Origin of the sequence: Parasphingorhabdus sp. JC815 (assembly GCF_040717415.1) — a bacterium.
Lineage (GTDB): Bacteria > Pseudomonadota > Alphaproteobacteria > Sphingomonadales > Sphingomonadaceae > Parasphingorhabdus.
Genome location: NZ_JBFEFM010000001.1, coordinates 1,085,656 through 1,143,326, shown reverse-complemented (window position 1 = coordinate 1,143,326; position 57,671 = coordinate 1,085,656). Strand labels below are relative to the sequence as shown.

At 50.6% G+C, this 57,671-nt stretch carries 52 protein-coding genes (2 of these 52 only partly in view); 30 read left to right on the top strand and 22 right to left on the bottom strand.

Annotated elements, in window-relative coordinates:
• The 8 genes from AB1K62_RS05520 to ligA all read left to right on the top strand — a co-directional run.
• Positions 1-324, top strand: the 3' portion of a protein-coding gene (locus AB1K62_RS05520) for a PaaI family thioesterase (RefSeq protein ID WP_367001912.1). The gene continues 129 nt to the left of window position 1, outside the view; only the last 324 of its 453 coding nucleotides appear in the window; the start codon falls outside the window, past its left edge; its stop codon occupies positions 322-324.
• The gene (rbfA, locus tag AB1K62_RS05515) at positions 324-722 is read left to right on the top strand and encodes a 30S ribosome-binding factor RbfA (RefSeq protein WP_367001911.1); all 399 of its coding nucleotides are present in this window, start codon (positions 324-326) and stop codon (positions 720-722) included. The genes AB1K62_RS05520 and rbfA overlap by 1 nt, the downstream gene beginning before the upstream one ends.
• A gap of 43 nt (positions 723-765) precedes the next feature.
• Positions 766-1,731 (top strand): tRNA pseudouridine(55) synthase TruB, encoded by a 966-nt coding sequence (gene truB, locus AB1K62_RS05510; RefSeq protein ID WP_367001909.1) that lies wholly within the window; start codon positions 766-768, stop codon positions 1,729-1,731.
• Between the two features lie 22 nt (positions 1,732-1,753).
• Positions 1,754-2,023 carry a 30S ribosomal protein S15 gene (rpsO, locus tag AB1K62_RS05505; RefSeq protein WP_367001908.1) on the top strand — a complete coding sequence of 90 codons (270 nt, stop codon included), beginning with the start codon at positions 1,754-1,756 and terminating at the stop codon, positions 2,021-2,023.
• Between the two features lie 204 nt (positions 2,024-2,227).
• Positions 2,228-4,492 carry a polyribonucleotide nucleotidyltransferase gene (pnp, locus tag AB1K62_RS05500; protein WP_367001906.1) on the top strand — a complete coding sequence of 755 codons (2,265 nt, stop codon included), beginning with the start codon at positions 2,228-2,230 and terminating at the stop codon, positions 4,490-4,492.
• 177 nt (positions 4,493-4,669) lie between these two features.
• Positions 4,670-5,452, top strand: a complete 783-nt coding sequence (locus AB1K62_RS05495) for an outer membrane protein assembly factor BamD (protein WP_367001904.1) — start codon at positions 4,670-4,672, stop codon at positions 5,450-5,452.
• A 71-nt stretch (positions 5,453-5,523) separates the two neighbouring features.
• Complete coding sequence (gene recN / locus AB1K62_RS05490) at positions 5,524-7,188, top strand: DNA repair protein RecN (RefSeq protein WP_367001902.1); 1,665 nt, start codon at positions 5,524-5,526, stop codon at positions 7,186-7,188.
• Positions 7,188-9,368 (top strand): NAD-dependent DNA ligase LigA, encoded by a 2,181-nt coding sequence (gene ligA / locus AB1K62_RS05485; protein WP_367001900.1) that lies wholly within the window; start codon positions 7,188-7,190, stop codon positions 9,366-9,368. The genes recN and ligA overlap by 1 nt, the downstream gene beginning before the upstream one ends.
• A 115-nt stretch (positions 9,369-9,483) precedes the next feature.
• Here the strand turns inward: ligA and AB1K62_RS05480 are convergent, their stop codons facing one another.
• The gene (locus AB1K62_RS05480) at positions 9,484-10,227 is read right to left on the bottom strand and encodes a TIGR02117 family protein (protein WP_367001899.1); all 744 of its coding nucleotides are present in this window, start codon (positions 10,225-10,227) and stop codon (positions 9,484-9,486) included.
• A gap of 29 nt (positions 10,228-10,256) precedes the next feature.
• Here AB1K62_RS05480 and phhA point away from each other — a divergent pair, with 29 nt between their 5' ends.
• On the top strand, positions 10,257-11,153 hold the full coding sequence (gene phhA, locus AB1K62_RS05475; protein ID WP_367001897.1) for a phenylalanine 4-monooxygenase: 897 nt from the start codon (positions 10,257-10,259) through the stop codon (positions 11,151-11,153).
• A 22-nt stretch (positions 11,154-11,175) separates the two neighbouring features.
• Here the strand turns inward: phhA and AB1K62_RS05470 are convergent, their stop codons facing one another.
• From AB1K62_RS05470 to AB1K62_RS05455, 4 genes are all read right to left on the bottom strand, one after another.
• A complete protein-coding gene (locus AB1K62_RS05470) occupies positions 11,176-12,159 on the bottom strand; it encodes a 50S ribosomal protein L11 methyltransferase (RefSeq protein WP_367001895.1) in 984 nt (327 codons plus the stop codon).
• Positions 12,160-12,273: 114 nt separating this feature from the next.
• Entirely contained in the window at positions 12,274-14,148 is a 1,875-nt protein-coding gene (locus AB1K62_RS05465) for an ABC-F family ATP-binding cassette domain-containing protein (protein WP_367001893.1), read from the bottom strand.
• Positions 14,149-14,345: 197 nt separating this feature from the next.
• On the bottom strand, positions 14,346-15,260 hold the full coding sequence (locus AB1K62_RS05460; RefSeq protein ID WP_367001891.1) for a hypothetical protein: 915 nt from the start codon (positions 15,258-15,260) through the stop codon (positions 14,346-14,348).
• A 111-nt stretch (positions 15,261-15,371) separates the two neighbouring features.
• A complete protein-coding gene (locus tag AB1K62_RS05455; protein ID WP_367001889.1) occupies positions 15,372-16,709 on the bottom strand; it encodes a S8 family serine peptidase in 1,338 nt (445 codons plus the stop codon).
• Between the two features lie 142 nt (positions 16,710-16,851).
• Here AB1K62_RS05455 and AB1K62_RS05450 point away from each other — a divergent pair, with 142 nt between their 5' ends.
• Positions 16,852-17,340, top strand: coding sequence for an RNA polymerase sigma factor (locus tag AB1K62_RS05450; protein ID WP_367001888.1), 489 nt, complete (start codon positions 16,852-16,854; stop codon positions 17,338-17,340).
• A complete protein-coding gene (locus tag AB1K62_RS05445; RefSeq protein WP_367001886.1) occupies positions 17,337-18,068 on the top strand; it encodes an anti-sigma factor in 732 nt (243 codons plus the stop codon). Before AB1K62_RS05450 ends, AB1K62_RS05445 begins: the two co-directional genes overlap by 4 nt.
• A 63-nt stretch (positions 18,069-18,131) precedes the next feature.
• Here AB1K62_RS05445 and AB1K62_RS05440 read toward each other — a convergent pair whose 3' ends face one another.
• From AB1K62_RS05440 to AB1K62_RS05430, 3 genes are all read right to left on the bottom strand, one after another.
• On the bottom strand, positions 18,132-18,467 hold the full coding sequence (locus AB1K62_RS05440; protein ID WP_367001884.1) for a hypothetical protein: 336 nt from the start codon (positions 18,465-18,467) through the stop codon (positions 18,132-18,134).
• A gap of 115 nt (positions 18,468-18,582) precedes the next feature.
• Positions 18,583-19,251: a hypothetical protein gene (locus AB1K62_RS05435; RefSeq protein ID WP_367001882.1), complete on the bottom strand. Its 669-nt coding sequence runs from the start codon at positions 19,249-19,251 to the stop codon at positions 18,583-18,585.
• Positions 19,248-19,973, bottom strand: coding sequence for an SDR family oxidoreductase (locus AB1K62_RS05430; protein ID WP_367001880.1), 726 nt, complete (start codon positions 19,971-19,973; stop codon positions 19,248-19,250). Before AB1K62_RS05430 ends, AB1K62_RS05435 begins: the two co-directional genes overlap by 4 nt.
• A 248-nt stretch (positions 19,974-20,221) precedes the next feature.
• Between AB1K62_RS05430 and sdhC the strand changes: the two genes are divergently transcribed.
• From sdhC to AB1K62_RS05410, 4 genes are all read left to right on the top strand, one after another.
• Entirely contained in the window at positions 20,222-20,620 is a 399-nt protein-coding gene (gene sdhC / locus AB1K62_RS05425; RefSeq protein WP_367001878.1) for a succinate dehydrogenase, cytochrome b556 subunit, read from the top strand.
• Between the two features lie 4 nt (positions 20,621-20,624).
• Complete coding sequence (sdhD, locus tag AB1K62_RS05420) at positions 20,625-21,014, top strand: succinate dehydrogenase, hydrophobic membrane anchor protein (RefSeq protein WP_367001877.1); 390 nt, start codon at positions 20,625-20,627, stop codon at positions 21,012-21,014.
• Positions 21,014-22,846, top strand: coding sequence for a succinate dehydrogenase flavoprotein subunit (sdhA, locus tag AB1K62_RS05415; protein WP_367001876.1), 1,833 nt, complete (start codon positions 21,014-21,016; stop codon positions 22,844-22,846). The genes sdhD and sdhA overlap by 1 nt, the downstream gene beginning before the upstream one ends.
• A gap of 68 nt (positions 22,847-22,914) precedes the next feature.
• Positions 22,915-23,730 (top strand): class I SAM-dependent methyltransferase, encoded by an 816-nt coding sequence (locus tag AB1K62_RS05410; protein WP_367001874.1) that lies wholly within the window; start codon positions 22,915-22,917, stop codon positions 23,728-23,730.
• 53 nt (positions 23,731-23,783) lie between these two features.
• Here the strand turns inward: AB1K62_RS05410 and AB1K62_RS05405 are convergent, their stop codons facing one another.
• Together AB1K62_RS05405 and AB1K62_RS05400 are read right to left on the bottom strand one after the other, a co-directional pair.
• Positions 23,784-24,281, bottom strand: coding sequence for a hypothetical protein (locus AB1K62_RS05405; protein ID WP_367001873.1), 498 nt, complete (start codon positions 24,279-24,281; stop codon positions 23,784-23,786).
• Positions 24,282-24,318: 37 nt separating this feature from the next.
• The gene (locus AB1K62_RS05400; RefSeq protein ID WP_367001872.1) at positions 24,319-25,482 is read right to left on the bottom strand and encodes an alpha-hydroxy acid oxidase; all 1,164 of its coding nucleotides are present in this window, start codon (positions 25,480-25,482) and stop codon (positions 24,319-24,321) included.
• 114 nt (positions 25,483-25,596) lie between these two features.
• Here AB1K62_RS05400 and creD point away from each other — a divergent pair, with 114 nt between their 5' ends.
• A complete protein-coding gene (creD, locus tag AB1K62_RS05395) occupies positions 25,597-27,012 on the top strand; it encodes a cell envelope integrity protein CreD (protein WP_367001871.1) in 1,416 nt (471 codons plus the stop codon).
• 9 nt (positions 27,013-27,021) lie between these two features.
• Here creD and AB1K62_RS05390 read toward each other — a convergent pair whose 3' ends face one another.
• Entirely contained in the window at positions 27,022-27,960 is a 939-nt protein-coding gene (locus tag AB1K62_RS05390) for a neutral zinc metallopeptidase (RefSeq protein WP_367001870.1), read from the bottom strand.
• 104 nt (positions 27,961-28,064) lie between these two features.
• Here AB1K62_RS05390 and AB1K62_RS05385 point away from each other — a divergent pair, with 104 nt between their 5' ends.
• The 3 genes from AB1K62_RS05385 (at position 28,065) to AB1K62_RS05375 (ending at position 30,704) form a co-directional block, all read left to right on the top strand.
• On the top strand, positions 28,065-28,850 hold the full coding sequence (locus AB1K62_RS05385; RefSeq protein ID WP_367001869.1) for a 3-hydroxybutyrate dehydrogenase: 786 nt from the start codon (positions 28,065-28,067) through the stop codon (positions 28,848-28,850).
• A 110-nt stretch (positions 28,851-28,960) separates the two neighbouring features.
• Positions 28,961-30,319, top strand: coding sequence for an amidohydrolase (locus AB1K62_RS05380; protein ID WP_367001868.1), 1,359 nt, complete (start codon positions 28,961-28,963; stop codon positions 30,317-30,319).
• A gap of 1 nt (position 30,320) precedes the next feature.
• Positions 30,321-30,704: a hypothetical protein gene (locus AB1K62_RS05375; protein WP_367001866.1), complete on the top strand. Its 384-nt coding sequence runs from the start codon at positions 30,321-30,323 to the stop codon at positions 30,702-30,704.
• A 115-nt stretch (positions 30,705-30,819) separates the two neighbouring features.
• Here AB1K62_RS05375 and AB1K62_RS05370 read toward each other — a convergent pair whose 3' ends face one another.
• Entirely contained in the window at positions 30,820-31,212 is a 393-nt protein-coding gene (locus AB1K62_RS05370) for a hypothetical protein (RefSeq protein WP_367001864.1), read from the bottom strand.
• Between the two features lie 290 nt (positions 31,213-31,502).
• On the opposite strand from AB1K62_RS05370, the gene AB1K62_RS05365 reads away from it, so the two are divergent.
• The 5 genes from AB1K62_RS05365 (at position 31,503) to AB1K62_RS05345 (ending at position 39,888) form a co-directional block, all read left to right on the top strand.
• Positions 31,503-32,894, top strand: a complete 1,392-nt coding sequence (locus tag AB1K62_RS05365; protein WP_367001863.1) for a short-chain fatty acyl-CoA regulator family protein — start codon at positions 31,503-31,505, stop codon at positions 32,892-32,894.
• Between the two features lie 142 nt (positions 32,895-33,036).
• On the top strand, positions 33,037-34,425 hold the full coding sequence (locus tag AB1K62_RS05360) for a TIGR03013 family XrtA/PEP-CTERM system glycosyltransferase (RefSeq protein WP_367001862.1): 1,389 nt from the start codon (positions 33,037-33,039) through the stop codon (positions 34,423-34,425).
• A 1-nt stretch (position 34,426) separates the two neighbouring features.
• Positions 34,427-36,517 (top strand): XrtA/PEP-CTERM system histidine kinase PrsK, encoded by a 2,091-nt coding sequence (gene prsK, locus AB1K62_RS05355; RefSeq protein WP_367001860.1) that lies wholly within the window; start codon positions 34,427-34,429, stop codon positions 36,515-36,517.
• 1 nt (position 36,518) lies between these two features.
• The gene (gene prsR, locus AB1K62_RS05350; protein WP_367001858.1) at positions 36,519-37,901 is read left to right on the top strand and encodes a PEP-CTERM-box response regulator transcription factor; all 1,383 of its coding nucleotides are present in this window, start codon (positions 36,519-36,521) and stop codon (positions 37,899-37,901) included.
• A gap of 4 nt (positions 37,902-37,905) precedes the next feature.
• Complete coding sequence (locus tag AB1K62_RS05345) at positions 37,906-39,888, top strand: tetratricopeptide repeat protein (RefSeq protein ID WP_367001857.1); 1,983 nt, start codon at positions 37,906-37,908, stop codon at positions 39,886-39,888.
• 23 nt (positions 39,889-39,911) lie between these two features.
• On the opposite strand, the gene AB1K62_RS05340 is transcribed toward AB1K62_RS05345, so the two are convergent.
• Positions 39,912-40,256, bottom strand: a complete 345-nt coding sequence (locus tag AB1K62_RS05340) for a GntR family transcriptional regulator (protein ID WP_367001856.1) — start codon at positions 40,254-40,256, stop codon at positions 39,912-39,914.
• A gap of 69 nt (positions 40,257-40,325) precedes the next feature.
• Positions 40,326-40,916, bottom strand: a complete 591-nt coding sequence (locus tag AB1K62_RS05335; protein ID WP_367001854.1) for a nitroreductase — start codon at positions 40,914-40,916, stop codon at positions 40,326-40,328.
• A 162-nt stretch (positions 40,917-41,078) separates the two neighbouring features.
• Here AB1K62_RS05335 and AB1K62_RS05330 point away from each other — a divergent pair, with 162 nt between their 5' ends.
• From AB1K62_RS05330 to AB1K62_RS05320, 3 genes are read left to right on the top strand one after another with little or no spacing between them, the layout of a single operon-like run.
• On the top strand, positions 41,079-42,674 hold the full coding sequence (locus AB1K62_RS05330; protein ID WP_367001853.1) for an oligopeptide:H+ symporter: 1,596 nt from the start codon (positions 41,079-41,081) through the stop codon (positions 42,672-42,674).
• A gap of 29 nt (positions 42,675-42,703) precedes the next feature.
• On the top strand, positions 42,704-44,101 hold the full coding sequence (locus tag AB1K62_RS05325) for an amidohydrolase (protein ID WP_367001852.1): 1,398 nt from the start codon (positions 42,704-42,706) through the stop codon (positions 44,099-44,101).
• A complete protein-coding gene (locus AB1K62_RS05320; protein WP_367001850.1) occupies positions 44,098-45,393 on the top strand; it encodes an amidohydrolase family protein in 1,296 nt (431 codons plus the stop codon). Before AB1K62_RS05325 ends, AB1K62_RS05320 begins: the two co-directional genes overlap by 4 nt.
• A gap of 24 nt (positions 45,394-45,417) precedes the next feature.
• On the opposite strand, the gene AB1K62_RS05315 is transcribed toward AB1K62_RS05320, so the two are convergent.
• The 6 genes from AB1K62_RS05315 to AB1K62_RS05290 form a co-directional block, all read right to left on the bottom strand.
• Positions 45,418-45,963 (bottom strand): hypothetical protein, encoded by a 546-nt coding sequence (locus AB1K62_RS05315; protein WP_367001849.1) that lies wholly within the window; start codon positions 45,961-45,963, stop codon positions 45,418-45,420.
• A 209-nt stretch (positions 45,964-46,172) separates the two neighbouring features.
• The gene (locus AB1K62_RS05310) at positions 46,173-48,719 is read right to left on the bottom strand and encodes a TonB-dependent receptor (protein WP_367001847.1); all 2,547 of its coding nucleotides are present in this window, start codon (positions 48,717-48,719) and stop codon (positions 46,173-46,175) included.
• A 73-nt stretch (positions 48,720-48,792) separates the two neighbouring features.
• A complete protein-coding gene (locus AB1K62_RS05305; RefSeq protein ID WP_367001846.1) occupies positions 48,793-49,302 on the bottom strand; it encodes a hypothetical protein in 510 nt (169 codons plus the stop codon).
• A gap of 262 nt (positions 49,303-49,564) precedes the next feature.
• Positions 49,565-50,188: a hypothetical protein gene (locus AB1K62_RS05300; RefSeq protein WP_367001844.1), complete on the bottom strand. Its 624-nt coding sequence runs from the start codon at positions 50,186-50,188 to the stop codon at positions 49,565-49,567.
• A gap of 11 nt (positions 50,189-50,199) precedes the next feature.
• Complete coding sequence (locus AB1K62_RS05295) at positions 50,200-52,431, bottom strand: TonB-dependent receptor (protein ID WP_367001843.1); 2,232 nt, start codon at positions 52,429-52,431, stop codon at positions 50,200-50,202.
• 300 nt (positions 52,432-52,731) lie between these two features.
• Positions 52,732-52,908, bottom strand: a complete 177-nt coding sequence (locus AB1K62_RS05290) for a hypothetical protein (protein ID WP_367001842.1) — start codon at positions 52,906-52,908, stop codon at positions 52,732-52,734.
• Between the two features lie 149 nt (positions 52,909-53,057).
• Here AB1K62_RS05290 and AB1K62_RS05285 point away from each other — a divergent pair, with 149 nt between their 5' ends.
• A complete protein-coding gene (locus tag AB1K62_RS05285; RefSeq protein WP_367001841.1) occupies positions 53,058-53,552 on the top strand; it encodes a MarR family transcriptional regulator in 495 nt (164 codons plus the stop codon).
• Here the strand turns inward: AB1K62_RS05285 and AB1K62_RS05280 are convergent.
• Both AB1K62_RS05280 and AB1K62_RS05275 read right to left on the bottom strand, forming a co-directional pair.
• On the bottom strand, positions 53,549-54,541 hold the full coding sequence (locus tag AB1K62_RS05280; RefSeq protein ID WP_367002071.1) for an aldo/keto reductase: 993 nt from the start codon (positions 54,539-54,541) through the stop codon (positions 53,549-53,551). The genes AB1K62_RS05285 and AB1K62_RS05280 overlap by 4 nt on opposite strands.
• Positions 54,541-55,929 carry an amino acid carrier protein gene (locus tag AB1K62_RS05275; RefSeq protein ID WP_367001840.1) on the bottom strand — a complete coding sequence of 463 codons (1,389 nt, stop codon included), beginning with the start codon at positions 55,927-55,929 and terminating at the stop codon, positions 54,541-54,543. The genes AB1K62_RS05280 and AB1K62_RS05275 overlap by 1 nt, the downstream gene beginning before the upstream one ends.
• A 116-nt stretch (positions 55,930-56,045) precedes the next feature.
• On the opposite strand from AB1K62_RS05275, the gene glmM reads away from it, so the two are divergent.
• Both glmM and thiD read left to right on the top strand, forming a co-directional pair.
• Positions 56,046-57,386 carry a phosphoglucosamine mutase gene (gene glmM / locus AB1K62_RS05270; protein WP_367001839.1) on the top strand — a complete coding sequence of 447 codons (1,341 nt, stop codon included), beginning with the start codon at positions 56,046-56,048 and terminating at the stop codon, positions 57,384-57,386.
• 64 nt (positions 57,387-57,450) lie between these two features.
• Positions 57,451-57,671 carry the beginning of a bifunctional hydroxymethylpyrimidine kinase/phosphomethylpyrimidine kinase gene (gene thiD / locus AB1K62_RS05265; RefSeq protein ID WP_367002069.1) on the top strand. It continues 532 nt past the right edge of the window, so 221 of the gene's 753 nt are visible here — the first part of the coding sequence; its start codon is at positions 57,451-57,453; its stop codon lies beyond the right edge, outside the window.

Below are 57,671 nucleotides of genomic sequence, written 5' to 3'. Positions count from 1 at the left end.
GGTGCTGTGCGTATGCAATTTGATGCACCGCAAAATTTTGTCAGCCCCCGCGGGACCATTCAAGGCGGTTTTGTCGCTGCCATGATCGACGAGGCCATTGGTATCCCGGTACTGATAAAATCGGGGGGTGAATATGCGCCTTTGACACTGGATCTAAGCCTGACCTATATCAAGCCTGTGCTACCGGGCCGGGTATATGGCGAAGGACAGATTATTCGAATGGGACGGAGCGTCGCGTTTTTGGAAGCGCAGCTTTATGATAAATCCGGCGCATTATTGGTGAAAGCTACGTCCACGGCTAAGGTTGGACCCACGGTTGAATAATGGCAAAATATAACGATACATCCCCTGAAGGTCGCTCTGTGCGATTGCTTCGTGTGGGTGAGCAGATCCGGCATATCTTATCAGAACTGTTGATGCGCGGAGAGGTGCACGATGATGTGCTGACCTCTCATTCCGTCAGCGTGACAGAAGTGCGGATGTCGCCGGACTTGCGTCACGCGACGGTGTTTATAAAGCCGCTTTTGGGTGCGAACGAAGCAGACGTGCTTAAAGCGCTTAAAACCAATACGGCCTTTTTCCAAAAGGAAGTCGCAAAGCGGGTAAAGATGAAATATGCCGCGCGTCTCAAATTTCTTGTGGATGAGAGCTTTGATGAAGCCCAGCACATAGAAAAGCTGCTTCGTCATCCCAAAGTAGCGCAAGATTTGCCTGAAGAATAATCCGGAATCGATCTTCTTTAAATTACTGAACAGGAGCGAGCGGGTGAAACCACATGGCTGGATTATTCTCGATAAGCCGCTGGAGCTTGGCTCTACTCAAGCTGTTGGTGCAGTAAAACGCAATTTGCGGGAAGCAAGCCTTCTTGGAAAGGGCAAAAACAAGACCAAAGTCGGACATGGTGGTACGCTGGACCCGCTAGCTACCGGGGTGCTACCAATTGCCGTTGGTGAAGCGACGAAGTTATGCGGGCGTATGCTAGATGCTTCGAAAACCTATGAGTTTACAATTACATTCGGAACAGAAACTGAAACTCTAGATGCAGAAGGAGATGTGTCCGAAACCTCTGATTACTTGCCTTCCTTGGCACAGATTGAAGAGATATTACCGCAATTTATTGGTCTTATATCACAGATTCCGCCAAAATATTCTGCATTGAAGATTGACGGCAAGCGGGCCTATGATCTCGCGCGAGCCGGTGAAGCGGTGGAAATGAAGATGCGAAAAGTCACGATTCACGCTCTGGCAATTTCTTCCAAGCTTCAAGAGGGCTGCCAAGAAGGTCAACAGGAAGAAAGCATCGAAAGCGTTACTCTTACGGCCGATGTTTCCAAGGGAACTTATATCCGCTCTCTCGCGCGCGATATTGCGCGTGAGCTTGGGACAGTCGGACATGTCTCGATGTTGCGCCGCACCAAGGCTGGTCCTTTCACGTTGGGACATGCGATTTCGCTGGACAAACTCAATGAAATTGGTAAGGGCGCGGACATTAAAGATTATCTCTTGCCGCTTGAGGCGGGGCTGGACGACATCCCGGCTTTTGACCTCAATCCTGATCAGGCAAGACTGCTTCGTCAAGGCGTAATGCTGGATGAGCAGGATTTGATCGGGAACCCCGCCCAAAAACAAGGGCTTCACGGGCTCTTTCTGGCGACTGAGGATGATAGTCCGGTTGCACTGGCAGAGCTTGTTGACGGGACCATAAAGGTCGTTCGCGGGTTTAATATGTAAAGATGTTCGAAGGAAAAATATTATGACGATTACCGTAGAAAAAAAACAGGAACTGATCACAAAGTTCGCACAAACAGAAGGCGATACCGGTTCTCCAGAAGTTCAGGTTGCAATCCTTACCGAGCGAATTGTTAACCTCACCGAGCATTTCAAAGGTCACCACAAAGATAATCATTCGCGTCGCGGACTACTAATGATGGTGAACAAGCGCCGCTCCTTGCTGGATTATCTCCGCAAGAAAGACGCGGGACGCTATTCGAAACTCATTAAAGATCTTGGTCTCCGGAAATAAGAAATTTGAAACCGGCCTCCCGATGGAGGCCGTTTTCGCATTGGTCCCCCTGAATTTGGGGGCAGAAAAGGCGGATTTTCGCAATAAGGCGAAAAATGCCAGATAACGGGAGCGAAATTAGCTCTCAACCGCTTTCCAGCCGGATTGCTGGATAAATGAAAGCCCCCGCACTGCATAGGGCAGGCGGGACAAAGGAAAATACGAATGTTTGATGTAAAAAAAGTTGAAATGCAGTGGGGCGGACAGACCCTCACTCTCGAAACGGGCCGTATTGCTCGTCAGGCCGATGGTGCTGTACTCGCGACCCTCGGCGAAACGGTTGTACTGTGTGCAGTAACCGCTGCTAAATCGGTGCGTGAAGGACAGGATTTCTTTCCGCTCACCGTCCATTATCAAGAAAAATTCTCAGCCGCTGGTCGTATCCCAGGCGGCTTCTTTAAGCGCGAAGGCCGCGCGACGGAAAAAGAGACTCTGACTTCACGTTTGATCGACCGTCCTTGCCGTCCGCTATTCCCCGAAGGTTTCTATAACGAAATCAACGTGATCTGTCAGGTAATGAGCTATGACGGTGTTAATGAACCTGATATTCTGGCGATGGTCGCAGCTTCTGCTGCGCTGACCATCTCGGGCGTTCCTTTCATGGGGCCGATCGGTGCTGCTCGTGTGGGCTATAAAGAAGGCGAATATCAGCTGAACCCATCCATGGAGGAGGTTGCTGAAGGTGAGCTCGATCTCGTTGTCGCTGCTACTCAGGGCGCCGTGATGATGGTAGAATCGGAAGCAAAAGAGCTTTCCGAAGAAGTCATGCTGGGCGCTGTCGAATTCGCTCATGAAGCGTCCAAGCAGGTTACTGATCTGATCATCGATCTGGCTGAGCAGGCTGCTAAAGAGCCTTGGCAGCTTGATGCTGGCGACGATAATAGCGATATCAAAGAAGAACTGCGTAAGTTGGTTGGAAAAGACATTGCTGCGGCTTACAAAAAAACTGACAAATCAGAGCGTTCCGATGCTTTGAATGCGGTTCGTGAAAAAGCCAAAGAAAAATATGCCGAAGAAGACGGCCAGACCCAAATGACCGCCGGAAAGATGGTCAAGAAGCTGGAAGCTGAGATCGTTCGCGGCGCGATTATTAAAGATGGCACGCGTATTGATGGTCGTAAGCTGGATGAAGTTCGCCCGATCGAAGCGATGGTTGGCTTGTTACCGCGTACCCATGGTTCGGCTTTGTTCACTCGCGGTGAAACACAAGCAATTGTGACGACGACACTCGGTACGAAAGATGCCGAGCAGATGATCGATGGTCTAGATGGCCTTAGCTACACCAACTTTATGCTGCACTATAATTTCCCACCTTATTCAGTTGGTGAAGTAGGCCGATTTGGTTTTACCAGCCGCCGTGAAACCGGTCATGGTAAGCTCGCTTTTCGCGCTCTTCGTCCGGTTCTGCCTACAGTGGAAGAGTTTCCGTATACGATTCGTGTGCTTTCTGACATTACCGAATCCAACGGCTCATCTTCGATGGCAACCGTTTGCGGTGGCTCGTTGGCTATGATGGACGCCGGTGTGCCTCTGGCGCGCCCAGTTTCAGGTATTGCTATGGGCCTGATCCTTGAAGGCGAAGAATTTGCGGTTCTTTCCGACATTCTCGGTGACGAAGATCATCTGGGTGACATGGACTTCAAAGTTGCAGGTACCGAAAAAGGTATCACATCCTTGCAAATGGACATCAAGGTAGCTGGCATTACGCAGGAAATCATGAAGTCAGCGCTTGCACAAGCCAGTGGTGGCCGTGAGCATATCCTCGGTGAAATGAATAAGGCTCTGTCATCAGTTCGTACCGAAATGTCCGAGCATGCTCCGCGTATCGAAACGATGCAGATTAACAAAGAAAAAATCCGCGATGTTATCGGTACCGGCGGTAAGGTTATTCGTGAGATTGTTGCGGAAACCGGCGCGAAGGTTGACATTGATGATGAAGGCTTAATCAAGGTTTCTTCTTCCGATAAATCTCAGATTGATGCAGCTCTGGCATGGATAGCCGGCATTGTAGAAGAAGCCGAAGTCGGCAAAATCTATGATGGTAAAGTTGTAAATCTTGTCGATTTTGGTGCATTTGTGAATTTCATGGGCGGCAAGGATGGCCTTGTCCATGTCTCTGAAATCAAGAATGAACGTGTCGAGAAAGTCTCAGATGAACTAAGCGAAGGCCAGGAAGTCAAGGTCAAGGTTCTTGAAATTGACCAGCGTGGCAAGGTCCGTCTGTCAATGCGTGTGGTTGATCAGGAAACTGGCGAAGAGCTGGAAGATACCCGTCCTGCACGAGAACCTCGAGGCGATAAATCCCGTGGACCGCGCCGTGATGGCGGTGGACGTGGTCGTGATGGTGGTGGACGTGGTCGTGGCCGTAATAACGGCGACAAAAATGGCGGCGGTGATATTCCATTGCCAAGTTCAATCACAGAAGACTAGTTCTTTTGAACATGTACAAAAAAGGGTTCCGTGCAAGCGGGACCCTTTTTTTTGTCTTTCATTCATCTTACAGCCAATGAAAATCCGTTAGGAAACCGGAAGCTAAAAGCAGTGAATGATAACGCTTCGTTTAAAGAACTATTGGCGGGCAAGGGATTAGTGGTTAAGGGAAGTGCTATGAAAAACATGATCATCAAAACGGCTCTATTGGGCTTGTCGGTTACCACTCTTTCAGCATGTGCCGCACTGGGCGGTGGCGGAGGGGGTGGAACAGACACTCGCTATGTCGCCCGCGACGTGAATACATTGTATAACGCAGCAAAAGATCGACTTGATCGTGGACAGTATAGAATCGCCGCTGCGTTATTTGACGAGGTTGAGCGACAACATCCTTATTCTCCATGGGCCCGTCGTGCACAACAAATGAGTGCATTCAGCTATTATGTGGCAGGTGATTATAATAAGGCGATTGAAACATCACGTCGCTTTTTATCGATTCACCCTGGTAATAAAGATGCGCCTTATGCCTTTTACCTGATCGCGCTCAGCTATTATGAGCAGATTAGTGATGTGACACGGGATCAGAAGATTACCGAACAAGCACTTTCTACATTAGGTGAAGTGGCGCGTCGCTATCCCAATAGTAGCTATGCTGCCGATGCTCTGTTGAAAATGGATCTGGTCAATGATCATTTAGCAGGCAAGGAAATGGAAATTGGCCGTTTTTACCAACGTCGTGGCAAGTGGTTGGCAGCGACTATCCGTTTTCGCACGGTTATCGACAAATATGAAACTACGACCCATGCACCCGAAGCATTGATGCGATTGACCGAATCCTATCTGGCATTGGGCGTTCCCGCAGAGGCCCAGAAATCTGCTGCGGTTCTGGGGGCCAATTACCCGGGTTCAAAATGGTATGAACGCGCCTATAAACTTGTGAATAAACACGGAACAACCTGAATTCGTGCAAATTATACTTGCCATGCCCATGGGGCGTTGCAGCTAGGATGAACGTGATTTAAGAGAGAGCTGTGCTGCTATCTCTTTCCATCCGTAATATCGTCCTTATCGAAGCGCTGGACCTGGAATTCGGGTCTGGTCTTTCTGTGCTGACCGGGGAGACCGGGGCAGGTAAATCGATTTTGCTGGATTCGCTTGGTCTTGTGCTTGGCAATCGCGCGGATAGCGGATTGGTTCGCCAAGGCACCGAAAAAGCACAAGTCACCGCTAGTTTTTCTTCGCCTACTAAAGATAGTAAACTGGCATTATACCTAAGTGATAATGATATTGATCTGGAACTGGGTGAACCGCTGATTATAAAGCGTTCGGTTAAGGCGGATGGCGGCAGCCGTGCTTTTATCAATGATCAGCCTTGCTCTGCCGCTATGCTGCGTGAAATTGGTGGTTGGTTAATCGAGATTCACGGACAGCATGATGACCGCGGCTTGATCAACCCGCGTGGCCACCGCCGCTTGCTTGATGTTTATGCTGGGGTTGATGACGCAAAGGTTAGAAACGCTTTTGAAAGCTGGCAATCTGCGAAAGCTATGCTGGAAACAGCCCTGAATGATCAGGAAGCTGCTGAACTGGACCGTGAATATCTGGAGCATAGTGTAGCAGAACTAACCAATTTTGCTCCGCAACCTGGGGAAGAACAGGAACTGGCGCTGGAGCGTGCGACAATGATGAAGGGTGAAAAGCTCACCGGCGACCTTGAAGCGATTAGAACAGCCTTTGACGGATCGAACGGTGGTCTGGCTTCCCTTAGAACGGCAGCGCGGCGATTGGACCGGATATCCCAAGACCACCCTCTATTGGCAGAAGCATTGCAGGCAATTGATCGCGCTGTGATTGAGGCGAGCGAGGCAGAAGATAAGCTCAACGAGGCGGCAAATGCACTGGCTTTTGATCCGCAACGACTAGACGATATGGAAACGCGCTTGTTTGATCTTCGGGCATTGGCGCGCAAGCATCGGGTTGAGGGCGATGGTCTGCCGCAATTGCTGGTTGATCTGGAAAACCGGCTGGCGGCGATTAGTGACGGGGGCGCTTCACTGGAAGAGATGGAGACCAAAGTGAAGGTTGCAAAACAGGCCTATGTCGACGCGGCAGAGGCCTTGCGGCTCAAGCGGGTCAAGGCCGCAAAGGCGCTGGATAAGGCGGTTTCCGAGGAACTTATACCACTGAAACTGGATGCCGCGCGGTTCGAAACACTGTTGGAACCGCTCGACGAGGCCCGGTGGGGCGTTCATGGTATGGACCGGATTGAATTTTTAATTTCCACCAATCCCGGTGCGCCGCTGGCTCCGCTTGGCAAAATTGCTTCGGGCGGGGAATTGTCGCGTTTCATTTTGGCGCTGAAGGTTGCTTTGGCGGAAGAAGGCGGGGCTAAGACGATTATTTTTGACGAGGTTGATCGCGGTGTTGGCGGCGCGGTGGCCTCTGCCATTGGCGACCGTTTGTCCCGCCTGTCGGGCAGCGCCCAGTTGCTGGTCGTGACGCATAGCCCGCAAGTTGCGTCCAAGGGCAATGCCCATATGCTCATCAACAAAAGCTCCAACGGCACAGTATCGCGCACAGATGTCACTGCGCTGGACAATGAGGGCCGCCGTCAGGAAATTGCCCGGATGCTGTCGGGCGCGGATATAACGGACGAAGCCCGCGCGCAGGCGGACCGATTACTTGAGAGGGTGTGATGAGCACGATTGAGCCAACCGACCTCTCAAAAGCTGATGCAGCAAACGAACTCATGCGTCTTGCCCGTATTATTGCCAAGCATAACAAGCTCTATCACGCCGAAGATTCGCCGGAAATATCCGATGCGGAATATGATGCACTGATTAAGCGCAACAATGCATTGGAGGAGGCTTTCCCGGATTTGGTGCGCGATGATAGCCCGAATAAGCAGGTTGGTGCGGCAGTGGCCAGCTCACCGCTATCGAAAATCACACATGCACAGCGGATGTATTCGCTCGACAACGGCTTTGCGGATGAGGATATCGCCGAATGGATCGCGCGGGTACGGCGGTTTTTGAACCTGCCGGAGGGGGAGCCGGTGGCCGTGACGGCGGAGGACAAGATTGACGGCCTGTCATGTGCGCTACGTTACGAAAAGGGAGAGCTTGTGCTTGCGGCAACCCGCGGCGATGGCCAGATCGGCGAGGATGTGACTGCCAATGTCCGGATGATTGCCGATATTCCGCAGGTGCTGGGTATAGGAGAATCCTCGCTCTTACAGACTGATTCCCCCACCCCAACCCCTCCCCTGAAGGGAAGGGGCTATGATATTCCCGAAGTTTTTGAAGTTCGCGGAGAGGTCTATATGGCCAAAAGTGACTTTATAGGCCTTAACACCCGCCTGATGGAAGAAGGCAAAGCCGATGCAGCGGTGAAGAATATTGATTTTGACCCCGCAAAAATTCGCCAGTTTGCCAATCCGCGCAATGCAGCAGCCGGATCGCTGCGCCAGAAAGATGCAAATGTTACGGCCAAACGCCCGCTAAAATTCTGGGCGCATGGCTGGGGCGAGGCAAGCAGTGAGCCGGGTGAAACCGTTTTTGATGTCATGGCGTCAATTGCCAGTTGGGGCATTCCGGTATCGCCGTTGATGCAGCGGTTTGAAACATTGGATCAGATGCTGGATCATTACCGCCATATAGAGGCTGAGCGCGCGGATATGCCCTATGATATTGACGGGGTGGTTTATAAGGTTGACCGGCTCGACTGGCAGAAACGCCTTGGTTTTGTGGCGAAGTCCCCGCGCTGGGCCATTGCCCATAAGTTTCCGGCGGAACAGGCGCAAACGACGTTGGAAAACATAGATATTCAGGTAGGCCGCACCGGCAAGCTGACCCCTGTCGGGCGGTTGAAACCCGTGACGGTAGGCGGGGTGGTTGTGTCGAATGTGACGTTGCATAACCGCGATGAAATTGAACGGCTTGGCGTGCGCCCCGGTGACCGGGTGCTGGTTCAACGGGCGGGTGATGTTATTCCGCAAGTTGTGGAAAATCTGACCCGTGATGACGTGCGCGAACCTTATGTTTTCCCCGACCATTGTCCCGAATGTAACAGCGAAGCGGTCGCACAAGAGGGTGAGGTCGATGTTCGCTGCACCGGCGGTCTGATTTGTCCGGCTCAACGGTTCCAGCGACTGGCGCATTTTGCCTCGCGCGCGGCGCTGGATATTGACGGTCTGGGTGAAAAAAGCATCGCGGAATTTATTGAGGCCGGATTTATTGGAAGTCCGGCGGATATTTTTCGCCTCCATACCCATCGCGCAGCCATATTGGCGCGCGATGGCTGGCAGGAAAAGTCTGTGGATAACCTGTTGGCTGCTGTGGAAAAGAAACGCTCGGCAGACGCGGCGCGGCTGCTCTTTGGCTTGGGGATACGCCATATTGGCGTGGTAACGGCGCGTGATTTGATGAAAAATTTCACGACGCTGCCCAAATTGGCCGAAGTAGCGACGGCTGCGCGTGATGATGAAGCTGTTCGGGAAGAAATAACCGCGATTGACGGTGTTGGGCCGACCGTGGCGGAGGCACTGGCTGATTTTTTTCATGAGCCGCATAACCGCGCGCTTTGGGACGACTTGCTAAGTGAAGTCACGCCGCCCGATTATATTGTCGAGACGCGCGATAGCAAAGTCGCGGGCAAAACCGTGGTATTCACCGGCAAGCTGGAAACGATGAGCCGTGATGAAGCAAAGGCACAGGCGGAGGCTTTGGGGGCAAAGGCGTCGGGATCGGTTAGTGCGAAAACCGATCTGGTGGTCGCCGGGCCGGGAGCGGGATCAAAGATGAAAAAGGCCACCGAATTGGGTATAGAGGTTATCGATGAAGCGGCCTGGGCAGAAATTGTAAAAGCGGCAGGGTAGGTGTGGAGTTTCTGCCTTGCCGGATATAATATTCTCGTCATCCTGAACTTGTTTCAGGATCCATTATGTATATCACGTAGGTTGTGGACTCCTTGAAATAGATCCTGAAACAAGTTCAGGATGACGAATATGGGGAGTATTTTTTGGGTGCACCTAATCGCGAAACATCCGTCTGTGGCTCGATATCCATAACCCAGCGCATTACGCCGCCTTGAAACGGGGTCCAGATGCCAGTCCGGATGCCGGCCTGACGCAAAACATCGCTGGTCCAGCTATTACAGGTATAAAAAACATTATAATGGCCGCGAGCCTTGTAGAATATATCGTGCTTTCCATAACCGGCTGATGGAATAGATTGCCCGGCTTGATCCAGAACAAAGCGGCCTTTTATGGCTTCTACGATCAGCCGATATTCCGCCTCGCTGACCATGATGCTGCGCCGGAAACGGGGATAAGCCTGTGGATAGTTCAGGTGATAAACGTGCAGCAATACGTCATCACTGCCAAGAATGGCGCTTACGGCATCGCTAAAGCGCAAATCCTGCCAATGCTCGGCGTTTCGATAGACCCCTTCATGACCCCAGCCGATCATAACATGGCTGCTATAGCCCATCGAACTGTCGATATCTTCGGGCCGGATTAACGTCCGCCAATCATGCACGTCACTATAGGCGGGCATGATAATAGCGGTATGCAAACCATTGGTTTCAATGAATAATTCCAAGCCATCATCCGGGCTTTTCCAAAATTGATTGGCGGGTAATATGCTGCCTGCCAAGGCCGCTAACAGATATAATATAATTACAGCCAACAGGCTGACGAAAATGCGTTTCGCCCATTTTAAGCAAGAAGTTGCCATTGAAACCTTTTTTACTGTAAGATAGCTCTATGCTATCTGCCCCCGACCCGGAAAACCATGTTTATGATAAGCCACCGGCACACGCAAATGCCGACTGGACGATTGACCAGAATTGGCCTGCCTATACCGACGAAGAACACGCCACATGGGACACGCTGTTTGCGCGTCAGTGCAAAATGCTACCGGGCCGCGCAGCACAGGCGTTTATGGACGGGGTTGATATTTTACAACTTTCCAAAGCCGGTATTCCGGATTTTGATGAACTCAACCGGATATTGATGGATGCGACCGGATGGCAGGTGGTTGCGGTGCCCGGTCTGGTTCCCGATGATGTGTTTTTCGATCATCTCGCCAATCGGCGGTTTGTTTCCGGGAATTTCATCCGGAAACCCGACCAGCTTGATTACTTGCAAGAGCCAGACATATTCCATGATGTATTCGGCCATGTTCCGATGCTGGCTGATCAGCGCTTTGCCGATTATATGGAGGCTTATGGCCGCGGGGGGCTTCGGGCGCTCGAATTTGGAACGCTGAAACAACTGGCACGGCTATATTGGTATACGGTTGAATTTGGCCTTATTCAGGAAGCGGAAGAATTGCGTATCTATGGCGCCGGTATTGTTTCAAGCTATGGCGAAAGCAAGTTTGCGCTGGAAAGCGATAGCCCCAATCGTATCATGTTCGATCTGGAAAGGGTGCTGCGTACCGAATATCGGATTGATGATTTCCAGCAAAATTATTTTGTCATACCCGGTCTGGAAGAATTGCTGCGCGTGACGGTCGAAACGGATTTCAAGCCGGTTTACGAAAAAATTGCCGACATGCCGGATATTGCGATTGCCGAAATTGTTGAAGGTGATGAGCTGCTAACCCACGGAACGCAGGACCATGCCAGTGCGCAGTCGGGCGATGCGGTTATAATATGAAAATATCTTCCCTCAAACGGGGTCAACATTCCCCGAAATAATCGCGTGCCAACGGTGATTTGATTATTCGCCCTATTTTCGTAGCGCCATATTGGTTTGTTTTCACCAGTGTGAGGCAAGGCCATTCATTTTCCATGATTTCATGACGCAAACGAAAGCCCGCCCTGATATAGGCATGGAGCACGTCCTTATGCTGCTCTTTTAGCAAACCAGCCAGAATGAGTGTCGTTCGCGGCGCGGCAGCAGCCGCAATTTGCGGTGCAAGGGCGATCAGGGGGCCTGCCAATATATTGGCAATGATCAGGTCGTAAGGAGCGCGCCGGGCGATATTTTTATGGTCAAGGCCATTGCTGGTCAGTAATTCTATTGCACCGGGCATGGGCGCAGACGGAAAGGCGTTTATCCGGGCGTTGTCTTTGCTGACCTGCACCGCGACCGGATCAATATCGCTGGCAATAATTTTGGCGGCTGGCCATAGGTGACGGGCCGCAAAGGCCAGCAAACCTGTGCCGGTTCCTACATCAATGATATTGCGATAACGTCCGCCCAAACGCTTCAGCCGGTCGAGACTTTGTAGACAGCCCATCGTTGTTTGGTGGTGGCCGGTGCCAAACGCCCGGCCCGCGTCTATGCATATGTTGATAACATCGGAATCATACAGCGGCGGGCTACTGGGTGTATGGACATAGAAACGGCCTGTGCGTATCGGCTCCAGCCCCTGTTGGCTAAGCGTAACCCAATCTTCATCGGGCAGCTTTTCGTAACTTGGTGCGACGCCGGCTATCCGGGCAGACGGAGAGAGTTCTGCGATGCTTTCAAGCAAACCAGCATCGGGTTTGGCGTTGCAATATATCTCGATCAACCAATTATCCGGCGTTTCGGGATCGGCTTCGCTTGTGACAATTGTGGGCGGGTTATCATCGGAACTGATGAACGGTTCATTCTCTGACAGATAATCTGCTTCTTCACGGGTGCAGGGAAGAATTATCTTCCATGTATCGGTCAAAATGACATCCCTGAATAAGAGTGCATTGGAAAGCACGAGGTCGACGGGACGGAAGTGAGTGCTTGCAAACGTGCGGATCGTGGTATTTTCCGCACAAACTTCCAGAATGGTATTTTAGGCATTAGCCATCTCGATCGCTTCATTGGCCGCTAACCAGTCGGTTTCATTCTGTTCCAGTTCCTCTTGAACGGAGGCGCGCAATTTCATCAATTCGGTCATGGTCAAATCCGCATAATCTTTTTCTGCACTTGCCGGGTCGAACATCGCGCGGTCAATGGCTGACAGCTTTTTGCCGAGGGTTTCAATTTTCTTTTCGGCAGTGCTGGCGGCTTTACGCAGTTCCGATTGCTGCTTGCGCCGTTCGGCGGCAAGGCGGCGTTCTTCCTTGCGGTTGCCGCCGCCGCTACCGCTGCTTGCCGGTTTCTCCTGATTTCGTCCCAAAACAAAATCGGTATAGTCATTCAGCGTACCGGAAAACTCCTGTGCCTTGCCGCTATCGACCATGACAAGGCGGTCGGCGGTCAGCTCCAGCATATGGCGGTCATGGCTGACGAGGATCACTGCGCCGCTATATTCATTCAGCGCGTGGACCAGTGCTTCGCGGGCATCGACATCAAGGTGGTTGGTCGGTTCGTCGAGGATCAGCAGATGCGGTGCATCGCGTGTAATAAGCGCAAGGGCCAGCCGCGCGCGCTCACCGCCCGAAAGCTTGCCGACCTTTACCGTGGCTTTATCACCGGAAAAACCAAAGCGGCCAAGCTGCGCGCGCACGGCTCCCGGTTTGGCATCCTTCATCAGCCGGGTCATATGTTCCAGCGGCGTGTCGGTCGTGTCAAGTTCTTCAACCTGATATTGGGTAAAATAGCCCACGGTCAGCTTACCCGATTTATTCATCGCGCCCGCTTTTGGCTCCAACTGGCTGGCGAGCAGGCGGGCCAGCGTAGTCTTGCCATTACCATTACGGCCCAGCAAAGCGGTGCGGTCATCGGGATCAAGCCGCAGGTTCAGCCCTGACAAAATGATATTATCACCATATCCCACAGCTGCATCGTCCAGTGTGATTAGCGGCGGTTTCAATTCAGCAGGGCTGGGGAAGTGAAAACTGAGCGAAGGATCTTCAATCGCCGCTGCAATCGGCTCCATGCGCGAGAGCGCCTTAACGCGGCTTTGAGCTTGTTTCGCGCTATGCGCCTTGGCTCCCCAGCGGCTGACAAAGGCTTGCAGTTTTTCGCGCTGGGCTATTTGTTTTTCACGGGCGGAAGCCAGTTGCGCCTGACGTTCGGCACGCTGTTTTTCAAACGCGTCATAGCCGCCGGGATAAAGCGTAGTTTTTCCGCCTTGCAGATGCAGAATATGGTCAACCACATTGTTGAGCAAGTCCCGCTCATGGCTGATCACCAATATGGTCGCCTGATAGCTGGTCAGGAAGTTTTCAAGCCAAAGTGTTGCTTCAAGATCAAGGTGGTTAGACGGCTCGTCAAGGAGCAGCAATTCGGGCTGCGAAAACAAAAGTGCGGCAAGCGCCACGCGCATTCGCCAACCGCCGGAAAAGCTGTCCATCGGTTTTTGCTGGGCCTCTTCATCGAAGCCAAGGCCAATCAGGATTTTTGCCGCACGAGCCGGTGCGCTATGCGCCTCGATCATATTAAGCCGCTCATGGATTTCAGCAATCCGGTGCGGATCATCGGCGGTTTCCGCTTCTTCGAGCAGTGCGGCGCGTTCTGTATCAGCCGCTAAAACCGTGTCCAGCGGATTTGCAGAGCCAGCGGGTGCTTCTTGTGCAATATAGCCCATACGCGCGTCTTTAGGCATATCGACACTGCCGTCATCGGGTTCCAGCAGTCCAGCTACGACTTTCATCAAGGTGGATTTGCCCGCACCATTGCGGCCAATCATCCCTACGCGCGCGCCGGGGGGTAGGGCAGCAGTTGCTCCATCTAAAATGACTGCACCGCCAAGACGCACTGTTATATTGCTAAAATTAAGCATGGCCGTTCGTTAGCGGAGCTTTGAGGATTTGGCTAGATAGCTAAGTCTTGCAAGTTTGATTTGTCCTATCGGGATGGTGTTACTGTCAAAAGTAAAGCGCGCCGGAGGTTATCCGGCGCGCTTCTTGCGTATAATGGTGCACGCTGTTGCAAAAGGGGGACTAAAGCACAGATTAAATGCACCATTATGGCAAATGGTTATTCGGCTTCGCTTTGTTCTTCCTGAGCTTTCGCCGCTTTCTTAATCTCGCCTTTGCTCATAGCGGTCAGCAGTATGTCACCAGAACCGGCGAAGCTGGCCGCTGGTAAAGTGGCAGTGCGGTTGCCCGCTTCGACGACCACCGATTGGACTACGCCTGCTCCGGTCTGTTGCACGGACTGGACATATCCCACCACGCGGCCTTTGGGATCTTCAATAGGCATACCGGGAGCAACGGAGAACATTCCGCCTGCATTGGCAGCAGAGCTTCCTGATGCAGCGAGTTGCCCAAGATTGCCCATCGCCAATGCGTTTCCATTACCGCTGGCATTGCCACTGGCATTACCGGCGGCATTTTCGAATAGCGAACCTGCACCCGATGCTGATGACATGGCACTGCCCGCTGCTCCTGAAGCTGTTCCGGTAGCTTGGGCTGCAACGCTACCTGCAACCGATTTCGCGCCTTGGACGGTGCCTCGGCCAGTTGAGGCTGCTTGACCAGCGGTCGAGCGGACCGCATCTGTGCCAATCAGATTTGCATTCGCGCTGCCATTGGCGGAGGCGGAGCCATTGGCCGAGCCGCTTGCTGAGCTGGTTGGCAGATCAACCGAGCCGAGCAATGAACCATTGGCATTGCTGTCGGCGTTGGTGGAAACCTGACCAGAGCGCGTATTGACTTTGCGGTCAACACGGGTCGAACCCTTGGCATCGCCGCGTCCCGTAATTGTGCCTGTCGTCCGGCCAATTGTATCGGGTCCGCTGAGACTTCCGCCGCCCAGCGTGCCGCCCATTGTACCGCCCAATGTTCCACCAAGCGCGCCGCCCAGACCGCCACCGCCGCCCAGCAATTGGGCTGATGCCGGTGCTGTGGTTAGAAAGGCTATCGTCAATGTGCTTGCTACAAATTTTTTCATGGTCTTTCTCCTTGCTTGACGATGATATTTTCGTCGTCTGGTAAAAGAACGATGCGGCTTGATGATTTAATCCACAGTAATGAAAAAAAATGCAGAAAAAGCTGTAATGGCTTAACGAAGCCCGCATTTTCCGCAGATCAGGCCGTTGCCAAAAATTTTGTCTGGCCCTTTTTTGCCAAGATCTTTGGCTTCCCGGATCAACGCATTGATCGATGGCCTGATCCGAGTGATGTCGGGGGAAGGATAATGCACTGCCAGCCTTGCAGCGACTAGTGGCGCAGCAAAAGAAGTCCCGCGCAAAGAAATAATTTTGCCGTCCGGCGATGCTCCTTTGAGATCAGCACCCGGCGCAGCGAAATCAACAGGCGTTCTGATCCCTGCTTCTGGCAGTGCGCGTTCGCGGCGATCAACGCCCGTCACACCGATCACACCCTTATAGGATGCTGGAAAACGCGGCGGCGCAGCCGGACCGTCATTTCCCACAGCGGCCACGATTAACACACCTTTTTTCTGTGCTGCAGAAATGGCGAGACCAAGGAGTGGGTTTTCGGGGCCGACCAAACTGATGGTTACAACCGGAACCTGTCGCTGTGCCATCCAACCGAGCGCCTGCACGATCGCTGTTGCATTACCGCCAGCCGGATCACGGCCATATATGTCTGCGGCAAGAAGGCGCCGTGGTCTATGCGGGTTTGCAGAAACAAGCGAAGCGATAGCGGTCCCGTGATTGCTGGCCGATGGCGCACCCTTGGCAAAGCCGCGCTGCTCGACGGCTATATTGATTGCATCATGACGGGCGATGCCGCCGTCGATTAGTCCCATTGCGCCAGAGGGTGTATTGCCGCTGGCAAGTAACAAGCCATTCAGCGGGGGAATTGCTATAGGCAGCGAAGCATTTGCAGAATCTAAACCGCTGGGAAAATAGATATTATCGGCGCTTATATCTGCTTCGCGAGCAATTTTTTGTAATTTCTTCTGTTCCGATTCCAGTTTTCTTCCCGGACGAACCGCCAATTTGACATAGCTTATGCCCAGCCCGTCGATACTCTCGCGCTCCAATATCCGAAATCCTTCTGCTGTCGCGCTCTGTAAGGAGCTTTCAGATATGCCGGTGGCAATCAAAACGCCGCGAACCGCCGGATCACCATATTGGTCCCGTTCGACATAATTTTTATTTTCCCGGAGAAACCGCTTCACGCGGTCGATGCGGAGCCGCTCAAGCATAGTTCGCAGTTCAGCAGCGCTTAGGCGGTCCAATATGTTATTATTTATAACGCCGGTGGAAGGATCGACCAAGGGGCCGGATATGGATTGGTCATTTCCGTATATTCCGTTATCGGGAATCTGCGGCAGACCACCTCCCACCCGGGGAAGTGAGATCTGTGCAATGGCGGCAAAAGGAACAAGTGCTAGGACTATCCCCGTCAGCCATACATTTCGATATTTCATAGCTGCCTCTCATCCCGGTTACCCGGTGCATAGCTTCAATAACATTTATACTGCAAAATTTGCTTTTTTTCATAATCAGGGATTAAACGAGCGCGGTCCATCGTTTCATCCATAGAAGATATATAAAGGATATCAGCGCTGAATGGCATTTGAACAGGATTTGATGGAGTTGCTTCCAAGATTACGGCGGTTTTCTCGCAGCCTGACACGGAACATCGATGATGCAGACGATCTGTGTCAGATGGCCATAGAACGCGCTCTGTTAAAACGAGATCAATGGCAAAGCGGAACAAGACTGGATAGCTGGATGTACAGAATTACACGAAATATATGGATAGATACGGTGCGCTCTGCCGGACGGCGGGAACATACGGCGAATGACGATCATGCAATGGAAAATGTGGCAGGTGACGACCATCAACGGATGGAAGCAAGAATGGAACTGACGGATGTGGACCGCGCCATGGAAGAATTGCCGATGGAACAGCGAGAAGCGGTGTCACTCGTGCTGGTTGAGGGGTTTGCCTATAAAGAGGCGGCTGATTTGCTGGATATTCCGATTGGGACGCTAACTTCAAGGCTGGTACGCGGGCGCGAAGCGCTGCAACGCGCATTGGGGGAGGCAGCATGACTTACGATAGTGCAACCATCATGGCTTATGTTGACGGTGAATGTGATGCCGTAACAGCAAAGCGAATTGAAAAAGCCATGACTAATGATGCTGACTTGGCAGAACGGGTCGCAAAAGAACGGGCGCTAAGAGACAAGCTGTCTGCCCATTATGAACCTGTCGCTGCTCAGGAAATACCGGATCGGCTGACGTCATTATTGACAGGATCTGCATCCGGCAATGTGGATAGAAGCTTTGCCTCACGGAAGGCTGACCAGTCTGTCAGGCAAGATGCTTCGAAACAAAAAAGCAGATTCGGTTTTGCCCAATGGGGCGCGATTGCGGCAACATTGATGATCGGAGTAGCTGTCGGGCAATTCGGATTGGGTTCCGATAGCGGCCCTTTCCGCCAAACCGGTGACGCGTTGATCGCAAGCGGGGCGCTTGAAAACGCCTTGGATACACAATTGGCGTCTGTGCAGTCCGATGAAGCCGATTATCGTATCGGCCTGACTTTCCGGGCCAAGTCCGGCAATGTGTGCCGCAGCTTCACTGGCGCAGCGGTGGCCGGAATAGCCTGTTACGACCAACAGCAATGGCGTTTGCAAGCAGCCGCTCCAACCGGCACCACTAGCAGCTATCGTCAGGCATCAAGCGGCGAGATCAATCAAAAAGTCGCAGATATGATGACTGGTCAGCCGGTAAATGCGGAAAATGAACGTAAATTGCGGGAGGCTGGCTGGAAATAGGTCAGCCAGTTTACAAATAAAAAGGCGGGAAATAATCCCGCCTTTCATTTGCTTTGGTTATTTTTAGTTGCCAATTGTCACCCTGCCAACGCGGTAATTGCGGTCTCGCATTTCCTCGACATAATCCTTGTCGGCGTCTATCAGCTCATTTTTATATTCTTCCCAAGCATCGCGTATATCCTCGTCATCGGTAGCCCGGCGCAGATCGCTTTTCAGCTCTTTATCTGCTTCCAGAATATCAGAGCGATAATTATACCAATGTTTGTCATATTGCCCGGCGACCGGCTCTTCGCGAACTTCTATACGCTGGTCGGTGCCAGACTGCGCTATTGCTGGCATGGCGGCTCCGACTAGGGTTCCGCAAATTGAAAGGCCGGTAATCAGTGTTAAAATACGCATTGTGATGTCTCCTGTCTTACAGTGCTGACAGGGAAACGATGTGATCGGCAATTTTAATCCATATCTACTTTATCTTGTAGTGAACTTAATCAGGGCAATAGAGTAAGCTATGGATTTAATTTCTGGTCGCCATCCAGATCATATGATGTGCGCCGCGTTTGCCACGGGCGCGCACCCGGTTTTCCTCAACCGCAAAGCGGGCCTTGGTTAACCGCCGGGTGAATGCTGCATCGGGCGCAGAGGACCAGATTGCCAATATACCGCCGGGACGCAGAGCTTTTTTGGCGGCCTTCAAACCGGCAAGACTATATAATCGGTCATTCGATGCATGGGTTATTCCGTCCGGGCCGTTGTCGACGTCAAGCAGGATCGCGTCAAACTGGTCCTGATGTCCGGATATCAGATCAAACACATCTGTGGTTTTAATTGTAACGCGGGGGTCGGACAAGCTGCCATCAAATATTTCTGCCATCGGACCACGCGCCCATTTGACGACGGCGGGGACGAGTTCCGCAACGATAATCTCTGCGCTAGCCTCCAGCATGGGCAGGGCGGCGCGCAGGGTAAACCCCATGCCCAGTCCTCCGATCAACAGCCGGGGTGCCTTATGGCCGGATAAGCGTTCACAAGGAAGGGTGGCGAGGGCTTCTTCCGATCCGCTAAGGCGGCTGTTCATCAACTCGTTATTACCGAGCATGATGGAAAATTCCTTGCCACGCTGAAAAAGCCGAAGCTCCCCGCTGCCGGGAATTTGCGCGCTATCTATCAAAATGCGTGGTATCATCGGACAAAACTCGCGCCATTGGCATCTAGGATTGCCCCCGTCATCGACGCGGGTGCGTCAAGAGCGCAATATTTGGCTATAGAGGCAATTTCTTCTGGCTGGGCCACGCGGCCCAGCGGAATATCCTGTAACAGCTTTTCACCGCCACGGCTTTCCAGATAGTCCTCCGCCATGCCCGTCATGGTAAAGCCGGGGCAAATGGCGAAGGCGAGGATTTCTTCACTGGCATAAGCGCGGGCGATGGATTTGGTCATTGCGACCATTCCGCCTTTGGATGCCGCATAATGCCAATGATCCGGCCCGTCGCCGCGATAGGCCGCGCGGCTAGCGATATTGATGATCCGCCTGCCGCCGTCCCCGCCGCTGCCGTTCTCGTGAAAATGCTGCACAGCCAACCGGCAAAGCTGGGCCGAAGCGGTGAGATTGATTTGTAACGTGCGGTTCCAGCTTTCCAACCACTCGGCTTCGCTATTGGTAATCGGATTCGGAATAAAAATTCCGGCATTGTTTATCAGGACATCAATCCGGCCATCTAGCCGGTCCAGAGCCTCCTGCCACAAACGAGTGACTTCATCCGCGCTGGTAAAATCCGATTTCAAAAGGCCTGTTTCGCCCGAGGTGCTCTGTCCGATCGCGCGGACAGTATCTGAATCAAAGCTGTTTAATATTGCTTTGCCGATACCGCGGCTGGCGCCGGTTACGAGAATATGTGTTTTTGTCATGTGGTCAACAAATAGAGCGGACGGAGTAAAAGGTCCAACAGGAGATGCATGAATTACTCATAAATTTAATAGGCTGATCGCAATTTACGCGTTTGAACCGGCACTTTATATCAAAACCCGACTGACGGGGCAGAAAAACCCTGCTATCCTGTTTGCATGGCGCCACGTTTTCGCTAAAGCACGGGTTCGTTTACATAGACTCCGGAACCGCAATCGCGGAGCGGGGCTCTCTGATCAGGGGACAAAAATTGGTTAAACCAACAAACCGGCCATTATCGCCGCATTTGGGAATATATAAATGGGGACCGCATATGCTGGTCTCTATTCTCCACCGCGCTACGGGTGACGCGCTTGCCTTGCTGGGCGCGCCGATATTGGTGTGGTGGCTATATAGCATCGCTTCAGGGCCAGAGGCTTATGAAACTTTCGTCAATATTATGACGAGCATTCCCGGTTTCATCGTGATGATCGGTATGACATTTGCACTGTTCGAACATGCATATTCCGGCTTGCGCCATTTGGTGCTTGATACGGGCGCAGGTTACGAGCTTCAATTAAACAGGAAGTGGTCGACCGCCGTGCCTATATTGGCGCTGCTGACAACCGCTGCTTTCTGGTTTTTCATCTACACAAAGCTGATTGGATAGAACGATGGGATCAGGAACAGATATTGGCAAGGTTCGCGGCCTTGGCTCCTCTCAGGAAGGCGCGCACCATTGGATTATTCAGCGGGTCACAGCCGTTAGCAACCTTGCGTTGGTCGGTTGGCTTTTAATTTCGTTGCTGAGATTGCCCAATTACGAACATGAATTGTTGATCGGCTGGCTGTCTTCGCCGCTGGTTGCGGTTCCGATGATTTTGATGTTGGTCAGCATTTTCTGGCACTTGCGGCTTGGCTTGCAGGTGTTGATCGAGGATTATATTCCCGATCACGGTACGAAATTCGGCCTCATCATCCTGCTTAACTTTTTCGCCATTGGCGGTGCAGCGCTTGGTATCTTCGCTGTTGCCAAGGTCGCCTTTACTGGAGTGGTCGCCTAATGACTAACACTAATTCAAAGCCCGCTTACAAGATTATTGACCATATGTACGATACGGTTGTCGTAGGGGCTGGCGGGTCCGGCTTGCGTGCAACCATGGGTTCTGCAGAGGCGGGACTGAGAACCGCCTGTATTACCAAGGTTTTTCCAACACGGTCGCATACGGTCGCGGCGCAGGGCGGCATTGCCGCTTCGCTCGGCAACAATACGCCGGATCATTGGACCTGGCACATGTATGACACGGTCAAAGGTTCTGACTGGTTGGGTGACCAGGACGCGATTGAATATCTTGTTCGCGAAGCACCACAAGCCGTGTATGAACTGGAACATGCCGGTGTGCCATTCTCCCGCAACGAAGATGGCACGATTTATCAGCGCCCGTTTGGCGGACATATGCAGAATTTGGGTGAAGGCCCGCCGGTACAGCGGACTTGCGCTGCCGCCGACCGGACCGGTCACGCAATGCTTCACGCGCTGTACCAGCAAAGCCTGAAATATGATGCGGATTTCTATATTGAATATTTCGCGATCGACCTGATCATGGAAGACGGGGAATGTCGAGGCGTGATTGCCATCTGTCTGGAAGACGGATCAATCCACCGGTTTCGCGGCCATGCAGTTGTGCTGGCTACCGGCGGCTATGGCCGCTGCTATTACAGCGCAACATCAGCGCATGCTTGCACTGGTGATGGTGGCGGTATGGTGCTGCGCGCTGGATTACCATTACAGGATATGGAGTTCGTCCAGTTCCACCCGACCGGCATTTACGGCGCGGGCGTGCTGATTACCGAAGGCGCACGCGGAGAGGGTGGTTATCTTACCAACTCGGAAGGTGAGCGTTTCATGGAACGCTATGCACCAAGCGCGAAAGATTTGGCGAGCCGGGACGTTGTATCCCGTTGCATGGCCACCGAAATTCGTGAAGGGCGCGGTGTTGGTCCGGAAAAAGACCATATCTATCTCCATCTCGACCATATTGATCCGGCTGTTTTGGCAGAGCGTCTGCCCGGCATTACCGAAACCGGCAAGATTTTTGCGAATGTCGATTTGACACGCCAAGCGCTGCCGGTTGTGCCGACAGTGCATTATAATATGGGCGGTATTCCTTGTAATTATCACGGGGAAGTCGTGAACCCGACCAAGGATAATCCGGACGCTGTTGTGCCCGGTCTGTTCGCCGTGGGTGAAGCCGCCTGTGTTTCGGTTCATGGTGCGAACCGACTTGGCTCCAACTCGTTGATCGATCTGGTGGTCTTTGGCCGCGCTACGGGTCTGCGTCTTAAAGACAAGCTGACTCCCGGCGCACCGCACAAGCCGTTGCCAAAGGATGCTGCTGATCTGGCGCTCACCCGTCTGGATCATTTCCGCTATGCTAAAGGCGGCACACCGACTGCTGAACTACGCACCGAGATGCAGAAAACAATGCAGAAAAACTGTGCTGTTTTCCGCGACGATGAATTGCTGGCCGAAGGCGTGAGCGCTATGCGTGCGGTGAACGAGAAAATGGGCGATATCAATGTTACTGACCGTTCGCTCATCTGGAACACTGACCTTATCGAAACGCTAGAGCTTGATAACCTGATGGGGCAGGCTGTGGTAACGATGGAAAGTGCAGCCAACCGTAAGGAAAGCCGCGGCGCGCATATGCAAGAAGATTACGAAGACCGTAATGACAAGGAATGGATGAAACATACGGTTGCAACGTTCAGTGGCTGGGGCGGACCAGACAAGTCTCGCGGGACCGGCAAAGTCGAGATCGGTTATCGTCCGGTCCATGACTATACATTGACCGACGAAGCGAAATATGTGGAGCCGAAGAAGCGGGTTTATTGATGTAATCCGGACGTGTTCCGGATTACAAAACATCGTTTTACCATCAATAGCTGAGGTATGGACCCGTCATGTCTAACGAAGACCAGATCGAATATTGGAATGACAATGCCGGTCTGAAATGGACGCAGCAACAGGACGTTATGGACCGGATGCTGGCACCGGTTACGTCCCTGTTGATGGATGCTGCGGCCATTGCGCCGCGCGAACGCGTCTTGGATATTGGTTGCGGAACGGGTGAAACCTCGCTGATAGCGGTAGAGGCTGGCGCTGAGGTCACTGGTGTCGATGTGTCAAAACCGATGCTGGATCTGGCCCGCTCGCGCGTTGATGGGCGCGCCGAAATGCTGTTGACCGATGCATCGGAATATCGCGCAGATGAGGGATTTGACCTTATCATATCGCGATTTGGTGTGATGTTTTTTGAAGATCCAGTAGCGGCTTTTTCGAATATTAAAACCAATCTAAAGCCCGGTGGCCGGATGGTTTTTGCTTGTTGGCAAGAGCCTAAAATGAACCAATGGATGATGGTTCCGATGCAGGTGGTCAAACCTTTTCTGCCTGAAGCGCCAGCAACAGATCCGCACGCCCCCGGGCCTTTTGCCTTTGCTGATGCGGAGCGCTTGAAAACCATATTGTCGCAAGCGGGTTGTGGCGATGTATCTATCACTCCACATTCTATCGATCTGTGTCTGACACAATCGGGCGGTGCCGAAGGAGCTGTTAATTTTTCAACGCAGATTGGCCCGGCATCAAGAGCGCTGGCCGAGGTTGATGACGCCGTGAAGCCTGAGATACTCAAAGCCTTGGAAGAAGCATTTGCACCGCATGATAATAATGGCCAGGTTACACTGGACGGTGGTATCTGGATTGTGAGAGCCAGTTAAACGGGTCCGGGATTCGCCAATTGGTGATATTGTCCGTAGAGTTAGATAAATCTCTAGGGCCGTGCAGGGGCTTTGCAACCGCGTTCACGCCCTACACCTTTCAAAAAACCCCGCCGTACTACACCGGCATAAACCGCTGCGTTATATTTGCGTTCATCGCCCGCAGCGCCGGATATTTCCCGCACAATTCCGCGGAATGGGATGATGCCGCCAATCACACCACCCGCAACACGCCCGGCAGTTTCTTCACGCTTTTCCGCTTTGGATTTATCGACCGGTTCATTCACATCGGCTGCCAGAACTTCGTTCAGTTCAGTCACTTCCTTAATAATCGCAGCGCAGCGGCGCAGGCCTTCAAGCGAATAGGGATCATCCTGAATAGCGATTAGCTTTTCGGGTATCTTGGTTTTCTTCAAACCAATATCTTTCGCCGGCGTGACGATCGCTTTTTCGGCATGTTTTTCCATGGACTCATCGGGATCGGGGGTTTGGGCCTGTGCCGGTAACGCCAGAAGCAATGCTATTGTTGCCGATGTAACGAATCTTCGCATTATAATTTTCCTGTCAGTGCGTGTTCACCGTTGATTTTTATAGCCGATACCGCAGATTTTTGCGATTTAACTGGTCCACCGCGGTCACGCCCATAAGTTTCATATCCCGCTCTATCTCCGCTTGCAGCAAGCTGAGTGTGCGCTCCACACCCGCCTGACCAGCCGCGGCAAGCGCATAAAGATAGAGCCGTCCGCCAGAACAGGCTTTGGCCCCGACGCTAAGTGCTTTTAACACATGGCTGCCGCGGGTAATACCGCCATCGCAGATAACATCTATCTTATCTCCGACCGCATCGCAAATTTCTGCTAGTTGGTCAAAGGGGGCGCGTGAGCCGTCCAATTGCCGTCCGCCGTGGTTGGAAACCATGATTGCTGTTGCACCAATATCCACTGCGCGTTTGGCATCCTCGACCGACATAATACCTTTCAGACAGAACTCTCCGCCCCAATCCTTGCGGATTTCTTCTGCCATGGCCCAGTCAAGCGACTGGTCGAGCATGGTTGAAAAATAGTCCGCTACGGACAGAGCGACGTTCGTACCCTCTGCTACATGGTCTTTCAGGTTGGAAAGCTCAAAACTCTCGCGGAACAAATAGTTCAGCGCCCAGGCGGGTTTGGTGGCATAGCTCAGGAAACTGGCGGGAGTAATTTTTGGCGGGCTGGTAAAGCCGGAACGCAGGCAGCGTTCACGGTTTCCGCCAACAATAGTGTCCACAGTCAGGGTAATCGCGTCGAACTTTGCAGCTTTGCACCGTTCCACCATGGATTTGTTCAGACCTTTGTCCTTGTGCACGTATAGCTGGAACATCTTGGGTGTGCTGATACTCTCGCCAATTTCCTCGATACTGACGGTGGCGAGGGACGAGATACCAAAAAACGTACCGAATTTTTCGGCTGCACGCGCGACACCGCGTTCGCCCTGCCAGTGAAACAGGCGTTGCAGTGCAGTCGGAGCAAGAAACAGGGGCATGGCCAGTTTTTGGCCCATAACCGTCGTGCTCATGTCGATAGTCTCGACCCCGGCAAGGACATTGGGCACAAGGTCACATGTTTCATAAGCGGCGGTATTACGGCGGCGTGTCACCTCGTCATCAGCGGCGCCGTCAATATAATCAAATATCGGAAAAGGCAGGCGTTTTTTCGCTAGTGAACGAAAATCGTTCACATTGTGGCAATCCGATAATGTGTTAATTCGTCGCATGTTAGCCTCGTTTCCAGCCTCAAATAAAAGATTATGGTTTATGATTAGAGTATTGATAACGGCTTTTAAGAGCAGTTGTGGTACAAATACAGGGATTTAGAAGGAAAGCACATAATGACGGAAGCAGCCCAAAAGCAGCAGTCAGAGGAGTCCGAGAAAAGGGAGCGGTCACCGGGCGGTAAATTCATGTTAGTATTGCTGACGGGATTTTTGCTGGCAATTCCGCTTTTTGCTAGCTGGCTGTTAATTTATGATCGCCAGAGCCAGAGCGAACAAGCCGAGCAATCTATCGTCACAGGCTGGGGCGGTCAGCAAGTGTTTTCCGGTCCAAAAATTGTGCTGCCATATAAGGCCAAGGTGCAAGGGTCGGTAGAGCAAGATGGCAAAACTGTCACGCGGACAGAAATCGTGATGCAAAACCTGTATCTCTCACCTGAAGCCATGACTTTTGATAGCGATATAAAAACCGAGGTAAAAAGCCGCTCCATTTATGAGGTCGTGATTTACAATAGTAATGTGACTGGCTTGGCCACGTTCAAGCTACCCGACGATTTCGCCCGGTCCGGCATTGATCCGGCGACGATAGATTTCGCGCGCGCAGAAATCCGTTTTGGTCTTTCCGATGCCAGAGGACTGGCGGCGAATAATATGCTTTCGGTTGATGGCCAGCCGCTTGTCCTTCAACCGGGTAGGGGGCTTGGCGAAACCGGTAATAGAGGGTTTTTTGCGTGGTTGGATGCGACCGATTTGGCAGATGGCACAATCACGGTAAAATATGACGTTAAATTTCGCGGAACCGAAAGTCTGACAATGGTGCCCAGTGCGGGACAGACCAACTGGTCCGTTACCTCTCAATGGCCGCACCCCAGTTTCACTGGCGGATTTCTACCGAAAAATGAGGTTACAGAGGCTGGTTTTACAGCTAAATACGCTATTACTAATTTGGCGCTTGGCAGCGCGCTGACTTCCACACAGGCAAGTCAGCAAGTCTATCCACAAAGCAACAACAGACCATATACGAGCTTTGATAGTTCCGGCGAACCATCCAGTGTGACGATCAACCTGATACAACCGGTTGATTTATATGATCAAGTCAGCCGGGCCACCAAATATGGCTTCCTCTTCATCGGTTTTACCTTTGTTGCATTTTTGCTGTTCGATCTGATTGGCGGCGTGCGTATTTCTTCGGTCCAATATATATTGGTCGGTGTCGCGCTGATATTATTCTTTGTACTGTTGCTTGCCTTTGCAGAGATTATCGGCTTTGCATTAGCTTATATAACGGCGTCTCTTGCCACGATCGGGTTGATAACCGCCTATGCTGCATCGGTGCTATCCACTTGGCGAAGGGCATCGATGATCGGTGGATTATTGGCGTCGCTCTATGCCGTGATCTATATTTTGCTTAGCCTTGAGGCATATTCGCTGCTCATCGGATCATTGCTGATATTTGCCGCTCTGGCCGGGGTAATGTTTGTGACCCGTCGATTAGACTGGACGCGGACGTTACAGAAGCGGCCTTCAAGCTAAGCTGGAAAACTAACGAACCGCGCCGCTTGCAAATGTATCACAGGTGGCCGGTTCCCCTGTTTGCAGCCCTTTTTTCAGCCACGCCATGCGCTGCTCGGAACTGCCATGCGTAAACATGCTTTCCACCGGGCGCTGTCCGGCACCGCGCATCAAAGTGTCATCACCAATTGCATGCGCTGCGGTCAGGCCTTCCTCAACATCGCCCGGTTCCATCCGGTCGGCATTTTGCGCTGCCCAGACCCCGGCATAGCAATCTGCCTGCAACTCCATCCGCACTTGCAGGGCGTTGCCCTCTGCTTTGCTGACGCGGGCTTGCTCCTGACGTACCTGAGCCGCAGTTCCGGTCAAATTCTGGATATGGTGGCCGACTTCATGGGCGATGACATAAGCCTTGGCAAAGTCACCCGCTGCGCCGAGATTTGTTTCAAGCTCCTTGAAAAAAGAGGTGTCGAGATAAATGCCCTGATCTGCCGGACAATAAAATGGTCCTGCTGCTGAACTGGCGGAGCCGCAACCATTGGAATTAACGCCACCCTGATAAAAATTGATAGTTGTCAGTGTGTATTGTGATCCACTGGCCTGAAAAAGTTTTGACCATGTTTGTTCGGTAGATGTCAGCACCTGACCGGCAAATCGTTCTTCCTGCGTATCATAGGCAACGGCTTTACCGGACCTGCTGGCCGAAAAACCACCGCTGCCCGTGGTAGTGCCGTCGGTTATCATGCCAGGCCCGCCAAAATACATGAAGGCAAGCACCCCGCCACCGATTAGCAATATCGTGCCGCAGCCCATTTTCCGCCCAAGCAGCATGGGCAGAAAGCTCAACAACATGCCAAGGCCGCCTCCGCCTCCGCCAAATTGTCTGCCTCCGCCGCTACCATGATCGCGAACATTCTTGCTGGGGTCCAGATCACCTAAGCGCATAGCAGTTCCTTTTGTTATCAGCATAAATTGCCTGAACCGCACAAAAGCGCAAGCATTCGATAATAGTTTTACAAATTTCCATTGCAGTCATTCCTGACTGAATTAAGGTCGCGAAAAGGAGAAAATAGATGTTTCTTGAGGGTAAAACCGCGTTGATTACAGGATCAACATCCGGAATTGGCGGTGGCTATGCCAAGGCGTTGGCGACAGAAGGAGCCGCTGTCATGATAAATGGCTTTGGTGATGCCGGTGAAATTGAAACATTTCGCCAGGAACTTGAAAGTCTGAGCGGAACAAAAGCCGCTTATAGCAAGGCCGATATGACGAAACCCGATGAAATTCGCCAGATGGTAGCCGACTGTGCTGAGCAATTAGGGCGCGTTGATATTTTGATTAACAATGCAGGCATTCAGCATGTTGCCCCGGTCGATGAGTTTCCCGAAGACAAGTGGAACGCTATCATGGACATCATCTGCAACAGCGCTTTCCACACCACCAAGGCGGTACTGCCCGGCATGAAAGAAAGCGGTTGGGGCCGGATTATCAATACAGGGTCGATGCACAGCAAAGTCGCCAGTCCATATAAATCGGCATATAATGCTGCCAAACATGCGATAGCAGGCTTTGGCAAAACGGTCGCACTGGAAGTGGCGGCGCAAGGCATTACCGTCAACACAATCTCCCCCGGTTATGTGTGGACGCCGCTAGTAGAAAACCAGATACCTGATACCATGAAAGCGCGAAACATGACACGCGAACAGGTGATGAATGATGTGCTGCTGGCCGGGCAACCGACCAAGAAATTCGTCCAAATTGATCAGGTCGCTGCGTTGGCCCTGTTCCTGTGCAAAGAAGAAGCAAGCGCGATCACGGGCGCGAACCTTTCGGTCGATGGAGGGTGGACGGCGCAGTGATAGTTTAATCTCAGAGCCGCCATTTTATCGTGTAGAATTATATCTTGCATGCGGTGGCTTTGGGTTTAGGCTCTTTTTCTATATCAGAAATAATGGGTCAGGGGACAAGTATGCGAAGATTATCCAACATCGCTTTGACTGCGACAGGTGTCTTATTATTCTCACAGGCCCAGATTGCACAAGCTGACACGTTAACTGATGCGATAAAGGCGGATTTGCCCTCGCTGATGGAAATATACCGCGATTTGCACGCCAACCCTGAACTAAGCGGTGAAGAGTTTAAAACCGCTGCAAAGCTGGCTGCCGAGGCGAAACGGCTGGGCTTTGATGTTACGGAAAAAGTTGGCGGCACTGGCGTTGTCGCCGTGATGAAAAATGGTGAGGGGCCGACGGTGATGATCCGGGCGGATATGGACGGCCTGCCGCTGATCGAGAAAACCGGATTGCCGTTTGCGTCAAAAGTTATGGCAAAGACCCGCGAAGGCAATGATACAGGCGTGATGCATGCCTGTGGTCATGACACGCATATGGCCGGTTGGGTCGGAACGGCACGGCAATTGTCATCGCGCAAGGATGAATGGTCCGGGACGCTTGTGATGATCCTGCAACCGGCGGAAGAAACCGGGGAGGGGGCCAAGGCGATGTTGGAAGACGGTCTTTATACGCGTTTTCCGAAGCCTGATTATGTTATCGCTTTTCACGATGCAGCGGGAGCACCTGCCGGACACGTCGGCTATACGCCGGGCTTTGCTCTAGCCAACGTCGATAGCGTGGATATAGAGATCCCGGGCGTGGGTGGGCATGGTGCCTATCCGCATACAACCAAAGACCCGATTGTGATCGCTTCGCGTATTGTTGGTGCGCTGCAAACACTGGTCAGCCGCGAAATTGATCCTCAGGATTCCGCTGTCGTGACGGTTGGCAGTTTTCAGGCCGGTTTCAAGCATAATATTATCCCTGACAAGGCGAATTTACTGCTGACCGTGCGTAGCTATTCCGATGATACACGTGCCAAATTGCTGGACGGGATCAGGCGGATTGTCAAAGGGGAGGCGGTGACTGCTGGACTCCCCGACGATAAAATGCCGGTCGTTCGTATCCGTGAAGATGAATATACACCCGCCACCTATAACAGTCCCGAATTTACCAAAAAGATGGCGAAACTTTTTGAGGCGCGATTTGGCAAAGAGCGGGTTGTGCAAACCAAGCCAGTTATGGGTGGTGAGGATTTCAGTCGATATCGCCGGGCTGATGAGACTATAAAAAGTATGATTATCTGGGTTGGCGGGGTGCCAATGGATGAATATCAGTCGGCGCAAAACGAGGGCAGAAAGCTGCCTTCGCTCCATAGCCCTCTATGGGCGCCCGATGCAGAAAAAGTAGTCGCTACAGGGGCAGAAGCCCTGACTGCGGCGGCTTTGGACATTATGAATCCCCAGCAGGATCCGGTCAATATTTCCGGTGACTAACATGCGATCTGTAAAGGCTATCGGGCTGACTATTTTAGCGGCTACTATGCTGATTGCAGCAACTCACAAACCGGGAAATTGGGATGGTGAGCCGGTTACCGCTTCTTATTTTGAAGGACGCTGGGCATTTGCCAAAGAAACTTGTGACCTGCCAACCAACTGGATTCTAGGTCTGGACGGAAGTTTTGTTTCGGAAGAATTGACCGGAACTTGGCAATGGGCTGACGGCCGGTTGACACTCAAGCTTGTTGATTTAGCGGTGGATGAAGAAACCGGAGAGGCTGGCGGACGGTTTCAGATGGACGGCCCTGTCGAAATATCTGGAGAAGATGACTTTGTTTTTATCATCGAGCCAGATCAATATGTTTTGAAACGCTGCAATTAAATACACGATTTTCGCGCTTTCGAGATATATCGCTTTTATAAATAGCGTTCGATCACGCAAAGGTGCCAAGGAAAATTGCCGCCGCACTCAGGCGCGGAATATGGATTATATTTGATCAGTTGAGCGGGATAGGGTTTGTCGCACTGCCAAGCTCGCCGGATTTGGGACTGCTCCTGTGAACGGGCCGGTTCTTCACAGCACGGGAAGCAGGAGAAGGTGAGGTTGATACGTGTTCATCAGTTGATGCGTAATCTTCATCTAGGTTTCTGGTATCTGTTTGCGAAAAAGGTTCAGTGCTCATCATCGGTTCGCCAAAAACGAATTCTTGATCTTCTTCCTCGCCATATTCTTCACCGCCCCAATAATCGTCTTCATTTGAAGTAGCAGAGACTGTTTTTTGCTTGGTTTCGATTTTTACAGGGGGAGGTTTTTGCTCTTCCTGAACGGGGGAGATAAAATATATCAAAAACCCAGCTGAAATGATGAAAATGCCCGCTTCTTTGATCATGACAGTCACCGCAAACTAATGATTAACACCAACCGAATTATAGCTCGTTTGCGTTAAAATACTCTTACGGGCGATATTCAAAAAAAATCCGCCGGAGCGGCAAGGCTCCGACGGATAGCTTTTCCTCCCCAGGAAACTGTTTGTGAATCGATCCTACCGTGATCGGGATAATCACTGTTAAGGCGAATATCGCAGAGGATGCAAAGATAATTTACAAAATAGTTTGTAAATAAAGCGACTATTGCATTTTCATATTGTAAAATTGTAAATTAATTTACATAGCCATCTGTATGGCAGATAGAAAATTTTTTGCAGGAGCAGCGATAAGACGGCTGCGTCGTGCGGCAAATATGACCCAGGTCGCGTTGGCAGATGCGCTTGATATTTCTCCGAGTTATTTGAATCTGATCGAGCGTAATCAGCGGCCATTAAGTGCGCGACTGCTATTACTGCTTGCTGATCGTTTTGATTTCGATCCACGGCAGTTGGCTGCGGATGAGCCTGGTGGAGGCATTGACGGTATTAGCAGACGACTGGCCGATCCCATGTTTGATGATCTAGCTATTGACCGGGGTGAGGTGGAGGAATGGCTATCCGCTGCACCAAATGCGGCAGAGGCATTTGTCAGGCTGTTTGACAACCGGTTAACGGGACAGCTGGGGAGCGCACTCGAAATTTTTGATCCGATTCAGTTGGTGCGTAAAGAAATAGAACGCTGGCGCAACCATTTTGCTGATCTTGATGCTGCTGCGGAGGCTCTGGCCGATGAACTGCGGATGGGTGCGGCAGATCTTTACGGGGCTATTGCTGAAAGACTGCGGGTCAAACATCAGCTTACAATCAGGGTATTACCCGAAACGGTATTGCCAGAAACATTGCGGCGGCTGGATTTGCACGCACGTCAGTTGCAACTGTCGGAAATGCTTAATCCGGCGTCCCGCACTTTTCAGGCAGCGATATTGCTGGGCGAGATAGAGGCACAGGCTGAAATTGATAGTCTGGTCTCGGGCGCTAAGTTTCAAGATACAACTGCACAGCGCCTCTATCGCCGTCATCTGTCCAGCTATTTTGCTGCTAGTTTGTTGATGCCTTATGCGCGATTTTTAAGGGCTTGCGAACAAACAGGATATCAAATTCAGGTTTTACAACGACGCTTTGGAGCCAGCTTTGAACAGGTCGCGCACCGATTGACTACGCTTCAGCGGGTCGGTGCGCGTGGATTACCGTTCTTTATGATCCGTATTGACCGATCGGGACAGGTTTCCAAACGCTTCGCTGGCGCTAGTCATGCCGCGTTGATTGAAAGTGCCCATCGCTGTCCATTGTGGAATATACACCGCGTGTTCGACCAGCCTTTAGAGGTGCACAGCCAGTTAGTCGCACTTGAGGATGAGACAACATGGTTCACTATATCGCGAGCTGTTGCTGGAATCGGTGCGGGTGCAGGTGGCTATGCTCCCGAATTTGCGATAGGCTTGGGCCTTTCAGCGGAACTGGCCAGCACACTCTACCATGCACGAGGGAAAAACCTGTCGTCCGACAACGCCAAACCAATTGGTTTGGGCTGTGCTGCATGTACCCGAGTGCAATGCCCCCAGCGATCGGCTCCTCCCAAAAACCGAACTATAAAGTTCAATGAGCGGAAAACTGGCCTGACACCTTATAATTTCGTTAGCGATTAACCGCGATTGTCGGAAAATTGAACAATCGCCAACCTCGCCAAGCTAAGCGTTGTAAAGATTACCGTAAAATAGTGTAAAATTAACCGACAGCTAAACAATTTCACTTATCACATAAGCGACCACCCCAGAGATTGTACGCTTAATGATAAGACTATTTAAACATTATATTCCTTACCCCGTTCTTTTTCTTGGACTGCTGGACTTATGTCTGCTGGCTTTTGCTGCGGAAATGAGCTGGGTATTGCGTGCCAGTCAAATCGGAATGGACGCAGGAACAATTTATGACCGCCCCGGTCCGATTTTCAGCTTTGCTCTGGCACTTGAGATCGCTCTTATTGCTGTGGGAGTATATGGAACAGAGGCACTTCAATCACTCAGATTTGCCGCAGCCAGAATAATAGTCGCTATTTCTTTAGCTATTATTTTCCTGTCAATATTGGCGTTTACATTGCCGGGAATCACGCTTTGGCGCTCGATATCCTTATATGCCATGTTGTCATCTATCTTCCTGTTGATGGCCGTGCGCGTGATTCTGGGCACTATATTAGACATGAGCGTGTTCAAACGGCGGATTCTAATTTTGGGATCCGGTACGAGGGCTAATCGTATCGCGAAGCTGTCGAGAAAGCCGGAAAGCGGCTTTATCGTTAGCGGCTTCGTAAGCATGAATGAGGGTCCGGCAATTGTAAAAACAGCGATTAAGCGCTCCGAAATAGACGATTTGCCACAGCATGTTATTGACTTGGGAGTTAGCGAGGTCGTGTTGGCGCTTGAGGAACGAAGAAATTCCTTGCCCGTGGCAGACTTGCTGACCATCAAAACAACGGGGGTTCATGTCAATGATATGTCCAGTTTCCTGGAAAGAGAAACCGGGCGCGTAGATTTGGATAGTGTTAATCCTAGCTGGTTTATTTTTTCTGACGGCTTTTCTTCGGGCCGCAGATTATCGACAGTTTTCAAACGCAGCTTCGATATAGTTCTGAGTTTACTTTTGTTGATTTTCACCGGACCAATTGTTTTGCTGTTTGCAGCGCTCATAAAAATGGAAAGCCGGGGCGGCGCTTTCTTCAAACAGGAACGCGTTGGTCTATATGGACAGAAATTCAATATACTGAAACTTCGTTCGATGCGCGCGGATGCCGAGGTAAGTGGAAAAGCAGTCTGGGCCAGTGAAAATGACCCGAGAATTACCAAAATAGGAAGATTTATCCGCAAGGTCCGCATTGATGAACTGCCACAGGCGTGGAGCGTCTTGACGGGTGAGATGAGCTTTGTCGGACCTCGCCCGGAGCGCCCGCAATTTGTTGATGATCTTCAAACCAAAATGCCATTTTATGCAGAAAGACATATGGTAAAGCCGGGTATCACCGGCTGGGCACAAATCAATTATCCTTATGGAGCCTCTATAGAGGATAGCCGGCACAAGCTGGAATATGATCTTTACTATGCCAAAAACTATACGCCGTTTCTTGATATTTTGATTCTGCTACAAACCATCCGGGTTGTCCTCTGGCCAGAGGGTGCGCGTTGAGATGAGTGCTATATTGTCTCATGTCAGTATATTCGGACATGGTCTGGCAGCCGTGCTCTTTACGGCCTTAGCGATCTGGCAATTCCAAAAAAAACCAGCCCGTAACAAAGGGCAGCTTGCCCTTGTAATAGCGCTGGCTCTGACAAGCTTTTGGGCGCTCTCAATTACTATTGAGGGCGCTTTATCGACAATTTCCAGTTTCGCTGAATCCCTGCGGAATCTGGGGTGGCTGGTCTTTATGTTTGTTTTGTTAAGAACAGGCGAGGGACGGAATGAACCCACGGCGGTAAATATTATATATTTTGCACTAGTAGCTATTCTGCTCGGCCAGGTCATTGTGGATGCGTTGTTACCCGTTTCGGCTAGCGTGTATTTTGAAGGGGTGGCAGCTTATACATCCGTGCTGCTTCGCATGCTGTTTTCAGTCGGCGCATTAGTGCTTGTGCACAATCTATTCTCCATTTCGGCCCCTGAAACGCGTTGGAATATCAGGCTGCCTATGGCTTCTTTGGCGGCTATTTGGACTTACGATCTGAACTTGTTCACGATAACCTATTTGACCCAGCAATTTCCAGTCGAGCTTATCGCCATGCGTGGTCCTGCAATGGTGTGTCTCGCGCCGATATTTGTATTGGCATCAATTCGTAATACCGAATGGAAATTGAAACTCTCACGCAGCGTAGCTTTTCGTTCCTTATCTCTCGTCGTTATCGGTGGATATCTATTGATGATGGTTATCATTGCTTCGATACTGCAACTAGTTGGAGGCGATTATGCCCGACTCGCACAGATCAGCTTTCTCTTTGCAGCATCGGTGGCAGCTTTGCTGCTGATACCGTCAGTAAAATTCCGTGCCTGGCTTAAAGTTAAGCTGGCGAAAAACTTCTTTCAGCATCGTTACGATTATCGCGCCGAGTGGATCAGGTTTACCGATACGATCGGGCGGCCCGGTTCCGATAGCGCCCCCCTTCATGAACGCGTAGTCAAAGCAATTGCCGATATTACGGAATCTCCTGCGGGTATATTACTTATGCCAGATGATTCTGGATGTTTGTCTCTGCAATCTCGTTGGAACTGGCCGACTATAGATGTCCCTTCGCGAGCTTGCACCCCAGCCACTGTTCCGTTTTTTGAACAGACGGGCCATATTATCGAGTTTGACAGTTTGCGTGCAGGCAAAGCCGAACAAATAGATATTAGAGCAATCCCGGAGTGGATGGTCGAAAACGCGCAAACATGGGCGGCTGTTCCGCTGGTTCATTTCGATCGACTGGCTGGCTTAGTTGTTCTGGCAAGGCCATATATAAACCGGACATTGGATTGGGAAGATCTTGATATGCTGCGCGTGGTTGGCCGACAGGTGGCGAGCTATTTAGCAGAAGAGCGCAGTCAGGAATCATTGCTTGAAGCACAGCGATTTGAAGAATTTAACCGTCGAATGGCGTTTATCATGCATGACATCAAAAATCTGGTCAGTCAGCTCAGTTTATTGGCTCGCAACGCAAAGCGGCATGCCAATAATCCCGAATTCCAGACCGATATGATTTCTACGTTGCAGGATTCTGCGGACAAGATGAACGGTCTGCTGGAACGTCTGGCTCAGCATAACAAAGCCAGGCCTGCGAAGCCTAAGCCAGTTCAACTCGCTGCTCTATTACAGTCTATTATTGAGAAAAAGCGCCTACTGCACAAGATTGAAACTGTGGAGATTGATGATCTCACTGTCATAGCTGATCCAGTGCGGGTCGATCAGATATTGGGACATCTCATCCAAAACGCCATTGACGCCAGCACTGATGGTCAACCGATTACAATAAACGCCCGCCGCCGGGATTTAAGTTTTGTTATAGAAGTTGTTGATCGCGGCACTGGCATGTCGAGCGAGTTTATCCGCAGCCAGTTATTTAAACCGTTTGCGTCAAGCAAAGAGGGCGGTTTTGGCATAGGTGCGTATGAAGCGCGCGCTCTGGCGACTGCAATGAACGGAAGGCTTGAAGTGGAAAGTAAAGAAGGGGCGGGAAGCCGTTTTACATTGGTATTGCCGCTGGCCGATTGGCTGACTGACGAATTAGTAAATGAAAGGGCTGCTTAGCGTGCCTGATAAACACAAAACTCTGCCGGAAAAACTCTTGATTGTCGAGGATGATCCCGGACTGCAAAAACAGTTGAAATGGGCTTTTGAGGGTTTTGAGGTCATTGTTGCCGCAGATCGTGAATCTGCAATTAATATGCTCCGTGCCGAGGAGCCGGCTGTTGTAACATTGGATCTTGGTCTGCCGCCCGATCCCGATGGCACGGCGGAAGGGTTCGCCACAATGGACGCAATATTGCGGCTGAAACCGGATACCAAGATTATTGTCGCGTCTGGCCACGGCGAGAAAGAAAGTGCGCTACGAGCAATTGCAGCAGGCGCGTGGGATTTTTACCAGAAGCCAGTGGATATTGACGAATTGAGCCTGATTGTGCGCCGCGCTTTTCATGTACGGCAACTGGAAATGGAAAACGCCAGTCTGGCAGCAAAAAACGACCGCAGCCATAAAGTGCTGGGCACTATTATTACGGGTGCTCCTGAGATGCTCAAGGTCGCGCAGATGATTGAACGTGTCGCCAATACCAATGCTTCGGTCATGCTATTAGGTGCCAGCGGCACGGGGAAAGAATTGTTGGCGCGGGGTCTGCACAACGCAAGCGACCGTCGGGACAAAGCCTTTGTGGCGATCAACTGTGCTGCTATTCCGGAAAACCTGCTTGAGTCCGAATTATTCGGTCATGAAAAAGGTGCTTTTACAGGGGCCGTCAAGACGACAGAAGGCAAAATCGAGCAAGCGGACGGAGGCACTTTGTTTCTTGACGAAGTTGGCGACATTCCGCTTGCGCTGCAGGTCAAGCTGTTGCGGTTCATTCAAGAACGGGTCATTGAACGCGTGGGTAGCCGTAAAGCCATTGCTGTGGACACCAGAATTGTGTGCGCCACACACCAGAATCTCGAAAATATGATTGAAAATAATAGCTTTCGGGAAGACTTATATTATCGTCTGGCAGAAATTGTAGTAAAGATTCCGGCATTGTCTGAGCGATCGGGCGATGCAAGTTTGCTTGCCCGGCATTTTCAAAAAAAGTTTTCTGCAGAAATCAATCCGGATGTCAAAGGCATTGCTCCGGATGCACTGGCTGCTTTGGATGCGTGGAATTGGCCCGGTAACGTCAGGGAGCTTGAGAACCGAATCAAGCGCGCGGTGATTATGGCAGATGGTAAAATGATAGGCGTGGAGGATCTTGATCTTGCGGGCGTGGATAATGACGCCACAGAGTTCCTTAACTTAAAAGCCGCAAGGGAAGCCGCGGATCGTTCTGCTATTAATCGTGCGATCTCGCAAACCAATGGTAATATATCAAATGCGGCTAAGCTGCTGGGTATCAGCAGACCAACATTATATGACCTTCTGAAACAATATAAGTTGCAACAGGCCAGTTAGAGCCATGAGAACGCTATTCAGTAATATCTCAATTCCATATGCAAAAGCATTGGTGTTGGTGATAGTGGCTGGGCTGTTGTTTGCGAGTTTACCGTCAGCAATCCGGGCAGCGAATAGCGGAAGTGCAGATGCACGGATCGCTTATGCCAAAGCGCAGGATTATCACTCCCGCGGTGATATAAGGTCAGCCCGCATCGAAATGCTCAATGCCATAAAAGCCGACCCGCAATGGATTGATGCGCGTGTGTTACAGGCTCAAATATTGCTGGAATTCTTGGATGGTGTCGGCGCTGAAGCGGAATTGGAACGGGCATTTGATTTAGGGCTAGATATATCGAAGGTCCGGCACCTGTACGGACATGCGTTGCAACTTCAGGGCAAATGGGACGAAGCCAAAAACCAGCTTCTTGCCGATGATATTCCGTTTGAGCATCAGGCATATGCCGCCAGAATCATTGGCCGTGTGGCATTGCAAACCGGCGATGAGGCTATGGCAAGCAGAGCGTTTGATCAAGCCATACAAAAAGATCCGGGCAATGCGACAATATGGGTTGATGTAGCACGATTTCGAGGCGATTCCGGCGACCAAGCCGGAGCGATTGCGGCGATAGAAAAGGCGGTTGAACTGGAACCAGGCAACATTCGTGCGCTACAATATCGTGGTGAGCTGTTGCGTTTTCAATTTGGCTTAGCCGCAGCACTGCCTTGGTTCGAGCGCGCCCTTCAAATTGCTCCCAACGATGTGCCACTTCTGACTGAATATGCCGCGACTTTGGGCGACATTGGGCGGATGACAGATATGTTGACGGTAGCTCGGAAAATTATCGCGCTTGATGGCAGCAACCCTCGCGCCTTTTTTATGCAAGCTGTACTCGCCGCGCGTGCGGGTAAATTCGACCTTGCCCGCAGGTTAATGCAAAAGACGGAGGGACGGCTTGCCGATGTTCCAGCGGTTTTGCTGGTGCAAGGCGTTATTGCGTATGAAGAAACAAATTATAATGTTGCGCTAGATAATTTACGGCGACTGGCTTCTCTCCAACCGAACAACCTGCAAGCCCGGAATCTTCTGGCGCGTTTGCTTTATCTTGTGAATGAACCGGATGAAGCAATTAATTTACTGAAGCCACAGGCAGATCATGGCGGTGCGGCACCTTATGCGCTCTGGTTAAGTGGTCGCTCGCTGGAATCAATGGATATGCGACCGCAATCAATTGATTTCCTTCAGCGGGCTTCGCTCCATGAGATCGGAGAAAAAACAGCGTTTGTTCCGGAAACACCGTTTGAGTTTTTGCGAGTTCAAGCTATTCGTGACCAGAGTAATGCAGCCACTGTAATACCCTATATCCGCGCCCTTTATCAAAGCGGTGATTTTTCTGGAGCGCTTACTCAGGCCAGATATCTACAAGAGGATAACCCCGGCGCAACAGATGCCCATATTCTGGTTGCGGATGCTGCTATGGCCCAAGGGAACTTGGATGATGCTTTAGCTGCTCTAGAACAAGCAAAAAACATATATTTTTCAGAACCGGTGATGCTTCGTATTGTTGATCTGCTCCGCGCAAGAGGGGAGCAGCAGAGGGCAGGGGAAGTTTTGGCCGAATATCTGGCATATAATCCCACCAGTCTTTCAGGGCTGCGCTGGATGGCTTATGGGTATCTGGAGGCTGAGAACTGGGATATGGCGCAGCGTATATTTGAAAATATCCGCCAACGGATAGGGAATAATGATGCCTTGATTATGGCAGGACTGGCCCATGCGTACACCGAAACGCAGCAAATAGAAAAAGCGGTTAAAGCAGCGCAAATTGCGTATCATGTGCAGCCGTCAAGCCCGGTTGTTACACATATTTATGGACGTGCGCTTTTGGAGCAAGGGACACGTCCTAAAGACGCATATGATCTACTCAAGAAAGCTGCAGTGATGACGCCGCAAAATGCAATATATCAGGCTAGTTTTACACGCGCATCAGAGGTGCTGAACCAGTAAAATTGCTTGGAAATCCGCAGAATTCAGGACTCATTTTCAAGCAATTCTTCCAGTCGTATATCCAGCCGCTTCATTTGGCGTTCAACAGGTGGCCAGACATTTTTGAAGAAATCGGCACGCTGTTGCTCGCGCAGTTTCGTCTTCGCTCCAGAGGCCACAAACATACCGACACCACGCTTGACCCTAACCAGCCCGTCTTCCTGAAAGCCCTGATAGGCTTTTGCGACTGTCAAAGGGTTGGCCCCTTGTTCCACCGCAAAAGCGCGGACGGATGGTAACATATCACCTTCGCTATAATGGCCATCAAGGATTGAGTCGGAGATTATATCTCGGAGTTTTAAATATACTGGCTTAGTGGAATTATGCATAGTGCATCACTGCCATAATACAGCGATGCAGGCAAGGGGTATCTGCGGATAAATATAGTTTGAAACCAGTTATTTCCGGAGATTGAAGTCCCACGCGGACAAAACTGTGTCTAATTCGGGACGTGGACGCTCGGCTAGATCACAATTTGCTGTTCCTGCGAAGATGAAGCCCGCCACACGCTCTGGTGCATGTCCAAACAAGTCGCGGATGGTATCATTGTATGTCGGCCATCCGGTAATCCAGCCACCGACAAAACCTTGAGCATGAATAGCATGCATGATGTTCATGCAAAATGCTCCGCAACTAAGCTCTTGCTCCCAAATCGGTATCTTGCTCGATGTGACAGGAGAAGACATTACTACCAGTAAAGTTGGTCCATGATGTGCCATAGTCTGCAAAGCATCCAGTTCCAATCGACCAGCATCCGGCTTTTCGAGAAGATAAGCCTTGGTTAATTCTGCCGCTAATTGGTTGCGCTGGCTCTTTTTGATATGGATGACTCGCCATGGTGCCAGTTTTCCGTGATCGGGTGTGCGTAAGGCAGTGGAGACAATATTTTTGATCTGTTCGTCATTCGGCCCCGGGGCGATTAAATCGCGTGGCCGTGCAGAGCGACGGGAGGATAAATAACTGTTCAAACTGGAAAGATCGTTAAGCATAGCTATCATCTCGTGTGGAATAGAGGTAAATGCAAGTGGGATTTCTGGTCAAAAACTGGTCACAGGTGCAACAATCTACTTCACTTGCGATGATTTTTGACTAGGGTGCAAAGCAATTGAGCCGCAGGAGACGGCTTAGCAACAGCTAGGGAGGCCGAGTTAATGGCTAGTGCGTATCAAGAATCCGGAGATGCCAAAGGGACATTTCTAGGACATCCAAAAGGCCTGTTTGTCTTGTTTTTTGCCGAAATGTGGGAGCGTTTCTCCTATTATGGCATGCGGGCACTACTTATTTTTTACCTGACGAAACATTGGCTTTTTTCCGATAGCGAATCCGGTATCATTTATGGTGCTTATACCGCGCTGGTTTATATTACGCCGGTGGTCGGTGGATATCTGGCTGACCGCTATTTGGGACAGCGAAAAGCGGTTTTGTTCGGGGCTGTGCTGCTAACGGCCGGCCATTTTTTCATGGCTTTTGAAGGCGAAGCTGCGGTTGGGCATGTAAATAACCCTGCGATCAGTGTTTTCTGGTTGGCGCTTGCCCTGATCATTGTTGGTTCGGGTTTTCTGAAGGCCAATATCTCTGTGATTGTCGGACAACTATACCCGCGAACCGATGTGCGCAGGGATGGGGCCTATACGATTTTTTACATGGGTATTAACGTCGGTGCGGCAATGGGGTCGCTGCTTTGTGGTTACATTGGTGAGACATATGGCTGGGCCTATGGTTTTGGTCTGGCAGGAATCGGTATGCTCCTCGGGTTAATCGTATTTATCTGGGGCAAACCTTTGCTTCTGGGTCGCGGTGAGGCTTCTGATCCTGAACGGCTGAAGCAGCCTATCGCCGGGATAAAGCTTGAATGGTGGATGTATATTGCAGGTTTGGCGATGGTCGGTATCTGTTGGCTCGCCATTCAGTATCAGGATATGGTCGGTTATGTGCTCGGTATATTTGGCGGAGGTCTGGTACTCTATGTCCTTTATACTGCGGTATCCAAGCTGTCGTCGGAGGAGCGCGACCGGATTTTTGCGGCGATGTTCCTGATTGTCACGTCGATCATTTTCTGGGCGTTGTTCGAACAGGCTGGTTCATCGCTTAACCTGTTTACCGATAGGCATGTTGATCGTTCCGGAGTGCCGGCGTCGACGTTCCAATCCATCAATGCCATTTATATCATTTTGCTGGCTCCCGTATTTGCAACTGTATGGACAGTTTTGGGCCGCAAAGGAATGGAGCCGTCTGCACCATTTAAATTCGGGCTGGGCATCGTTCAGGTCGGGTTGGGCTTTCTGGTTCTGGTCTGGGGCGCGCAGGCCGCTGGTCTGGAAAATGCGACACCGGTTATCTTCATATTCCTTGTCTACCTGCTGCACACGACCGGCGAACTTTGCCTGTCTCCGGTAGGTCTTTCTGCCATGAACCGTCTTGCGCCAGCACATATGGCCAGTTTGATCATGGGCAGTTGGTTCTTTGCTTCGGCGACGGGCAATTTTGCAGCTGGTCTGATTGCTTCTGCGACTGGGGCAGAAGCTGTCGGTGAAGAATCGGGCAAAGAAATTGTGCTTGATGTTTACATGTCTGTCGGATGGTATGCGATTGCAGTGGGCGTCGGCGTACTGGTTATATCACCTTTGATCAAAAAGCTTATGCATCTTGATACGCTTCAAGACGAGAATGTTGGTGATGATCTTGAAGGTCAGAACGAGTTTGGGGAACCGGCCGCAGCGGGCGTTCATCCGACGACAAAACCGTGAATGGACTAGCTTAGGCTTAGAGGGCAATCATGATATTGAGAAATTTACTGACAGCCGTTGCTGCCGGTGCACTGGTTGCGGCTTGTGCAACCGCAGGAACAGACAACAGCACGGTCAGCGCTTCGGCGCGTTCGGATAATGCTTCGGCAGAATCTGCATTTCCTTCAACCTACAAAGCCTATCCATCGGACAATATCGCGATAACTAATGTCACCATATTTGATGGTGAGGGGCAGCGGATCGAAAATGGTACGATCTTTATGTCCGGCGGCGAGATTATATCCGTTGGCGGGCCGGATGCTATAGTACCGACAGATGCAAAGGTCATTGATGGCTCTGGAAAATATGTGACGCCCGGTATTATCGATGTGCATAGTCATCTAGGCAACTATCCCACGCCAAGCGTTGCAGCGCACAGCGATGGTAATGAGATGACTTCTCCCGTGACGCCGGAAGTATGGGCAGAGCATAGCGTCTGGCCACAAGATCCCGGTTTTTCCAGAGCGCTTGCCAATGGCGGAGTCACGTCGTTACAAATTCTGCCGGGCTCGGCCAATCTGTTTGGTGGTCGATCGGCAACGCTGAAGAATGTTCCAGCCCGCACGGTTCAGGCGATGAAGTTTCCAGGTGCGCCCTATGGCATGAAAATGGCGTGCGGCGAGAATCCCAAGCGCGTTTATGGTAGTCGCAAGCGCAAACCTTCTACCCGGATGGGAAGCCTGTCGCTGACCCGTCAGACATGGATTAATGCACAGGAATATCAAAAGAAACGCAAAGGCGCAAAGCCGCCGAAACGTGATCTGGCGATGGAAACTTTGGCTGATGTGCTGGATGGTGACATATTGGTGCATAACCATTGTTACCGTGCCGATGAATTGAACCAGATTATAGATATGTCCAAGGAATTTGGCTATAAGGTAACCGCATTTCACCATGCTGTCGAAGCCTATAAAATTGCCGATATTCTTGCAAAAGAGGAGATATGCTCAGCCGTGTGGGCAGATTGGTGGGGCTTCAAGATGGAAGCCTATGACGCTATTCCTGAAAATGCCGCGCTGCTGCAACAGGCGGGAGCATGCGTAATTATCCATTCCGATGATGAGAACCAGATCCAGCGGCTTAATCAGGAGGCTGCAAAAGCGCTGTCCGATGGCCGTGCAATGGGCCTTGAGATCAGCGATGCACAAGCCATTCAGTGGATAACCTATAATCCGGCCAAAGCCATGGGTATCGCCGATCAAACGGGTAGTTTGAAGCCCGGTAAAATGGCTGATGTTGTCCTGTGGAATGACAATCCGTTGAGCGTTTATGCCCGTCCGGAGAAAGTCTGGATCGACGGGGCTTTGCTCTATGATGCAAACGATCCTTCGCGGCGGCCGGTTAGCGATTTTGAACTGGGTCAACCGGGTGAAGGAGATGTGAAATGAAGCGCTTTACAACCATTCTCATATTGTCCTTAGCACTGATGGCGGCTCCTGCGGTGGCGGAAACAATCGCTATTACCGGCGGAAAAGTCGTTGTCGGCGATGGCAGTGCACCCATGGATGGCGCGAACGTTCTCATAAGTGATGGACGCGTGGTTGCCACCGGTACAAACATCAATATTCCTGCCGATGCGCGACAAATTGATGCATCGGGAAAATGGGTAACGCCCGGTGTATTCGCCGGATTCAGTCGCGTTGGTCTGGTTGAAGTCGGTGCAGTTACATCAACCAATGATATCAATGCTGTAAGCTCGGTCTTTTCGGCTGCATTGGATGTACAATATGCAATAAATCCTTTTGCTGCTCCGATAGCGGTGAGCCGGGCCGCCGGTGTGACCCGCGCTGTGGTTTCGCCAGCCACTGGAAAGTCTATTTTTGGCGGCTTTGGAGCGATTATTGATCTGGCTCAGGATAGCGATCCGATCACCAAAGCACGAGCGTTCCAGTTTGTCGAACTTGGCGAAACTGGTCAAAGCCGTGCAGGAGGAAGCCGCTCTGCGGCGCATATCCTGTTTCGCGCGATGCTGGATGAAGCACAGACCTATTCCCGCAACCCGTCTCTGTTCGACAGCGACTTGATGAAAGCATCTGATGCGAAGGCTTTGTTGCCCGTCATCAATGGAACCACCCAGTTGTTGGTGCATGTAGAGAGCGCCAACGATATTTTGAAAACACTCGATCTACGCAAGGACTTCCCATCTTTGAAGCTGGTGCTGGTCGGGGCCAATGAAGGATGGCGCGTCGCCAATGAAATCGCTGCTGCAAAAGTGCCTGTTCTGGCATCTGCTCTAAGCGATTTGCCTGATGGTTTTGAAGATTTAGCTGCTACACAGTCCAATATAGGCCGGATGAAAAATGCTGGTGTCGAGATCGCCATCGGTATGATCAACGACCGCGATGCACATCAACTTCGTTACTCTGTCCAATATGCCGGTAATCTGGTCGCACTCAACAAGGTGCCGCGCGCTACGGGTTTAAATTGGGACGAGGCCTTTGCCGCAATCAGTTCAAAACCGGCAGAGATTATGGGCATGGGTAGTGAGCTTGGTTCGCTACAAGCAGGGCGCAGGGGTGATGTGGTTATCTGGACGGGAGATCCTCTGGAGCTTTCTACTCAGGTTGAACGCGTGCTTATTGATGGTGTTGAACAATCGCTATCCAATCGACAGGAACGCTTGCGCGAACGCTATCGCAATCCCGCTCCCGGCAGCTTGCCAAAGGCTTATGACCGGTAACCTAGGTCTTATCACATACACTAATTAATTGTTCCCATTGGCTCTGGCCCTAGCTTCTTCAGCGCGTGTTTCCTTTAAAAGGGCTATCAACTCATCTGTGCGCCGTTCGGCAGATTCATCTAGATCAAGAGCTGCAAAACTCATCACGTAACGGTCAATATCAGCTCGTGAAACATAAAAGGAGCAGTTCTTAAAGCTTCCGTTTAACTGGTGCTTAGCGAACCAGAATTTACTCCACGGGTGCCCTTGCGATAAGGTCCGTTGCCATAAGTGGCCCGTGCGGCATAAATCCTGCGGCACTTTGTCATTCAGACTGTAAATATATCCTAGAACAAAAGTCGCTTGACGATAGCCTCGATCTGAAGCGGCACGAAGATTATTTAACGCCGCATCGACATCTCCTGCACTTGCATGATAATATAAAGCGGCACCGAGTTGATAATGAAAACGGGCTTCATCAGGATATTGTTCTAACGCATCCTGACAGGCCACAATAGCAGCAGGCAGGTCTATTTCTTTTCTGGTTTTTATACCGTCAATCACCTTATCCGGGTCTTCCGAATGTGCCATGATTTTATCACACTGCATGATTGGTGCGGCGTCTTGCGCGGCAGCCGTACCCGCGAGGCATGATAGGCCAGTCAATATAGTTAAAAAGCGTAGCATCGACACTCTCCTGTAATTATTGGCGCTCGATCCGCTTCCAAAGAGAGATTGCGTTAAACTTACTCTCTCTGGAAGCGGCTATCACGCATTCTGTAGTTCTGGTGCAGCTTTTCTTAGAATTTTACGCTGCCTTCGATACCGAAAGTCCGGCTCTTTCTAAGTCGACCAAAAAAGCCTCTCGGTGCACCGCTTTCGATTACAGCAGGCTGGCCATTGAAGGTTACTGACGAAGCAGGGGGCAAACCTTGTGTGCCAGCGCCATACCGATAATCAAACCAGCGCGTAGCCAACGGTGGAGCATCTTCATTAGTCAAATTACGGCCAAACACGGCAAGGCTAAAGTTCTTACTACGAATCCCGATACGCGCTCCCAAAAGAAACGCAGAGGGCACATAGGCAAAATTATCAGTCTGGACGTATTTCTTACTTTCAAAACTGAAGTTCGTTATGCCGAAGATATCCAGATCTGGTCCGACGGGATGTTCATAGGACGCGGAGCCGTTCAGTATGTACTGGGAGCCCAGTGGCAAACGCTTTCCTTTAATTGAGCATAGCGGGAGCGCAGCATCTGGTGGATTTGTCGTATCAAAATTAGGTCGCAGGCCACCCGAATTCAATATGAACAAATCAGCATCGCAGCCGTTTGTAAACTTAGCATCGACATATGATACTCCAAGATTGAAGGTAAGCCCTTGGGTGGGCACTGCTGTCGCTTCAAGTTCAAACCCTGTGGTGCGTGCATCTCCACCATTTGTCACAATAGAGGCTAATGCCAGCGGGTTTACAGGCGTTGGGATAGACGAGACTATCTGAACTTGGCTTAATTTGTTGGTATAAGCTGCAAATTGTACACGCAGCTTATTATCAAGCGTATCGAACTTTGCCCCGACTTCAAAGGATTGTACTTTTTCCGGGTTATATCTTGGCTGACCTATTGATGTGCCGGTCGCCCCGTTTGACCCGCCCGGTTTTCTGCCGGTTGCAAACACACCGTATAACAACATACCGCCTGGTGTCGTGTAGTTGATTGTTATGCGCGGGTCGGTTCCGGTAAATTTGTTCCGTTTATCGCAAGTACCTGTAAACCCGAACAAGGCTGCATCATCTTGTGCACCTGAGCAGAAAATTGAGGTGGCCGACGCACGATCAATGATTGTTTGCGTTTCTTCCTGATAACGCACTTCGCCAGTGATCCCGAATGAATCGGTAAAATCATATCCTAATAAAGCAAAAACTGCTTTGTTAGTTATGGTGTTTCTAGCAGAACCGTCGGTGCCTAATGGCTCTCCGTCGAATGGATTTGCAAAAGTGATATCTACTTTATCGATCTTTTGGTGATAATAATAAACACCCAACAAACCGTGAAGTTTGCGATCCGTTGGTGTCGCGATGCGCAATTCCTGACTAAAATCTTCAGCCTTTGTTTTTAAACTACTGGCAAAAGTTGGCTCGCCTACCGGGGGACCAAAGTAAAAGAAAGCTTCGCTAATATCGTTGTCTTGCCCTGTGCGCCGGGTAAAATTCCGATAGCCGGTCAGGCTTGAAAGCACAAATCCTGACCCACCAATGTCATAATCAATTGCCGCTGATCCAAAAAATTCGCGGGTATCCAATCCATCAAATGCTGTTCCATCCCGAACGCCAAAAGCTGTCGGTAATGGGTCTGTATTCTGCCGGACATCATTTGGTTTTGCTTGAATGGCTCCACAGAAATACTGGTTTTCATTCAAAGCGCCTGGTGTACCGGCCAGTGGTGCCGGGACGTTTGGGAGGAATGGAGACACAGTTCTATATTTATTGCTTCGGTAGCCTGGTGAACAATTATTTTCAGCGGAGCCTTGTAAAAAGAGCGCGAACGGTCCGTCGTCCTGATGGTCGTATGATCCTCTTAGACGTATTTTGATATCATCGCTGGGCTTGGCAACAAGTGACACATAAGCAGATTTGGATTCTTCCTGTCCGACTTTTTTGCCGGTCAGCTGATTAATAAATTCGCCGTCATATTTATAATATCGCGCACCAGCCCTGAAGCCTATCGCTCCGTCTGCATATGTATCAGACACAGAAGCCGATGCCTGTACTTCCCCATATTCGGCAACCGTAAGCCGGCCAGAAGCAGTCAGATATTCAGTTGGATCTTTGGTAATATAATTTATTGCACCAGAATAAGTATTCCGGCCATAGAGTGCTGATTGGGGGCCTTTAATAACCTCGACCCGCTCAAGAGATTGTGGATCGAATGCCTGAATATTGCCCTGATAGTAGATTCCATCAACAAAATAAGCCGCGCCGCTTTCTACACCAGCTTGAACACCTGCCAAAACACTGGATTGCCCACGAATAACGGGCCGATCCCCGGAACGACCAAATGCCTGGGAAAAGCTGATTCCGGTGGCAAGTTTCGAGAAATCATCAATCGAGTTCAGGCCCAAATTTTCTATCGTGCGTGAGGAAACGGCAGATACTGCCAAAGGTGCATCGCTCAGCCGTTCTTCGGACTTGCGGGCTGTAACCACAATTTCTTCAAGCCCACCATATTGTTTGTCGGAATTAATAGGTTGAGCCGTCTCGGAAGAAACATCCTGAGCAAATGCCGGAACGGTAACAAGGCTCGATACCGCGACAAGCAGAGCCTGTTTAAAAATTTGTTTCTTTGTCATTATTGCATAACTCCCTGTTACGCACTTATGAGTGCGTATTATTTGATCCTACGGTTGAAAAAATGAACTTTTGCTATTTCTTAGCTAAATGATTTTCGAGCCGTGCGCTCAACTTCTCGACTCTTCCCCTAGAAGCCTGCACGGTGATCCGGTCGGTCGCCAAATGCATAAATCTTGACATTTCTGCGTCGGAAACCTGTTCTTTGCAGCCTGCAAACTTGCCATTTAGCTGGTTCTCAACAAGGTGATAGCCAGACCAAGGGTGTTGAAGGCCTACTCCTCGTTTCCATAATGATTGCGCTTTACAATAATCTTTTTTGACCGCTCCACCGAGAGTCTGAACATAGGCAAGAACAAATATGGCTTGAGGATAGCCAATATCCGCAGATTTTTGTAAATAGGGAACAGATTCCTGATGGCGTCCCTGATAATAGATCGTTCGGCCCAGCTGATATATTGACCGTGCATTTTCAGGTTCTGCAGCAACGGCACTTCTACATGCGGCTTCAGCAGCGGGAAGGTCCATCTGTGGTCGTTGCAGTCCTCGTGCGACGCGATTTGGATCAGCAGGATGTGAGGCCATTCTGTCGCATTTCAAAACGGCTGGGGAGGGCAGTGCTCCTGCTGACAGTAAAGTGGCGGAAATTAAAGCTGAGATTACCATTTTTTACGCTCTCCATTTTCAGATTTTACGTGTAAGTTCTGACAATTTATTACAAAGGCAGATATGTTTTTCCTGATAAATTAGGGGCTAGCTTCACCAAGCACAGGTGAAAAGCGGGTGTAGACAGGATGTTCTATCCCAATCCTTCGATTGATGGATTGGGATAGCTGTTACCGAGAAATTATGGTTTTTCAAAATGCTCGACGATGTCTTTTTTAAGGAGGTCGACTAGCGTTTCCTTGTAAAAATCACCGTCCGCATTTGCATGGCCGTTAGTTACATAATCCAGCAATTCTTCTTTGGTGACATCGAATTTACATTGTGCAAATTTGCCTTCGAGCCAATAATAGGGAAAACCGACTTGACCGGCAAAACGTCCAACCTTTGCGGAACGACGGATTAGGTCTCCGCCTTTGCACGTATCCTGCGGCTGTTTGTTGATGCCCATTAAGGTTATGTAGCCAATCACGAAAAGCGATTGTGGATAACCTGCTTTTACAGCCAGTTCGCGATAGGGATAAGCTTTTTCCCCCATCCCGCTATAGCCGTATGCTCTTGCAAGTTGATAGTTTAGACGCGGGTTTTTTGGATCCGCTTTAACAGCACGTTCGCAAGCTGTAACCGCTGCTGGTAAATCTGCATCTCTACGCTTTACGCCAGGGCCAATTTTATAGGGATCATCAGGGTGCGAAATCAGCACATCACATTGCGTAATATCTGATGAATAGTCTTTGGCGTCATAGGTTTGGATGTCCGGTGTCGAGCTAGCGACAGACGCGGCCATGAGTAATCCTGTAAACATCACTGATATTCTCCTTAATATGTGAAGCGAAGACGGATCCCAAACTGACGAGGATCAGCAGGGGTTACGTTTGCTACAAAGTCTCTCAGATTGAAATTACCTTTGGTGAAGTCCGTAAAACGAGCTGCGGACAGATAAGTGTCATCGTCTAGCAGGTTGTTGACAAACAATTCGGCACGCCACCAATCGCGTTCTATGCCCGCACGAGCATTGACCCGAATAGAGGATGGTTTTTTGGCAAGATTAAATGCTTCGGTGTAGGCACTGCCGGAGTAAACGCCGTCTAATCGCCCAAACACACCTAAGCCGCTATTCAACTCACGGTTATAAGCCGCACTTAGCGTTCCGCTAAATTCTGGAAAACGTGGTGATGAATTACCAGACACATCGGCGTTTCCGGTCAACCGGGCACAAAAACCGCAGTCGAAAACTTTATATTCCGAAGCAGCCCAGTTAAACGTGCCCGACAATGTTATGTCATCAGTCACACGTGCTGATGCTTCAGCCTCAATGCCCCAAAGATCAGTTTTACCGGCACTTACAATAACAGGAACAAGGCGAATACCTGCTGGGGTGTTCGGATCTGTGATTGTAGCCTGGGTGCGGTTTTGCTGGTTTTTCCACTGCATATAATATGCAGCCAGGTTTATATTGAATAGACCATTGGCAAATGATTTTTTCAGACCAATTTCGTAATTATCAAGTTCTTCTTCGCCGACGATATCGGTTGCGCCAGTTTGGGCTAGCACTTCATCTTTCTGGGATTGTGTTAAGCCAACTACCGATGTGTTAAAGTCGCCAGGCTTGTTTCCTTTAGCATAAGTAAGATAAAGATTAGTGTCTCTATCTGGCTGCCACTGCAAAATTACCCGCGGCAGAAAATTCTTGAAAGTTTTAGCGAGATTGACTCCTGCTACTACGCCTTGGTCGATTTTATCGGCTTGATAGCGTCCCTCGACATTAAGCGTAAAATTATCGGTGACACTCCATGCAACTGAACCAAAACCAGCGTATGTGCGAACATCGGTTCTTCCGATTTTCTGATCAAGGAAAAATCCGTTCGGGAACGTTGAATTTGGAAACAGATAGCCGATCGAACCATTAGGTGTTTCATAGCGCAGATCAAATATGCTGCCACCAACAAGCCAGTTTATAGCACCGGTTTCACCACTTAACCGTGCTTCTCCGGACCAATCTTCAATATACTGAAAACTGGACTCCAGCCACACGTTTTCGGGTGTAAAATCAAGATCGAGGATACGATTTTGTTTGAGCTTATTATAGCTTCCCCCAACGGTTAGCGTGGCATCAATAGGAGCGATATCAATATCGGATGATAGGCTATATCGTTCGATTTTTCTTCTTAGGCCTACATGATCTAATGAAGGTCCTCTTTTGAGTCCTTCGGAATTACGGCTATTATTGACGTAAATGTCATAAGCTTCACCGTTTAGAACAGTATTGGTTCCAAAATTATCAACTTGTGGCAGATTGCCGCAGAAGTAAGTTACGCCACCTGGATAAAATGGTCCACAATTATGCATGTCTCTGGTCAGAGCAAAGCTGGCTGGGGCGCCATCTTCATCTTGTGAGAAAAACACATTGGCACGCACTCGAACGCCCGGTGTAGGATCGGCATCAACGATGAGGTTAACTGACCCGGTTTCTTCTTCACCAAGCCGGCCATTATCTGCCACGCTTCTATATCTGCCATTGAAAGAATATGTCCGTCCGGTAATCCGTGCACGCAGATCGTCTGTACCTAAAGATCCTTCAAGTGAACCAACAGCTTCAAGATAGCCGCCTTCTGCTACTTGAAGCATTGCGCTCGCAGAAAATCCTGCTTTGGGTGATTTGGATATAAAATTGACGGCTCCGCCAAAGGTTGACCGTCCGAAATGCGCGCTTTGCGGTCCTTTGATGACTTCTACGCGCTCGACATCTTCTGTGCTTAAACTTGATAAACCGCCAGCGACATAAATACCGTCAACAAAGACAGACGCGAGCTGGCGTGTAGGCGCAACATCATTGATGTCCATGCCGCGAAACCGGATGACCGATTCTGATCGTCCGCCGCGTTGGTTCCCTTGCTTGCTATAGTTAAAACCCGGAGCAAAGGTTGAGATATCTTCTAGGTTTTTTATACCCCGTTCTTCAATATCGTCTCCGGAGAGCGCAGTGATAGTTAGTGGAACATCGCTCAGCGCTTCTCCACGTTTGCGCGCAGTAACAACGATTTCATTCATAACTGGTTCGGTAGCTGCACTAGTTGCGGAGGTAACTGCGCCGTCCTTGGTAGAAACGCCATTATCATTTGATTGTGCATAAAGCGGAGAAGCGCTTGTCAGCATGATTGCTGTCGAAGCCAGTAATATTTTCATTTTGGATCCCTTTTTTGAATTTATAGTTTTAGCTTATATTTTCCATTATCTGCGGATTAGCGACCCGTTCTGTAAGGCGCTCGATAAGGACATTCGTTTCCCCCAGCGTGATTTGTTCCCGCGCCATGCTCGGTAAGTGGGGGATCTGGTTGTTGCTGATTTGCTTTACGCATTTTTCGCACCGCCAACGGAGTTAACATATCGCAACATTAAAATTGCTTGAGTAGAACCTGCGTTAGCCGCTTCCTTGTCCGGATCGTAAGGATGTGATGCTATGATATCGAAAGAGTGAACCGGATTGATAACAGGCATGGTCATAACCAGTGCAATTGTCGTTATCATCGTTAAGCTCATTGTTACCCTTCCCCAATATTTATTATCGTTTTTGCCAGAGTTGAGTTAATTGCCTTTTGCAATAGCTTTTTGTCAAGGTATATTTGTCCGGACAAATAGTGATGTCTCTAACCGGTTATTAGATATAGGAAATTTTTGTGACTGATCCTAAAAGTGATAAAATAGACGAGCTGAGTGATCGGTGGTTTACACGATACCCAAAGATGAAAACTGGGCCTTGGCAAATCTGGGGTAGAATGGTTCGAATAAACGAAAGCTTTTTGATTGAAGCCAGCAATTCGCTCGTGCCAGCTGGTTTAAATTATAAAGAATTTCAGACTCTCGCTGCTCTTGTTCTGTCCGAAGAACCATCATACCCTAGTCAAATCGCATCCTTCAGCATGCTCACATCGGGCGGAACTGCGAATTTGTTAAGCCGTCTGGAGAGTAAAGGATTAATCACTCGCAAACAAAATACGCAGGATAAAAGAGGCATTATCGTAGAATTAACAAGTGCTGGCCGCAACTTGTTTCAAACAGCGCTCGACCTTGAAAATAAAGTCGAGCATAAGATGCTTGAACCGCTGACCCTAGGTGAGCGAGAACAACTGATTTCACTTTTGCGTAAGCTTACATCGGAGTTAGGACTTTAAAGTCGAACCATCGACATCATTGCTTCACCATAGCGGGCACCGGATGTGCCGCCAACGGGGGCGGCTTTTTCCAGTTCATCGAGATCGGCATCTGTTAGTTCAACATCAACTGCCGCCATGCTGTCTTCCAATGTCGCGCGGCGTTTAGAGCCCGGTATCGGGACAATGAAGTCTCCCTGTGCAAGCAGCCATGCCAGTGCGATTTGTGCAGGAGAGCGGTCGCGTCGCATAGCAACCTGTTTAACCGCTTCGACCATTCTAAGGTTCTGGTCAAAATTTTCTTCTGAATAGCGCGGGTCGCGTAGGCGGTAATCATCTTCATCAAGATCATTTCTGCTCGTAATCTGCCCGGTCAAAAAACCGCGGCCCAAAGGGCTGTAAGGCACAAAGCCAATATTCAGATCCTGACAGATCGGCAGGATTTCTTCTTCAATGCTGCGCTCCCACAGGGAATATTCCGATTGCAGCGCGGCAATCGGATGGACCTTGTGCGCGCGTTTTATAGTTTCCGGCCCGGCTTCTGACAGGCCGAGATAGCGGACCTTTCCGGCTTGGACCAGCTGCGCCATCGCGCCAACTGTATCCTCAATAGGCACATCCGGATCAACGCGGTGCTGGTAAAAAAGATCGATAACATCAATGCCCAGACGCTGTAGCGAGGCATCGCAGGCGCGGTGGACATTTTCGGGAGATGAATCTGTCCCGATTTTCTCGGGATTTGTCAGATCAAATCCGAATTTGGTAGCGATAACAAGACGATCACGCCGCCCTTTAATCGCCTCACCCAAAAGCTCTTCATTCTTATAGGGGCCGTAAACTTCGGCAGTATCAAAAAAAGTCACGCCCAGTTCAATCGCCCGGTCGAGCGCGGCGAGACTCTCTGTCATATCGGCCTGGCCATACATGCCGCTACCAATGCCGAACATCGGCATGCAGCCCAGTCCCAACGCGGATACTTCCAATTCTTCGCCGAGTTTGCGGTATTTCATCATGAGTCCTTTGAAGATAGTTTCTGCTTGTTCAGATAACCGAAAATCTCTCGTTTAATTTCCGGCGCAAAAATATAGAGCGCGATAACATTGGGAATAGCCATCAGGAAAAACGCGCTATCTACCAGTTTTATGACCTGCCCCAGTTCAAGTATCGCGCCAATGGGTAAAGATATAACATAAAAAAACTTATAAGACCAAACCGCTGTATGGCTGTGTCCGAATAAATAGCACCATGTCTGCTGACCATAAAAGCCCCAGGCGCAAAGCGTTGAGAACCCGAACAGAAAAACAGCAATCGCGAGCAAATAGGGGAACCAGTCAGCAACCGTTGCAAAGGCAGCCGACGTAATTTCTATGCCCTCCACATCGCCGATATAGGTGCCGGCAACGACCATTGCGATAGCGCCTAAAGAGCAAATGATTACTGTGTCGATAAACGGTTCCAGCAAGGCCACCAAACCTTCGGCTGCCGGTTCATCGGTGCGTGCCTGTGTGTGAGCGATTACCGCAGAACCTATGCCCGCTTCAGACGAATATACGGCGCGGCGCATGCCGACGACAAAGGCTCCGATCGCACCGCCTGCTGCTGCTTGCCCGGTAAATGCATCTGATATAATTAGCCCTATAGCAGCGGGAACCTGCTCAAAGTTTATTGCCAATATAGCAAATATGCCGACCAGATATAACAAGCCCATGGCAGGAACAACGGAGGCTGTTACCCGCGCTAGCCAGCCAACCCCGTTTATTACCACCAGTCCTACGAGCGCAGCCATGATAATGCCGTAAACCAGCGGCTGGGTGAATCCGGTGACATGTGCGACCTGTGCATAGCTCTGGTTCACCTGAACTAATGGAATTGCGCCAAACAGAGCCAAGAAGGCATAAATGCCGCCCAAGATAAGGCCGGTTTTGGCAAAACCCCTTGCAGCAAGACCATTTTTCAGGGTGTACATAGGGCCGCCGCGCACATTGCCATTGGCTTGGACTTCCCGGTATTTTAAACCGATTGTGACCTCCGCACATTTAAGAGCCATGGCTACCCAACCAATGATGAACATCCAGAAGGCGGCACCCGGACCACCTGTTGATAGCGCGATAGCAACGCCCGCAATATTACCCAGCCCGATCGTTCCTGACAAAGCAGTCGTTAGCGCCGCGAAAGGAGACATGCTGCCTGCTTGTGAAGGATCAGAAAATTTCCCTCGCAATACTTGAACGCCAGCGCCAAAGCCGCGCAAATTGATGAAGCCCAGATATATAGTGAAAAACAGCATCGGAACGGCAAGCCACAAAACCACCAGTTCGATAGTTATGCCGAACAGGCTGATCTTGTAAAAAACCATATCGGATAAGCGGTTAATCATTTCGTTTAGAATTTCTATCATTTAACTGCTTAGCTTTCTGTTTCGGCTTTATCCGGGATGGGCCAGACGCTAAGGCTAAATAAACCACAAGGCTAATATTAATTAAGGCCTACACCAATCGAGGAACGCTCCCAGTTATGACAAAGAAATTTTTTGGGACAGACGGAATACGCGGACCAACCAACCAGCACCCGATGACCGCAGAAATTGCCATGAAAGTCGGGCAGGCCGCAGGCCGCCACTTTGTACGCGGAGAGCATCGTCACCGAGTTGTTATCGGCAAGGATACCCGTCTTTCAGGCTATATGATGGAAAATGCGTTGGTTGCCGGCTTTACTAGCGTTGGCATGGACGTCGTGCAGGTTGGGCCGATGCCTACGCCTGCTGTGGCCCTGTTGGCCCGGTCTATGCGGGCTGATTTGGGCGTTATGATTTCGGCCAGCCATAACCCTTATCAGGACAATGGTATAAAGCTATTTGGGCCGGACGGATTTAAATTATCCGATGAGGATGAGCTCAAGATCGAGGGCTATCTTTCTGAGGATGCTAGATTGGCACAAGCCGAGGATATTGGCCGGGCTAAACGCTTTGAAGATGCACGCGGACGCTATATTCACGCGATAAAAATGTCGTTACCGGACCATATCCGCCTCGATGGTCTGAAAATTGTGATCGATTGCGCCAATGGCGCGGCCTATCAAGTCGCACCTTCCGCGCTCTGGGAATTAGGAGCCGAATTAATCACTCTCGGTGTCACTCCTGATGGCAAGAATATCAACTATAAATGTGGTTCCACCGATGTCGCCACGTTGCAGGAAACCGTTGTGGCGAGTGGCGCGCATATCGGCATAGCGCTAGATGGTGATGCTGACCGCCTGATCATCGTGGATGAAAAGGGGCGGGTTGTGGATGGTGATCAGTTAATGGCCCTGATCGGGTCAAGCTGGAACCGCAACGGCTTGTTACGTGGTGGCGGTATTGTTGCAACGGTTATGTCCAATTTAGGATTAGAACGGTTTTTAAAGTCTCAAGAGCTCACTCTTATTCGCTCGAAGGTCGGGGATCGCTACGTTCTGGAGGAGATGAAGAAGGGTGGATTCAACGTAGGCGGTGAGCAATCGGGGCATATGATCATGCTGGACCATGGTACGACCGGAGACGGAACTATTGCCGCGTTGCAGGTGCTGCGTGAACTGGTCGATAGCGGAAAACCGGCCAGTGAAATATTGCACCTTTTTGAGCCGGTTCCGCAATTGCTGAAAAATGTTCGCTATGCTGGCGGTATGCCGCTTGATAATGACAAGGTGAAATCAGTCATCACGGAAGCAGAGAAAGAATTGAATGGCAATGGCCGGCTTGTCATTCGCGCGTCGGGAACAGAACCGCTGATCCGTGTTATGGCCGAGGGTGACAATTCCGATCAGATCCATCAGATTACCGAGCGTATTTGCAATGTTGTGGAAGAGGTTGCGGACTGATGATTGAGTTGTGTCTGAGAATAGAAACCTGCGAAAAGGTAGCGGCATCCTTGCTGCTGGCCCAATGAATAGCCATTGCCCGCGCGTTCTGACCATCGCTGGTTCCGACAGTGGCGGCGGAGCAGGGATACAGGCGGATGTGCGGACGATTAGTAACCTTGGCGGGCATGCAATGACCGCGATTACGGGGATTACCGTGCAAAACAGCATGGGGGTGACAGCGTCAAAGGTGATGACGCCAGAGATGGTTTTGGCGCAAATATCAGCTGTTATAGATGATTTTGG

Excerpts from the sequence above, each read along its gene's own strand:
- rbfA (WP_367001911.1), top strand. The coding sequence starts at position 324 with ATGGCAAAATATAACGATACATCCCCTGAAGGTCGCTCTGTGCGATTG.
- rpsO (WP_367001908.1), top strand. The coding sequence starts at position 1,754 with ATGACGATTACCGTAGAAAAAAAACAGGAACTGATCACAAAGTTCGCA.
- pnp (WP_367001906.1), top strand. The coding sequence starts at position 2,228 with ATGTTTGATGTAAAAAAAGTTGAAATGCAGTGGGGCGGACAGACCCTC.
- AB1K62_RS05495 (WP_367001904.1), top strand. The coding sequence starts at position 4,670 with ATGAAAAACATGATCATCAAAACGGCTCTATTGGGCTTGTCGGTTACC.
- ligA (WP_367001900.1), top strand. The coding sequence starts at position 7,188 with ATGAGCACGATTGAGCCAACCGACCTCTCAAAAGCTGATGCAGCAAAC.
- AB1K62_RS05480 (WP_367001899.1), bottom strand. The coding sequence starts at position 10,227 with ATGGCAACTTCTTGCTTAAAATGGGCGAAACGCATTTTCGTCAGCCTG.
- phhA (WP_367001897.1), top strand. The coding sequence starts at position 10,257 with ATGCTATCTGCCCCCGACCCGGAAAACCATGTTTATGATAAGCCACCG.
- AB1K62_RS05465 (WP_367001893.1), bottom strand. The coding sequence starts at position 14,148 with ATGCTTAATTTTAGCAATATAACAGTGCGTCTTGGCGGTGCAGTCATT.
- AB1K62_RS05460 (WP_367001891.1), bottom strand. The coding sequence starts at position 15,260 with ATGAAAAAATTTGTAGCAAGCACATTGACGATAGCCTTTCTAACCACA.
- AB1K62_RS05455 (WP_367001889.1), bottom strand. The coding sequence starts at position 16,709 with ATGAAATATCGAAATGTATGGCTGACGGGGATAGTCCTAGCACTTGTT.
- AB1K62_RS05450 (WP_367001888.1), top strand. The coding sequence starts at position 16,852 with ATGGCATTTGAACAGGATTTGATGGAGTTGCTTCCAAGATTACGGCGG.
- AB1K62_RS05445 (WP_367001886.1), top strand. The coding sequence starts at position 17,337 with ATGACTTACGATAGTGCAACCATCATGGCTTATGTTGACGGTGAATGT.
- AB1K62_RS05440 (WP_367001884.1), bottom strand. The coding sequence starts at position 18,467 with ATGCGTATTTTAACACTGATTACCGGCCTTTCAATTTGCGGAACCCTA.
- AB1K62_RS05435 (WP_367001882.1), bottom strand. The coding sequence starts at position 19,251 with ATGATACCACGCATTTTGATAGATAGCGCGCAAATTCCCGGCAGCGGG.
- AB1K62_RS05430 (WP_367001880.1), bottom strand. The coding sequence starts at position 19,973 with ATGACAAAAACACATATTCTCGTAACCGGCGCCAGCCGCGGTATCGGC.
- sdhD (WP_367001877.1), top strand. The coding sequence starts at position 20,625 with ATGGGATCAGGAACAGATATTGGCAAGGTTCGCGGCCTTGGCTCCTCT.
- sdhA (WP_367001876.1), top strand. The coding sequence starts at position 21,014 with ATGACTAACACTAATTCAAAGCCCGCTTACAAGATTATTGACCATATG.
- AB1K62_RS05410 (WP_367001874.1), top strand. The coding sequence starts at position 22,915 with ATGTCTAACGAAGACCAGATCGAATATTGGAATGACAATGCCGGTCTG.
- AB1K62_RS05405 (WP_367001873.1), bottom strand. The coding sequence starts at position 24,281 with ATGCGAAGATTCGTTACATCGGCAACAATAGCATTGCTTCTGGCGTTA.
- AB1K62_RS05400 (WP_367001872.1), bottom strand. The coding sequence starts at position 25,482 with ATGCGACGAATTAACACATTATCGGATTGCCACAATGTGAACGATTTT.
- creD (WP_367001871.1), top strand. The coding sequence starts at position 25,597 with ATGACGGAAGCAGCCCAAAAGCAGCAGTCAGAGGAGTCCGAGAAAAGG.
- AB1K62_RS05390 (WP_367001870.1), bottom strand. The coding sequence starts at position 27,960 with ATGCTGATAACAAAAGGAACTGCTATGCGCTTAGGTGATCTGGACCCC.
- AB1K62_RS05385 (WP_367001869.1), top strand. The coding sequence starts at position 28,065 with ATGTTTCTTGAGGGTAAAACCGCGTTGATTACAGGATCAACATCCGGA.
- AB1K62_RS05380 (WP_367001868.1), top strand. The coding sequence starts at position 28,961 with ATGCGAAGATTATCCAACATCGCTTTGACTGCGACAGGTGTCTTATTA.
- AB1K62_RS05375 (WP_367001866.1), top strand. The coding sequence starts at position 30,321 with ATGCGATCTGTAAAGGCTATCGGGCTGACTATTTTAGCGGCTACTATG.
- AB1K62_RS05370 (WP_367001864.1), bottom strand. The coding sequence starts at position 31,212 with ATGATCAAAGAAGCGGGCATTTTCATCATTTCAGCTGGGTTTTTGATA.
- AB1K62_RS05365 (WP_367001863.1), top strand. The coding sequence starts at position 31,503 with ATGGCAGATAGAAAATTTTTTGCAGGAGCAGCGATAAGACGGCTGCGT.
- AB1K62_RS05360 (WP_367001862.1), top strand. The coding sequence starts at position 33,037 with ATGATAAGACTATTTAAACATTATATTCCTTACCCCGTTCTTTTTCTT.
- prsK (WP_367001860.1), top strand. The coding sequence starts at position 34,427 with ATGAGTGCTATATTGTCTCATGTCAGTATATTCGGACATGGTCTGGCA.
- AB1K62_RS05345 (WP_367001857.1), top strand. The coding sequence starts at position 37,906 with ATGAGAACGCTATTCAGTAATATCTCAATTCCATATGCAAAAGCATTG.
- AB1K62_RS05340 (WP_367001856.1), bottom strand. The coding sequence starts at position 40,256 with ATGCATAATTCCACTAAGCCAGTATATTTAAAACTCCGAGATATAATC.
- AB1K62_RS05335 (WP_367001854.1), bottom strand. The coding sequence starts at position 40,916 with ATGCTTAACGATCTTTCCAGTTTGAACAGTTATTTATCCTCCCGTCGC.
- AB1K62_RS05330 (WP_367001853.1), top strand. The coding sequence starts at position 41,079 with ATGGCTAGTGCGTATCAAGAATCCGGAGATGCCAAAGGGACATTTCTA.
- AB1K62_RS05325 (WP_367001852.1), top strand. The coding sequence starts at position 42,704 with ATGATATTGAGAAATTTACTGACAGCCGTTGCTGCCGGTGCACTGGTT.
- AB1K62_RS05320 (WP_367001850.1), top strand. The coding sequence starts at position 44,098 with ATGAAGCGCTTTACAACCATTCTCATATTGTCCTTAGCACTGATGGCG.
- AB1K62_RS05315 (WP_367001849.1), bottom strand. The coding sequence starts at position 45,963 with ATGGCACATTCGGAAGACCCGGATAAGGTGATTGACGGTATAAAAACC.
- AB1K62_RS05310 (WP_367001847.1), bottom strand. The coding sequence starts at position 48,719 with ATGACAAAGAAACAAATTTTTAAACAGGCTCTGCTTGTCGCGGTATCG.
- AB1K62_RS05305 (WP_367001846.1), bottom strand. The coding sequence starts at position 49,302 with ATGGCCTCACATCCTGCTGATCCAAATCGCGTCGCACGAGGACTGCAA.
- AB1K62_RS05295 (WP_367001843.1), bottom strand. The coding sequence starts at position 52,431 with ATGAATGAAATCGTTGTTACTGCGCGCAAACGTGGAGAAGCGCTGAGC.
- AB1K62_RS05290 (WP_367001842.1), bottom strand. The coding sequence starts at position 52,908 with ATGATAACGACAATTGCACTGGTTATGACCATGCCTGTTATCAATCCG.
- AB1K62_RS05280 (WP_367002071.1), bottom strand. The coding sequence starts at position 54,541 with ATGAAATACCGCAAACTCGGCGAAGAATTGGAAGTATCCGCGTTGGGA.
- AB1K62_RS05275 (WP_367001840.1), bottom strand. The coding sequence starts at position 55,929 with ATGATAGAAATTCTAAACGAAATGATTAACCGCTTATCCGATATGGTT.
- glmM (WP_367001839.1), top strand. The coding sequence starts at position 56,046 with ATGACAAAGAAATTTTTTGGGACAGACGGAATACGCGGACCAACCAAC.